This is a genomic window from Streptomyces sp. NPDC104761 (genome assembly GCF_055583445.1).
This window is the reverse complement of record NZ_JBVJNZ010000020.1, coordinates 9266-54595: the sequence shown is the minus strand read 5'-3', so window position 1 is coordinate 54595 and position 45330 is coordinate 9266. Positions and strand designations below refer to the sequence as shown.

The following is a 45330-nucleotide window of genomic DNA, read 5'->3' as shown; positions in this document are numbered from 1 at the left end:
GGAGACCCCCCCCCCCCCCACCCCCCCCCCCCCCCCCCTCCCCCCCCCCCCCCTCCCCCCCCTCCCCCGCCACCCCTTTGTCCCCGTCCTGTCGTTCTCCCCCCCCCCCGCCCCCCCCCTGGACCCCGCCGGGCGCACCGTCACCCGCGACGGTGCGCCCCTGGAGGTGACCGGCCGGGAGGCCGCCGTGCTGGAATACCTGCTGCGGCGCAAGGGCTCCGTCGTCTCCAAGGCCGAACTGCTGGAACACTGCTGGGACGCCCACTCCACCGGCGACCCGGCGATCGTCGAGGTCCTCGTGCACCGGCTGCGGCGCAAGATCGAGAAGCCGAGCGGTCCGACCGTCATCGAGACCGTGCGCGGCAAGGGATACGTCATCAGAAGCGAGAAGACATGACCGGGCTCGCGCACGCCTGGCGCCGTCTGGCACACGGCGCGCGCCCTCGCACCGTGCGGACCCGCGTCACGGTCGTCGCCGGTCTCGCGCTCACCGCGGCCGTCATCATCGCGCTCCTCTTGATGTACCTGCTGCAGGTCGGTCAGGCCAAGCGCACCATCGCCGGGCAACTGCGCACCTACGCGGTCCAGATCGAGCAGTCGGCCACCGGCGGGGCGTTCCCGCAGCCACTGCCGCCGTCGGTGCTCGACGCGCAGGCCCAGTCCCAGGTCCTCGCGCCGGACGGGACCGTCATCGCCTCGACACGCAATCTGGCCGGCAGGCCGGCTGTGTTCGCCCTTGCGGCGGATGCCACGACCCCGGTTCGGCAGAAGGCCGCCGACGGCGTCCTTCCCGGCGAGCTCTCCGTCCTCGGCGAGCACACCAAGGTCGGCGGCCGACCGGTCACCGTCATCACCCTGACCGCCACCAGCCAACGCGACCAGGTCGACGAGACCTTCGCCCGGCTGCTCGTCACCGGCGTGCCCGGCACGCTCCTGGTGGCGTGCGGCACCGTGTGGTGGGTGGTCGGCCGCGCGCTGCGGCCGGTGGAGCAGATCCGGCGCACCGCCACCGCCATCACCGCCGCCGAGCTGTCCCAGCGCGTCCCCGAGCCCGGCACCGACGACGAGATCGGCCACCTGGCCCGCACCATGAACGACATGCTGGCCCGGCTGGACGACTCCGCCGCACGGCAACGCCGCTTCGTCGCCGACGCCAGCCACGAACTCCGCAGCCCCCTGACGGCCATCCGCACCGGCCTCGAGGTCGGACTCGCCCACCCCGACCGCGCGCCCTGGCCCGACATCGCCGCGCGGGCCGCCCGGGGGACCGAACGCCTCGAAGCGCTGATCTCCCAACTCCTCGCCCTGGCCAGAGCCGACGCCGGAAAGCTGGCCGCGCGCCGGCAAGTCGTCGACCTGTCCGCGATGCTCGCCGAGATCCGGGCGACGACCACGGCGCCGCACCTGGAGATCGAGCTGGCGGTCCCGGCGCACACCACGGTGACCGGCAACCCGGAGGACCTGTCCCGGCTGTTCCGCAACCTCATCGACAACGCCGCCCGGTACGCGCGGACGAGAGTGTCCGTCACGGCGGGGGTCGAACCGGACGGCCTCCGGGTCGAGATCGGCGATGACGGACCGGGAATCCCCGCCGAGGAACGCGAGCGGGTCTTCGACCGCTTCGTCCGCCTGGACGAAGACCGGGGACACGGCACCCGCTCCACCGGACTCGGGCTGCCCATCGCCCGGGAGATCGCCACCGCCCACGGCGGAACGATCGCACTCACCGAGACCGACGGCGGCGGAACGCGCGCCGTGGTGGCCCTGCCGCGCTGACCTGAAGCGTGGCGTCCGAAGGCACAGGTCGGCCCGGTCAGAGTGACGCGGTGCAGGCGGCGGCGTCCATGCCGGCCACGGAGGTGTAACCGCCGTCGACCAGGTGCCGGTCCGACAGCAGGTGCAGCCGACCGAGGCGAGCGTGGATGCGGGCAGTGCCTGGCTGTCCGCGCTGGAGACGGCGGTGGCCACGTCGGTGAAACCCGGACATGCCGCATCGCCATGCGGGGCCCTGGTCACTCGAGGAGTCGCGGCGGAGATCCCGGAGAGCCGGTGGATGCCGCGGGAGTACTCGCCGAAGTCGCCGGGTCGCGAAGCCATGGAGCACTCCCTGAAAGGGGGCGGTGACGAGCAGAGCCTCACGTCGCCCGGATCGCGTCCGCCGGGGGCGTGCGCAGGGCCTGGCGGGTGGGGAGTTCGATCGTGAGGAAGGCCGTCGTCGCGATCGTCGCCGCGATGGCGGGGAGCAGCCAGGCCGGGCCCGCCGGCCAGGGGCGGTCGAGGAAGCCCTGGCCGAGGAGGGCGAGGGGGAGGGTGGAGAGGAACAGGCCGGAGACGAGCGCGGCCGCGGCGATCACGGTCGCCTCGCGGCGCATCATCGCCCGGATCTGCCGCGGCGTCGTGCCGACCAGCCGCAGCGCGGCGATCTCCGTGCGGCGCTGGGCCGTGGCCGCGACCAGCTTGTTGGCGATGCTGAGGAGGAGGTAGCCGAGGAGGACGACGATCGTCGCGAGGTTGATCCACACCTCGGGCGGGGTGTCCTGCTTGCCGCCGAAGGCCGTTGCGGACGTGGACTCCAGGACGAGGCCCGGGCGGGACGCCGTCAGAGCGGCCAGTGCACGCCGCGCCGTCGCGGTGCCGTCCGTGCGGACGAGGAGGCTCTGGGCGAGGCCGGAGGTGGTGTGGCCGGCCGCGAGGTCCCCGGAGACGATCAGCGAGCCGAAGCCGAGGCCCCGGTCGTACACGGCCGCCACCCGCGCCTCGGTACGCGTGCCGTCGCCGAGGACCAGCCGGATCCGCCGGCCGAGTCCGGCGTCCCGCGAACCGGCGGCCTCGCTGCTCACCGCGACCGTGGCGCCGGTCAGGCCGGCCAGCCCGCCCTCCCGCACGCCGGGGTCGAGGACCCCGGCCGCGTCCGGCGTGGCGATCAGTGCCGGCACCGACTCCACATCGGGTTCGCCGAACATCTCGTAGGGCCAGATGACAGTCGTCGAGCCGACGGGCGCGGCGGACCGCACTCCGGGCAGCTTCTGTACGGCGTCCCGCGCGCCGGCCCACAGGCCACCGAGGGCCGGTGCGCTCAGCCGGTACTCGGCGAGTGTGCCGGTTCGGGTGTCCTGTGCGGTCGCCGCGAGGACGGTGGTCTGCGTGAGGGTGTAGGTCAGGACGAACACGACCGCCATGGCCAGCGGGCTGACCACTCCGGCGACCCGCAGTGCGTACGCCCGTACGTTGGCCAGGGCGAGCCAGGTGGGAGCGGGCGTCCCAGGCCGCAGCCGTCGTACGGCCCGCTCGCCGAGCGACCGGACCAGGGCCGGGCCGCACAGGGCCAGGCCGATCGCGGCGACGATCCCGGCGATGGAGGTGGCCGACGCGCCGATCACCGTACGGGTCAGCAGCGGGGTGACGGACAGCGTGCACGCGGCGGCGATCAGCAGAACTCCGGTGAGGGTGCGGGCCTTCGACGGCTTGCGCGGTTCGCTGCGGGACTCGGCGACGGCCTCCGTCGCCGGCATCCGGGATGTGCGCCAGGCCGCGCCCCGGGCGGAGACCTGCACGGTGAGCGCGAGCAGGAGGAGGGTGACGAGGGCGGGCAAGGGCCCGACGGTCAGGGGGAGTTCGGGGGGCAGGACGCCTCGGTCGGCGAGCATGTCGTGGAAGCGGCCCGCGAGGAGGTAGCCGAGGGCCACTCCGGGGGCCAGGGCCACGGCGGCCACGACGGAGGACTGCGCGGCGGCCAGTCGGCGGATCTGTCGCGGGGTCGCCCCGACCGCCCGCATCAGCGCCAGGTCACGGCGCTGCCCGGCGATCGACACACTGAGCGCGCCCGCCGTGACGAACCCGGTGATCAGCAGCACGATTCCGCCCAGCGAACCGGCCAGCAGGACCAGCAGCGAGCGGGCCGTGCCGACGCCCGGCGCCACGGTCTCGCCGATGTCCGCACCGGTGCGGACGGTCAGCCCTGTGCCGGCCACCCGGCCGCGCACCGCGTCGGCGACCTGCTCGCCGGTTCCGGGCGCGGTGCGCAGGCCGATCAGGTCGTATCGGCGCGCGGCGTCGCGGCCCGCGAGCCGTGCGGCCGTGGCGTCGGCGAAATAGACGCCCGCGCCCGGTGCGTCGACCACCGCGGCGACGCGACAGCGCACGGCGGGGCGGCCGCCCGCCACGACCTGGACGCGGTCCCCGGTGCGCAGCCCGGCCGCCGCCGGGACGGCGACCTCGTCCACCCCGGCCGGCGCGCGGCCGCTGACGCGTGGGTGGGCCAGCAGCTTGGTGGAGGACCAGCCGTGTCCGGCCGCCGCTGGGTCGTCGGCGGTCGGTACGACCCTTCCGCCGGCGTCGACCAGCGCGGCAGGGAAGCCGAGGTCGCCCACCACGGCAGTCACCCCGGGCAGGCCCGAGAGCCGGCCGACCAGCGACGACGGGACCCGGGCGCGCTCCGGGAGGGCGAGCGGCAGATCGCCGTCCGGGTGGTACTCCTGGTCGGCCGCGACGACGATGTCCGCGCCGCCCAGCCGTCCCGGCGGCAGCTGCGAGCGCAGCCCGGACTCGGCCAGCACACCGGTGCCGGTGATCAGGGCGGCCCCGCCGAGTACCGCGCACACCACGGCGAGCAGCGCGGTGAGCCGGTGCGCTGCCATGCGCAGGGCGATGGGGAGGAGAGGGAGGCGGGAAGGGGTGCGGAAGTGCTCGGACATGGGTCAGCGGTCTCCCAACGCGACAAGTCGCTCGGCCAGTTGGGGCGCGGTGGGGTGGTCGAGGGCCTCGACCACCCGTCCGTCGGCCATCACCAGAGCCTGGTGGGCGCGGGACGCGGCGGCCGGGTCGTGGGTCACCATCATCACCGTCTGGCCCAGTTCGTCGACCAGGGCGCGCAGCAGCTCCAGCACCTCGTGCGCGCTGCGCAGATCCAGTGCGCCGGTCGGCTCGTCGGCGAACACGACGGCTGGCCTGGCCGCCAACGCCCTTACCAAGGCGGCGCGTTGCTGCTGGCCGCCGGAGAGTTCGGCGGGGCGTCGGCCGAGCCGGCCGGCCAGGCCGACGCGCTCCACCAGCGCCGCGATCCACTCCCGGTCCGGGGCCCGGCCGGCGAGCCGCAGCGGCAGCGTGATGTTGTCCTCGAGGGTGAGGGACGGGATCAGGTTGTAGGCCTGGAACACGAACCCGACGCGCTCGCGCCGCAGTTCGGTACGGCGGTTCTCGTTCAGGCCGACGATCTCGTGTCCGTCGATGCGGACGCTGCCCGAGGTCGGCGAGTCCAGCCCTGCCGCGCAGTGCATCAGGGTGCTCTTGCCGGAGCCCGAGGGGCCCATCACGGCGAGGAAGGTGCCGGGCCTGACGGTCAGGGACACGTCGTCGAGGGCCTTCACATCGCCCGGGTAGGTCTTGGTGACGCGCTCCAGCGCGATGGCGGGCGCGGTGACCCGTACGGCGGTCGACGCGAGGTTCACCGGCGGCCGCCCTTCAGACGGCGCAGGACGAGGGTGATGGCCGCGAGTCCGGTGACCGTGCCGCAGGCGAGGTTCACGGCGACACCGGCGGCGGCGTAGGAGGCGACCATGTTGGCGACTGCGCTGATCACCAGGACCAGCCAGAGGAAGACGCGGGTGACATCGCCGCGGGTGACGGGCGGGGCGGGGGCGTCGTGGGTGACGTACGGGGCGGGGGCGTCGTGGGCGCTCGGTCGGTGGGGGTCGATGGTCGCCATCGCGGGCTCCTTCGGCGGGGATGCGGCTGGTGTCTCGGCCGGCGTCCCGGCTGATGTCTCCGACGCTACGGACCGCGCCCCCCTCGGCCGATCCCGCCAACAGCCGGATCGTAAGTACAGCCTGCTGTACTTACGGCGAAGTGGGCCTGCCCTAAGGTCGTTGGCGTACGTCAGAAGCGGAGTGAGCATGACGACCACCGAGCCCACCGGCACCGCGGACACCCCGGACACCGCGGACGCCGACCCCGGCGCCGAGCGTCCGCGGGAGATCGCCGTCCGGGCCCTGCGGGCCTCTGGTGCCGCGCTCAGGCAGCTCGTCGGCGGGCTCGGCACGGCGGTGATGGCGCTGGGCGTGCTGGTGCTGGCAGCCGTCGCCGCGGTGACCACGCCGGCCGGCGTGGGCCTGCTGCTGGCGTCGGTCGTCGTCCGTACCCTGCACGCGCTGGCCGAACGGGAGCGGAGGCGGCTGGCCCGCTGGGGGCCCGAGATCGTCGCTCCCAACCCGCCGCCGACGCTGCGGGCCGCCCTCACCGACCCCACCACCCGGCGCGAGCTGCGGTGGGCGCTGCGTCACGGCAGCCTCGGGTTCCTGTTGGGGCTGCTCGGGGTGTGGCTGCCGTTGGCCGCGTTCCGGGACACCCTCTTTCCGCTGGTGTGGCCGTTCGCGCCGGCGGACACGAGTAGCACGTCCTTCGGGTTCGGGGCGGCGCGCACCTGGCCGGAGGCGCTGTCGGTGAGCCTGGTCGGCGTCGGCTGGATCGCCGTCATCCTGGGCCTGACGCCCGGCATGGCGCGTCTTCAGGCCCGTGCCGGGCGGACGCTGCTTGCCGCCGGGCCGGACACCGACCTGTCCCTGCGGGTGGCCGAGCTGACCGCGACCCGGGCCGCCGCGCTCGACGCCCACGCCACCGAACTGCGGCGCATCGAGAGGTCGTTGCACGACGGGACGCAGAACCGGATGGTCACGGTGACGGTGCTGCTCGGCGCCGCCCGGCGGATGGCCGCCCGGGATCCGGAGCGAGCCGACGAACTCCTCGAACGTGCCCAGAGCGCCGCCGAGCAGGCGCTGGCCGAACTGCGCGCGGTCTCCCGCTCGATCCTCCCGCCGGTGCTGTCCGACCGGGGGCTGGGTGGGGCGCTGTCGGGTCTCGCCGCCGAGTGCCCGGTGCCGTGCCGGACGGATGTGGAGGCGCCGGAGCGGTGTGCGGCGTCCGTGGAGGCCACGGCGTACTTCGTGGTCGCGGAGGCGCTGACGAACATCGCCAAGCACAGCGGGGCGAGCGGGGCGGCGGTCACCGTGCGGTCGCGGGGCGGTCGGCTGCATCTGCGGATCGAGGACGACGGGCGGGGCGGCGCCGACGAAGAGGGCGGCTCCGGGCTGACCGGCATGCGTCGGAGGGTGGCGGCCCATGACGGTACGCTCCGCGTGACCAGCCCGGCGGGCGGGCCGACGGTGCTCGACGTGGACCTGCCCTGCGGCACCTGACGTTCTGGAAGCCCGCCGGCCGGTCCATCGAACTGCCCTGTCCTACAAATGAGTTGGTTGCCGACATGCGAATCGTGATGGCCGAGGACGACCCGTTGCTGCGCGAGGGGCTCGCCCTGCTGCTGGGTGCCGAGGGCCTCGACGTGGTGGCGAAGACCGGAACGGCCGAGGAGGTCCTGGACGCCATCGAGGAGCACAAGCCGGACGTCGCGATCCTCGACGTACGGATGCCGCCCACGCACACCGACGAGGGCATCCGCGCGGCGGTGGAGGCCCGGCGCCGCCGCCCCGACCTCGCCGTTCTCGTCCTGTCCGCGTACGTCGAGCAGAGCTTTGCCACCGAGCTGCTCACGGGCGGGGTGGGCGGAGTCGGCTACCTGCTCAAGGAACGGGTCGGCCGGGTCGAGGAGTTCCTCGACGCGTTGCACCGGGTGGCGTCCGGCGGTACCGCCATCGACCCAGAAGTGGTCGCCCAGCTGTTCACCCGGTCCCGCCAGGACACCCGGCTGGAACGGCTCAGCCCGCGTGAACGGGATGTCCTCGCCCTGATGGCCGAGGGCCTCGGCAACAGCGCGATCGCGGAGCGCCTGGTGGTCACGGACGGTGCGGTCCACAAGCACATCCGCAGCATCTTCGCCAAGCTCGACCTCTCCCCGGCGGACCAGGTGGACCGCCGGGTTGCGGCGGTCCTGCACTACCTGGAGGACGCGAGGCGACGGGGGCGGTGGTACTGACCCGAGAGGTCGAGGACGCGGCTCGGCCGCCGGGCTGAGCCGGCCGGCCCGGACGCCCTGCATCGGCGTCCTGCCCGGTGCACAGTCGCCGAGAATCGCGATCCGCACAGCGGCCCTGCGAGCGCGCTCGCGGGCGCGTGCCCATGAGAGTGTGGAAAGGATCAGCGGGCGGGGATCCGCTGTCGCGTCGGATCGAGGAGAAACACCATGTCGAAGCCCCCGCTCACCCCCGAAGCGGTCGCCATGATGAAGAAGGCGAACCCGGCGGTCATCGCCACGCTCCGGTCGGACGGTCAGCCGGTTTCCACCGCCACCTGGTACCTGTGGGAGGACGACGGCCGCATCCTGGTCAACATGGACGAGGGCCGCAGGCGCCTGGAGCACGTGCGCAACGATCCGCGGGTCACCCTCACGGTGCTGGACGAGGCCGACTGGTACAACCACATCAGCGTCATCGGCCGAATCGCCGAGATCCAAGAGGACAAGGACCTCACCGGCATCGACCGGCTCAGCAGGCAGTACACCGGTAAGCCCTACCCGCAACGGGACCGGGTGAGGTTCAGCGCCTGGATCGAGATCGAGCGCTGGCACGGCTGGGGGGCCCACAAGGACAGCAACCAGGCGGCGCCCGCGTCGTAGCGGCAGGCGGCGCCCGCGTCGTAGCGGGCTCACCCGCGGGATCGCGGTGGCCCCTGGCGGTTCAATAGGTGCCGGTTCCGGTGACTTGCAAGGAGTGAGCGCGATCCGCCACCACGCAGTGTCTACGGCCCCGGTCCGGCAACGGCGAAGGCCCGGTCGCGCCGCGGCGGGGGAGTCCGCGGCGTGACCGGGCCGGTGTGCCGTCCCGGCGGGGCTCAGCCGCCCCAGGACGTGTCGTCGCAGCGGAGCTGCGGCAGACAGTCGGCCGTCGTCACGGACGACGGCCGCGCGGGCTCCGTGTGCTGGGCGACCCCCACGAACCCGAATGCCACAAGGGCGGTGACCGCCGCACAGAACCGGACACGCCGTGCGCAGATGAGACGCTTCATCACCAAATCTCCTGTAGTCGTGCTTCGTTGCTCGTTCGTCGTGCTTCGTGCGCTGTTCAGTCGCGGCGGGCCGGCTCGGCTTCCGCAGTGAGCGAGCCTGCCATCAAGGGCAGGGCACACAGCAGCAACTGCATGCGGTTGCGCGCGCCGGTCTTCGCCCGGATGCGGCGGACGTAGGTGTCCACGGTGTGGCGGCTGAGCGCCATGCGCTGGGCTATCGCGTCGTACGTCAGTCCGTCCGCCATGTGCACCAGCACCTGTCGCTCCCGTCGGCTCAGTGGCGCGGCCGGGGCGGTGACAGCGTGGTCCATTCGCTTGCAGCCCTCCTGGTCGTGAGGCGGGTAGCCGACTCCGAAATCGCCGGACCGCGCATTGGTGGTGTGCCGTCCGGTGTGGGCGGGTCGGGAGAGGGGATCCCGAGCGATGCCTGGAGAGCCGTACCCGCCGGGCCAGGCCCTCCGGGAGGAAATCCTGGCTCGGGAGCGGGGTCCAGCGGGGCGCGAAGCCGGGTCATCAAGCTGCCGTGCAAGAAAAGGAGGAACGAATGAACCGGGACAAATGCGCGAATCGGTGACTCATGCGGACCTCACCACCCAACCGCTGACCTGCACCGCCCTAGCATGGCGGCTGTGCGGCGGCCGGTGCACTCCGGCCGTCCGCGCCGGGACCGGCTGCGAGGAGGGCATGTGCGCACAGTGCGGGTGGCGGGCGCCGAGTTCGACGTACGGGACGAGGGCGAGGGGGACACCGTGCTGCTCGTGGCGGGCGGCGGGGCCTCCGGGCGGGTCTGGGACCTGCACCAGGTGCCCGCGCTGCGCGCGGCCGGTTTCCGGGTGCTCACCTTCGACCGGAGGCCGCTCAGGAATCCGCCGGCGGCCCCGGATCCGCACACGGCCGCCGTCGAACTGCTTCATGTTCTTGCGGAGTTGGACCTCCCCCATTGCCGGGCCGTCGGCGTCTCCGCCGGGGCCGAGGTGGTGCAGGAGCTTATGCTCGCCCGGCCCGGCCTGGTGACCGGGGCGGTGCTGATGGCCACGCGCGGCCGGGGCGACCTGTCCGGCAGAGCGATGGCCGACGCCGAACGGGAGCTGGCTGCCGCCGGGGTGCGGCTGCCGCCGCGCTACGCGGCGTGGCAGCGCGCCGTACTCAACCTGTCGCCCGCCACCTGGCGGCGCGAGGACGAACTGCTCGACTGGCTCGACCTGTTCGAGGCGGCCGAGCGCGCCGGGACGGCCCCGGTGCCGGTCCCGGCCGACGGCGAGCCGGCGGACCGGCTCGCCGCGCTCGGCCGGGTGACCGTCCCGGTCCTCGTGCTCGGCTTCGAGCACGACCTGATCGTGCCCCCGTGGCTGTGCCGCGAGGTCGCCGCTGCCCTGCCCTCGGCGCTATACGCCGAAATCGCGGACTGCGGGCACTACGGGTACCTGGAGCGGCCCGCGGAGGTGAACAGCGCGCTGCTGGGGTTCCTCACCGGCGCGCCCTGACCGGGTCCGTACCGGTCAGCGCGGCTCGCCGGACTCGCGCAGCACGTCCCCGAGCAGCCGGTGAGCCAGGGCCAGCCGCTCGCTCGCGGACAGCCGCGCCAGCGCCGGCCACAGCACGTCCGCGCCGCCCGCGGACGCGCCGCCGGTCGCCGCGGTGACCGGCGCCGGCGACGGGGCGTCCGCCGCCTCGGGAGCCTCGGGAGCCTCGGGAGCCTCGGGAGCCTCGGGAGCCTCGGGAGCCTCGGGAGCGTCGGCCGCGGCCGGGGCGGCGAGCAGGCCGGCGACCGACGGGGCGGTCAGCAGGTCCTGGAGGGCGATCTCCCAGCCGTGGTCGTGCTCCAGGGAGCTGACCAGGCGGGCCGCGTCCAGTGAGGATCCGCCCAGTTCGAACCAGCCGCCGTCCAGGTCCTCCTGGCCCAGGTAGGTGCGGGCCAGCTTCAGGGCCTGGGCGTGCACGTCGTCCGTCGGGGTCATCGCTTCGTTCTCCTTCTCGGTCGGGTGGAGCCGGGGTGCAGGGCGGTCAGGGCAGGGTGGGGGTGTCGGGGGCGGGGCGGATCGCCGGGTCCGGCGGGGTGCCGGACTCCGGGGGCGGCGCGGCGAGCCGTTCCCGGGCCACGGCGGTGAACGCCGGACGGCCGGTCCGCACGCCCAGCAGCCCCACGTGGGCCCAGCGGAACGACGCCCGCAGCAGGACACGTTCGCGCAGGCCCGGCTGGACGGTGCCGCCGCCGCGCCGGTACGCCGACAGCAGCCGGTCGAGCAACGGTCGGCCGCCCGCCAGGTACGGGTCGACGAAGTCCGCCGCCGGATCGTCGATGGCGGCGTTCGTCCAGTCCAGGACCCCGGTCACCGCGTCCGAGCCGGGGCCGACGAGGGTGTGTCCCGGATGCATGTCGCCGTGCGTGAGCCGGGCCTGGTGGGCCCAGTGCCGGTCGTCGTCCAGCCAGGACCGCCAGTGCGCGTACCAGCGCTCGGGAAGCGGCACCGCGGTCCGGGCCTCCGTGAGCGTCCGGGTCAGATCCTCGCGCGCCAGCCCCGGTTCGCGCGGCGGGACGCCCGCGTCCACGGCCTCCTCCACGGGCACCCGGTGCAGGGCGGCGAGGGTCGCCGCGAGCGAGGTCACGTACCCGGTGCCGGGCCGCCCGCCGCCCGCAGCGGGGTGCCACTCGTAGCGCAGGGCGGCCGGGTCCTCGAACCCGGCGGGGGCACCCCCGAGCCGGCGGTACGCGATGAACGCTCGGTCGGCGTGCTCCCAGCGCGGCACGGCCACCGGCAGCGCGGGCCTGACCGCCGCGAGGACGCCCGCCTCCACGGCGATCCGGTCGGCGCTGCGGCTGCGGCGGGGCAGCCGCAGGATCCAGTCCGCGCCCTCGGTGTCCTCGACCTCGACCACCCGGAAGTCCCAGCCCGCGTCGTTGAGGACCGCCGTCCCCGGGCGCAGGGACAGTCCGCGGGAGGCGGCCGACTCCAGGGCTGCGGCGAGCACCTCGCGCGGGTCGGCGGCCGTCACGCGGAGGCCGTCCGGTCGTCGCCCGCGCCACCGGCTCCCGAGACGGACGCGCTCTCGTCGGAGCCGTCCGCGTCCCGCCGCGCGGTGCCGGTCAGCGAGCCGCCCAGGACGTAGTCCGCGGGGATGTCGCGCAGGGTGCGCAGCGGCGAGCAGTAGATCCACAGGAACGACAGGGTCGTCGCGAGTCCCGCGATCCACAAGGTGGTCCGGGCGCCCAGGAGTTGGCCGAGGAGTCCGCCGAGGACCGCGCCCAGGGGCAGGGTGCTCCACACCAGCAGCCGGTTGAAGGCGCTGACCCGGCCGAGCAGCCGGTCCGGGGTGATGGACTGGCGGAAGGTGACGACGATGACGTTGTAGACGACCATGCCCGCCGAGGAGACGAACAGGCCCACGCTGACCAGGCAGAGCCGCCACCCGGTGTCCACCAGCGGCACCATCGTGAAGCCCGCGCCCGCCACCAGGGTGGCCGTCCAGATCGCAGGTCCGTGTCCCAGCCGGCGCGCCGCCCTGGCCGCCAGCACCCCGCCGAGCAGGCCGCCGATGCCCTCGAAGGTCAGCAGCAGACCGATGACGCCCGCGCTCAGGCCCAGGTCACGGGCGAGCAGGACCGGGATCATCGGAGTGCCCAAGGCCCAGAAGAGGTTGAAGCAGGCGGTGCTGAGGGAAGTGCGCCGCAACAGGACGTCGCCCAGGACCGCGCGCAGTCCCTCGGCGGCGTCCTTCCGCCACGAGACGGGCTTCCCGTCGGCGTGGCCGGGCAGCGGCTCGCGCCCCCGCACCAGCAGCACGCAGACCGCCGACCACAGATAGCCGCCGACCGACACCAGGACGGCCACCGGCGCGGCCAGCGCCTGCACCAGGGCGCCGCCGAGCCCCGGGCCGGCGGCCTGGGCCGCCGACTGGACCACCTGGAGCCGGGTGTTCGCGTCGATCAGCCGCTCCCGGGGCACCAGTGAGGGTACGTAACTCGCGTACCCCACCTCGAAGAAGACGGTGAGCAGGCCGAACACGAAGGCCACGGCGATGAGCTGGGCGGCCGTGAGCAGGCCGGTCCACCAGGCGATCGGGATCCACAGCAGCAGTGCGGCACGGGCGACATCCGTGGCCAGCAGCAGCGGGCGCTTGCGCACTCGGTCCGCCCACACGCCGGCCGGGACACTCGCCAGCAGGTAGGGCAGAGACTCGGCGGCCGACAGGGCCCCCACCTCCAGCGGGGAGGCGTCCAGACTGACCACCGCCACCAGCGGCAGGGCCAGCGTCAGGATCTGCGTGCCGAATTGACTGATGCTGTCCGCGAGAAAGATCTGACGGAAGTCGCCCAGCCGCAGAATGCTGTCGGCCGGAATTTTTGGGCGCATGGCAGTAATAGTGCCATGGAGAACTCGCGAGGTCACTAGTGCGTCGGCGTGAGGAGTGCGAAAGCGGCCGCCGCCGGGCGGCCCGGTCGGCCTCCGGCGGTCCCGGAAGCCCGCCGGACGACCGAGAGCACCGCAACCACGTGCTAGAACAGGCGACTTGACCAGCGAGTGCCGGTGGCCGGGGGCGGGGGCGGCCCTGTCACGTACTCGCGTTACTTGTGACTGTCACGCACTTGTTGATGTAATTGGGGCAGTCGCCACCGATTTCCTCCCCGCCGATCCGAGGCGCATTGTCAGTGCCCGGACTCGCCATTCACCGATTTCCACGAGCCCTTATCCCATGAGGTTTTCTTCGTGTCACGGACTCGAATTGAATTCAACGCATCGCGCCATGTGGAGCCTCCGGTGCTGGAGGAGTGGTACCGGCGCAGGCTCGGCCGGGCCGAGCGGGACATCAGCTCCAGCGGAGTGCACCCCTACACCTACGCCGAACTGCGTCGGCTGACCGGACTCCAGGCGACCGACCTCGACGGCATCCTCGTCGACGACAGCACCTCGCAGGGCTCGCCCGAGCTCCGCCGGGCCATCGCCGACCGCTACCTGCCCGGCGGAGCCGACCGCGTCATGGTCACCCACGGCTCCAGCGAGGCGATCGCCCTGACTCTGGAGACGCTGCTCGGGCCCGGCGACCGGGTGGTACTGCCGGACATGCTCTACCACTCGCTCGCCCACTACCCGCGGGCGGCCGGCTGCGTCTTGCACCCGGTGCCGCTGGACGGGTTCACCGCCGCCGACACCGACCCGCGGGCCCTGGAGCGGGCGATCCCCGCGGACACCCGGGCGGTGATCGTCAACTTCCCGCACAACCCGACGGGTGTCACCCTCACCGACACCGCGTACCGCAGGCTGCTCGACCGGGTCGAGCAGATCGGCGCGGTCCTGGTCTGGGACGCGGCGACGGCCGAGATGAGCTGGGACGGGCCGCCGCTGCCCGATCCCGGCACCCGCCATCCGCTGACCGTCAGCTACGGCACCTTCTCCAAGGCGTTCGGCCTGCCCGGCCTGCGCGTCGGGTGGTGCGCGGCGCCCGAGGAACTGATCGAACGCAGTTTCACCGTGCGCGACCGCACCACCCTCTTCCTCTCGCCGCTGGTGGAGGCGGTGGCCACCGCCGCGATGCGCTCCGCGGACGCTCTGATCGCCCCCCGCCGGGCCGAGGCCCGCGCCAACCTGACCGTGCTGGAGAAGTGGGTCGCCGACCACCAGGGTCTGGTCGCCTGGACGCCGCCGGGCGGAGGGGTCTGCTGTCTGCTGGAGCTGCCCGGCGTCACCGACTCCGAGCGGTTCTGCGTCGAACTCCTGGAGGAGTACGGCACCTTGCTGGTCCCGGGCACCGCCTTCGGCCGCGAGGGCGCCGTACGGCTGGGATTCGGCGGTGACCAGGGGGAGTTCGCCGACGGTCTGGACACGCTCTCCGCCTTCCTGCACGCCCGGGGTGGCCGGTGATGGCGGCCTTCGGCACGGCGGGCGGGGCCGATGCCCTGTCCCGGCTCTGGCACGAGGTGCGGGTCGCGCACGGCGGCCGTCCCGCGCTCACCGACGGGCACCGCACCTTGACGTACCGTCAGCTCGACGCGGCCGCGCGGGCCGTGGCCGGCCGGCTGACCGCCGCCGGGGCCGGTCCCGGCCGGTACGTGGTGCTCCACGGGCTGGCCCCGATGGACGCTGTCGTGGCCATGCTGGGGACGCTGGCCGCGGGCGCCGCCTTCGCCGTCCTGGAGGAGGGCCTTCCCGACGCCGCCCGCGCCGCCCGCTGCGCCCGCGTCGACGCGGTCCTGCTCGCCGGCCGCGGCTCCGCGCCGCACGGGACCGCGGCCCCGCCCTGGACCGATCTGGGCCCCCAACTGGACTGCACGGCACACGAGTCGGCGCCGGACCCCGACGGCGCCCCGGCCGCCGGCCTGTCCCGCGCGGCTTGGGGCGGCGGGGCGGCGTCCGACCGGCCCGCGTACGCCATGTTCACCTCCGGGTCCACCGGCGAGCCGAAGGCCGTCGGCATCGGGCGGGCGGCGCTGCACGGCTTCGCGCTGGCGGCCGCCGCCCGGCTGGGCCTCGGCCCCGAGGACCGGTGGCTCCAACTGGCCTCCCTCGGCTTCGACGTGGCCGTGGAGGAGGTGTTCCCCGTCCTCGCCCGCGGCGGGACCGTCGTCTGCCGTCCCGGCACCGGCGTACCGGACCCGGAGGAACTGCACGGCATGCTCGGCGCCCTCGGCGTGACCACCGTGGAGCTGTCCACCCAGTACTGGCGCGAGTACGCGCACTGGCTCGACGTCCGGGGCGAGACCACCCCCGCCCCGCTGCGCCGGGTGCTGGTCGGCGGCGAGCGCATGGACCCCGACGACTGGCGGCGCTGGGAGCGTGCCGGGCGCGCCGGCCTCGTGCACGTGTACGGGCTGACCGAGTGCACGGTCACCTCCACCATGTACGAGGGGCCGCTGCCGGACGACGCCCCCGAGGTGCCGATCGGCACCCCCCTCGCCAACGCCGAGGTCAGCGTGCGCGACTCGGACCGGCGACCGGTACCGGCCGGCACCGTGGGGGAGATCCACATCGGCGGGCCCTCACTGGCCCCCGGCTACCTCGGCGATCCGGAGCAGACCGCGCGGCGGTTCGTCACCGACCCGGAGCCGGGCGGCGGGCGGCTGTACGCCACCGGCGACCTCGGGCGGATCCTGCCCGACGGCGCCGTGGAGTTCCACGGCCGGGTGGACGACCAGATCAAGATCCGTGGTCACCGGCTCGAACCGGCCTCGGTGGAACGGCTGCTGACCGCCGACCCCGCGGTCGCCCAGGCCGTCGTCCTGCTGGATGCCCGGACCCGCGGTTCCCTGCTGGCCTGTCTGGTTCCGGCGGACCCGGCCGCACCCGCGGACGGCGTGCTGCCGGTCACCGCCGGGCAGCGCGCCCGGCTGCTCGCCAGGGTCACCGCCGAACTGCCCGGCTGGGCCGCGCCCCAGCAGTTGTTCTGGACCGGGTCCCTGCCGAAGAACGACCACGGCAAGGTGGACCGCCGCGCGCTCACCGCGACCCTCCTGACCGCCCAGGCGACGCCCGCCGCGCAAGGGACGCCCGCCGCGCAAGGGACGCTCCCGGCACAGGAGTCGCCCACCGCGCAAGGGACGTCCGCGGCACAGGGGTCGCCCACCGCGCAAGGGACGCCCGCGGCACAGGAGTCGCCCGCCGCGCAGGGGACCACCGCGCAGGGGACCGCCGCGGCCGGGGCCGCCGCGACCACGGACCCGGACCTCACGACCGGCCTGCCGGACGCCGGCGCCGGCGCCGGCGTCCCCGGCACGGACCCGGGCGGGCCGGAGACGCTCGACGCCGTGCTGCGGCACTTCCGGGTGCTGCTGGCCGACCCCGGGCTGGAGCCCGACGCCGACTTCTTCGCCAGCGGCGGCCAGTCGATTCTCGCCATGCGCCTGGTGACCGAACTCCGCGCCGACTTCCCCGGGACCGTCGGACTGCGGGCCACGACCGTCTTCGACCATCCGACACCCCGCCGGCTCGCCGAGTGGCTCTCCTCGGCACGGACCCGCCCCCGTGCGGTGCCGGCACTGTTTCCACCGGCCGTACGTAAGGACTGAACTGTCATGGGCACACCTTCCGAGGATCACGTCCTGCTGCTGACCCCGGACGAGGCGCGGCGGACGGCCGAGCTCACGATCCGCGCCGCGGAGCGCTACACCGGCGACGACGACCCGGCCCTCCTGCTCGACCTGCCCCGGATCGCCGCGGACCTCCCCGTGCGCACCCAGCGCTTCCTGCGCACCTTCGCCATCGACGAGCCCACCGGCTACTGCGTGGTCAGCGGGCACCTCTTCGACCAGGACCGCATCGGCCCCACCCCGGAGCACTGGCGGGGCCGCCCCCGCCCCAACCGGGAGTTCCCCGAAGAGGTACTCGTCCTGCTGTACGCGGCGCTGCTCGGCGAGCCGTTCGGCTGGACCACCCAGCAGGACGGCCGGCTGGTGCACGACATCTTCCCCGTCCGCAGTCACGAGAACGACCAGCTCGGCCTCGGCAGCAAGGAGCTGCTCACCTGGCACACCGAGGACGCCTTCCACCCGTACCGCGGCGACTACCTGGTGCTGGCCTCCCTGCGCAACCCCGACAGGGTCGCCACCACCGTGGGCTCGTACGCCGCCGGAGCGCTGTCCGACGACGACCTGGAGGTGCTGTTCGAGGAACGCTTCCACATCGCCCCCGACGAGTCGCACCTGCCCAAGAACAACTCCACCGGCTCCGGCGGCGACACCGAGCGGTTCGCCACCATCGAGCGGCTGATCCACGAACGCCGCCCGGTGGCCGCCCTGTTCGGCCCGCGCCAGGAGCCGTACCTGCGGCTGGACCCGTACTTCATGGAGGTGCCCGAGGACGACCCGGAGGCCCGCCGCGCCCTCGACAACCTGATCGCGGTCGTCGACTCCGGGCTGCGCGAGGTCGCTCTGGAGCAGGGCGACTGCCTGGTCGTCAACAACCACCGCGTGGTCCACGGCCGGGTGCCCTTCACCGCTCGCTACGACGGCACCGACCGCTGGCTCAAGCGCATCAACGTCACCCATGACCTGCGCCGCTCCCGCACCATGCGGGCGAGCGCCGGCAACCGCCTGATCGGCTGAGGCGGCCGTGGCGGACCTGCCGGCCCTCACGGTCACCAGCCTGGAGCGGGCACCGGAGCTGGAGCCGGCCGTCGACCGGCTGATCACCGGCAACATGCCCGCGTTCATGAGCTGGGAGTCGCCCGGCAACTGGCGCTGGCACCGGCTCTACGACACCTACCCCGCCCACCAGCTCTGCGTCCTCGACGAGGAGGGCCGGCTGGTGGCCGCCGCCAACGGCCTGCCGGTCCCCTGGGACGGCACGGTCGACGGGCTCCCGGGGGGCTCCGACGACGTGCTGGTCTCCGCGTTCGACGGACCCGCCGCCCGCCCGGACGCGCTGTGCATGCTCTCGGTGAGCGTCTGCGCCCGGCTGCGCGGCAGCGGCCTCGCCGAGCGGCTGCTGACCCGGGCCGGGGACGCGGCACGGGCCGCGGGCCTGCGCGGCGTCGTCATCCCGGTCCGCCCCACCCGCAAGGCCCGGTACCCACTCGTCCCGATGGCCGACTACGCCCGCTGGCGGCGGCCGGACGGCACACCGTTCGATCCCTGGCTGGCCACCCACGCCGCGCTGGGCGCCGAACTGCTCGCCCCCTGCGACCGCTCGCTGGTGATCAGCCAGCCCGCCGCCCGCTGGGAGGAGATCGCCGGACACCCGCTGCCCGGCCCCGCCCGCCACCTCGTACCGGGCGCCCTCGCCCCACTGGAGGTCTCCGCGGACGGCGAGGGCGTCTACGCGGAGCCCAACTTCTGGGTGTTCCACCCGGCCACCTGACCCGCCGCACCACCCCCGACCCCACCCGAGGAACGACCCCACCCGAGGAACGACCACACCCGAGGAGTCGCCCATGCCACCGCTGCGACTGGCCGTCGTCGGCTGCGGAGCCGCCGCCCGGTCCTGTCACCTGACCGCGCTGCCGCACGTCCCGCAGATCCGGCTCACCGCCCTGATCGACCCGGACCCCGAGCAGGCCCGTGCCGCCCTCCAGTGGTACACGGACCAGGGCGGCACCGCCGAGGACGTGCTGATCGCCCGCACGGTGGAGGAGGCCGCCGACGCCTTCGACGCCGCGGTGGTCGCCGTACCGCACACCGCGCACGCCGCCGTCGCCGGCGACCTGCTCGCCCGGGGCAGGCACGTGCTGCTGGAGAAGCCGATGGCGACCTCCAGCGCGGACGCCGAGGCCCTCGCCGCCGCCGCGGCCGCCGCCCCGGACACCCGGCTGCTGATGGCCCACCCCCGGCGGCTGTTCCCCGCCAACGCCTGGGTGCGCGGGCTCATCCGGAACGGCGACCTGGGCACCGTCACCCGGGTCCGCTGGACCGAGGGCCACCCCTACAGCTGGGAGCCCGTCTCCTGGTCGATGTTCGACCGCGCTCTCGCCGGCGGCGGCGTCCTCACCGACACGGCCTCCCACGTCTTCGACATCCTGCTGTGGTGGCTGGGCCCGGACGTGGAGGTGGTCGACTACGTCGACGACAGCCTCGGCGGGGTCGAGGCCGACGCCGTCGCCACCCTGCGCATCGGGGGAGTGGAGACCGTGCTGGAGCTGAGCCGGGTCCGCGCCCTCGGCATCAGCTGCGTCGTCACCGGTACCGCCGCCGAGGTGAGCGTCGGCACCGACTTCCCGGCCGGCGAGTGCACCCTGATCACCGCCTCCGGCGAGGAACTGCACCGCGGCGACGTGCGCGCCGTGCCGCCCGCCCAGGACGAATGGGACGACCTGTTCGTCGAGCAGCTCCGCAACTTCGCCGACGTGTGCTCCGGCGCGGACGTGGCACCGCACGCCACCGCCGAGGACGGCCTGCGGGTCGCCCGGCTGATCGAGCAGTGCTACACGGGGCCGGCGCGACGCCCGCTGGCCCAGCCCTGGCTGACCGGGACGACGTCGAGGAGCGCGGCATGAACGACTTCGCGGGCAGGCGCGTCGCGGTCACCGGCGCCAGCGGGTTCATCGGCGGACGGGTGGTGGAGCGGCTGGTGCTGGGCACCGGGGCCGAGGTCCGTGCCCTGGTGCGCGGCTACGGCCGGGCCGCCCGGCTCTCCGTGCTGCCGCAGGAGCGGCTCACCTTCCGGGCCGTCGACCTGGACGCCCCGCAGAGCCTGCGCAAGGCCCTGGACGGCTGCGACCTGGTCGTGCACTGCGCGTTCGGGTCGCGGGGCGAGGTCGACGACCGCTGGCGCACCACCGTCGACGGGACCGCGAACCTGCTCGACGCGGCCAAACTCGCCGGCGTCGAGCGGCTGGTGCACCTCAGCACCGTCGACGTGTACGACACCTCTGGCCTGACCCGCTTCGACGAGAGCGCCCTGGCGCTCGGCGAGGACGCCGACGACCGCGAGTACGAGCAGCAGAAGGCCGCCGCCGAGCGGCTGGTGCTCGCCGCGCACGGCGACGGCCCCGAGACCGTCGTGCTCCAGCCCGGTGTGGTCTACGGCCCCTGGGGCGGACAATGGACCGTCGCCCAGCTGACCCGCCCCGCCGAGGAGTTCGAGGAGCTGCCGGTGACCGGTGCGGGCGGCGCCTGCAACGCGGTGTACGTGGACGACGTCGTGGACGCCGTGCTGGCGGCGCTCGCCGAACCCGCCGCGGCGGGGCGGAAGTTCCTCGTGGGCGGGCCCGACGAGCCCGGCTGGGGCGAGTTCTTCGACCGGCTGCGCGGTATCCGCGGCCTGCCCGCCCCGGCCGGAACTCCGGCCGGCGGTTCCGTGCCCGACTGGGAGCAGGCGCTCTACGCCGGCCCCGCCCGCGTGGACGCCGCGCTCGCCGCACGGCTCCTGGCCGCGCCCCGGACCACCCTGGACGAGGGCATGACGCGCACGGCGCAGTGGGCGCGCTGGGCCGGGTACGGGGCACCGGGCGGAGCCGGCCGGTGACCCGGGTTCTGGTGATCGCCCCGCACCCCGACGACGAGGTCATCGGCTGCGGCGGCTCCATCGCCAAGCTGGCCCAGTCCGGCGCCGAGGTCACTGTGGTCATCGTCATCCGCCGCGAGCGCGGGCTCGCCGACCGGGAGGTCGGGGACGAGGAGTTCGCGGCGGAGACCACCGACGCCTGCCGGGTGCTCGGCGTCAAGCGGTGCATCACGCTGGACGAGCCGTCCCGGGACTTCGCCGCCGACCGGCGGCTGCACCTCGCCGTCGTCAAGGTGCTGCGCGAGGTCCGCCCGGACCGGGTGTACCTGCCGCACCGCGACGACGGGGACATGGAGCACCGGGCCGTGCACCGGCTCGGCCTGGAGTCGCTGTGGATGGCGGAGTCCGACTTCTTCGAGGAGGCCGGGCCGCCCGCGCCGCCGCCGTCCCTGGTGCTCGGCTACGAGGTGTGGGCCCCGCTCGGCGAGGCCCAGTACACCGAGGACGTCACCGACCAGATCGAGCTGAAGGTCGAGGCCATGCGGTGCTACCGCTCCCAGCTGCGGCACGCCGCCTGGGACGAGGCGGTGCGCGGGCTGGCGTCCTACCGGGCCGTGACCAGCGCGGGCCACGGCCACAGCGAGGCCTTCGAGGTGATCCGGATGGCCGGCGCCCGGCCCTGAACGAGCCGGACCGGGGGCCGGCCGTGCGGCCCCCGGTCCTTTCCCGCCGGGCGGCTCAGCCCGCCCGCAGCACGTCCCCGATCGCCGTGTCCGGAGCAGTCAGGAACCTGTGCACCAAGGAGGTGAACTCATGAGCGAGCTCCCGAACGCTCTCCTCGCCGAAGACGTCCGCCGGGAAGAGCACCGTGAAGTCGACTCCGCTGTCGTCGACCGAGGCGAACACCTCCAGGCTCTCGATCTGGTGCTGGTCGCCGGGCACCTCGGTCGGCTCCACCGACAGCCCGCCGGCCTCGCGCCTGCCACCGCTCCAGCCGCCGGGCGCCACGTCGAAGAAGGTGCACGGCCGCTCCAGCAGTCGGCCCAGGTGGTGCGGGGCGAGGGAGGAGGTCACCTCGGGCGCCGGCACCTGGCCCAGCCGCTGCGTCTCCAGCACCGCCGAACGGACCGTGCGGCTCAGCTCCTTGAACGTCAGGGACGGGTTGATCCGCACCCGGACCGTTGCGTAGGTGGACAGGAAGGCCACCAGGTCCAGCAGGTGCTCCTCGGTGCGCCGGGTCACCGGGATCAGCGCCGCGAGGTCGCTGCGCCCGCTGCGGGCGTGCAGCGCGCAGAGGTAGGCGGTGAACAGCACCACGAACGGGGTGGTGCGGGCCGACCGGCAGTACTCCGTGAGCAGCGCGCAGGTCTCCGGCGGCAGCGAACCGTCGAACGTGCCGACCGCGTAACGGTCGTTGGTCTCGCGGAGCATCCCGGGCAGGTACACCGGCGCGTTGGTGCCGATGCCGTCCAGCAGCTCCGCGAAGCGGGCGATCATCTGCCGGGGGCTCGGGTCGCGTCCCAGCCACTCCGCCTCCCAGCGGACGAAGTCGGCGTACGTGAAGCGCTGTTCGGGCAGCTTGGCCTCGCGGCCCTCGACGGCCGCGGCGTACAGCTCCCACAGCTCGTTCACCAGGATCTCGAACGACTGCCCGTCCACCACCAGATGGTCCACGGCGAGACCCAGCAGGTGGTCCTGCTCGCCCAGGCGGTACACGACGCCGCTCATGAGCAGCCCGCCGTCCAGGTCCAGGTTCCGGCTCAGGAAGGCACCGGCCAGGCGCAGCGCCTCGTCCGCCCGCTCGTCCTCGGGCAGCGCGGTCAGGTCCACGCGCTCGGGCGTGAAGGGGCGGGCCTCGCGGATCTCCTGCCGCCCGGTCCTGCCCCGGTCGGGGAAGGCCGCGCGCAGCGCCTCGTGGCGGGCGACGAGCGCGGTCAGCGCCGAGTCCAGGGCGTCCGCGTCGAGAGGGCCGGTCAGCCGGAAGCCCCGGCCGAACATGCGGACCTCCACCCCGAGGTCATGCCTCTCGACCCACTCCTGGATCGCCAGGCGGTCTATCTGGTCGGACAGCAGCGGAAGCCCTTCGGGACGGCTTCCCTCGTTCGCGGTGCGCATGCGAATTCTCCCTCCGGAAACGAAAAGGAAATGGCGGGCCTGGAAGCGCCCGGCACGGAAATCGAGACTACTGAATGGGGCGGTCGTGACGCAATATGAATCACGCGGGGATTTCTTCGGTGAGTATGCCGATGTTTATGCCGCGGCACCCTACAATGATTTCACGGAAGAAGTGTCGAAAAAACTTCCCGACTTGATTTCCCATTACCGCGCGGGCGGCGGGTCGCTGCTCGACCTGGGCTGCGGCACCGGCACGCTGCTGATCGCGCTGGCCGGTTCCTTCGGCCCGCTCACCGGCGTCGACCAGTCGCCCGACATGCTGCGGCACGCCGGCGAGGCCGCCCGCAGGGCCGGGGTGGACGTCGACCTGGTCCGCGGCGACCTGCGCGACTACCGCGGCGACCGGCGCCACTCCGTGGTCACCTGCACCTACAACACCGTCAACTACCTGGTCGGCGAGGGTGACCTGAAGCTCGCAGCCCGCACCCTGCGGGCCGCCACCGAGGGCGGTGGTCTCGCCGTGCTCGACGCGCACCCCGTCTGGTTCGTCGAACGGGCCTGGGCCGGACAGGTGTTCGTGGAGCAGAACACCGAGGACATCCTGGAGGTCTGGGAGAACCCCTACGACGCCGCGACCGGCCGGGTGGACACCACGGTCACCGTCGTGCGCCGGACCCCCGAGGGCGGCTGGCACCGCGTCCACGAGACTCATCCGCAGCGCGGCCACGACCCGGCCGCGGTCACCGGCGCCCTGCTCGCGGCCGGCTTCACCAGCGTGGACACGTACGCCGGGCTCGACCGCGAGCCGGTGCGCGGGGACACCCGGCGCGTCTGGTACGTGGCCAGGTGACCGACACCCTCCTGATATGCGGGATCGGCTCCGGAATGGACAGGTCGCTCGCCCGTGTGAAAGAAATGGGAGTGCGCGTCCTGGTCGTCACGGACCGCATCACCGAACGCGTCGGGAAAAGCGCCGACATATACCTGGAGGCGGACCCCGACGATTTCACCGGTGTCCTGTCGGCAATTCGCGCGGAGCGGCCGGGAAGAATATCCGGCGTCATGACCCTCGGATATGACAATCCGCCGGTGGTGGCCCGGCTGGCCGCCGAGCTGGGCTGCCCCGGTGTGCCCGTCGAGGTGGCCGACCTGTGCACCCTGAAGGACCGCCGGATCGCCGCCCTGGACCGGGCAGCGCTGCCCGTGCCCCGGTTCGCCGTCGCCACCACCGCCGACGCCGCCCTCGCCGCGCTGGACCGGATCGGGCTGCCCGCCGTCGTCAAGCCCAGCGACCGCACCGGCTCCCTGGGCGTCGCCAAGCTGGACGCCCTCGGCACCGCGCGGGAACCCGTCGAGCGGGCCCTCGCCCTCAGCCCGACCGGACGGGTCGTCGTGGAGGAGTACCTGTCCGGCACCGAGCACACCGTGGCCGGGTTCGCCGTCGACGGCAGGCTCCGCGTCACCGGGTTCGCCGACCGCGAGTACGGCGAGAAGGAGCGCTTCTTCCCGCACTTCTTCGAGGGCGGCGACACCCTGCCCTCCGTCCTGGACGAGGCACAGCGCGCCGAGGTGGTGCGCACCGTCCAGCGGGGTGTCGACGCGCTCGGACTGACCACCGCCGTCGTCAACACCGACATCCTGCGTACCCCCGACGGGCGGGTCCACCTGCTGGAGATCACCTGCCGGCTGACCGGTGCCCGCATCGCCACCGAGATCATGCCGCTCGCCACCGGTGTCGACCCGCTGCCCAACGCCGTCCGCCTCGCCCTGGGCCGCCCGCTCGCCGAGGAGGAACTGCGCCCCACCCGCGACCGGGCGGTCGTCCAGCGCTATCTGCCCGCGGACGGCGGCACCGTCGAATGGGTCGGCGACCTGGCCGAACTGGCCCGCACCCCCGGCGTCCACGACGTCTTCTGGGGCCTGGACCTCGCCCCCGGCACCGTCCTGCCGCCCTACCGCGGCGGCGACGAGGTGCTGGCCGGTGCGATCACCAGCGGCCCGGACACCGCCGCCGCCGAAGCCCTCGCCACCCGGGTGCTGTCCCGCCTCCCGCTGCGCCTCACCGACCGCCCCGCCGCACCCGCCCCCACGCCCTGACCGCGCTCCACCCTCCGACAGCTCCACCCTCCGACAAGGGAACGCCGATGACCACCACCGCGTACGACCACTGGTCCGACACCTACGAACTGTTCGAGGGCGCCATGGCCGAGGACACCTGGCGCCTGGGCATCGGGGCGGAACTGGCCAAGCTGGCCGCCCCCGGCCCCCTCCGCATCCTCGACCTCGGCGCCGGTACCGGCATGGGCAGCCGGGTGCTGGCCGACGTGGTCCCGCAGGGCGAGGTCACCTCGCTGGACAGGTCGGCGGCCATGCTGGAGCACGGCGGCATACCGCCCGAGCTGCGCATCGTCGGCGACATGGCACGCTTCACCGCCGAGCCCGACGCTTACGACTTCGTGGTCTCCGGCTTCGATGCCCTCAACTACCTCACCGCCGCCGACCTCGCCGAGTGCCTGGGCAACGCGGCCGCGGCCCTGCGTCCCGGCGGCCACCTCGTCTTCGACTACTCCTCCCGCAAGGTCCTCCAGGAGGACTGGCGGAACCTGGAGCACGAGGAGACCCGCGACGGCGTCCGGCTGCACCGCACCCACCGCTGGGACCCCGTGCTGGCCCGCAGCCGGTCGGTGCTCTCGCTGTACGGGGCGGACGGCCTGCTCTGGCGCGAGACCCATGTGCAGTACGTCGTCGACCCGTTCACCATGGAGGAACTCGGCCGGACGGCCGGCCTGCGCACGGTCCGGGTCCGCGACATCGACGGCGACGGCTTCACCCCCGGTCACACCACGCACGTCTACGTACTGCGCAAGGACGAGCAGGGCGTCGCCGCGGACACCGGGGAGCAGGCATGACCGCCGCCGAGGCCGCCCCGGACGAGGAGCGCACCGAACGGGTGCTGGCGAGCACCAGCGTGGTCATCGCGCTCCGCGACGACCTGCGCATCCTGGACTGCATCGATTCGGTCGACGAGGACGTGGAGATCGTGCTGGCGCTCAACGGCGCCACCGACGAGATCCGCCGGGTGCTGCGCGAGCACCCGAGGCCGCTGACCGTCACCGAGATACCCGACGCGGGCAACCTCGGCGCCGCCTACAACGCGGGCGCCGAGGCGGCGAGCGGGCGCTATCTGCTGCTGATGGACTCCGACTGCACCTTCGCCCCCGGCGTGGTCCGCAAGATGGCCGCGGCCGTCGCCACCGACCCGGTGGTCAAGGGCCAGGTGGTGTACGGCGAGTCCGGCAGCCTGATGAGCCGGCTCACCGCCCGGGTGCGCGAGTACGACGAGGGCGAGTACGTCAGCGCCCTGTCCCCGCCGCTCATCTACGACCGGGCGATCGTCGAGCACATCGGCGGCTACCACTTCGACGGCCTGATCCACTGGTGCGAGGACCGGGAGTTCGACTTCCGTCTCCAGCTGGCCGGCATCCCCGTCCGGCACGTCCCCGAGGCCCGCATCTTCCACGACGCCCAGGTCGGCCTCCAGAACATGCGCAGCTACTTCCGCTACGGCGTCGGCGAGGGCATAGCCCAGGAGACCGGTGTCTTCACCACCCCCGCCGTGCCCGTGCTGTGGCGGCTGTACGAGGCGTCCCGGACGCTCGCCGGGTGCGCCCGCCACAAGGGCATCGGGGCCGCCGCCTACTACGCCCTGCTGAAGGTGGCCTTCCACACCGGCACCCTCTACCACCTGGTGCGCGACCCCTACGGCGTGCGGCCCCGCTACCCGGCGACCGCCGCCCGCGCCAGGATGCTGCGCGCGATCCCGCAGCACTGCACCGAGCTGACGCCCGCCCAGCGCGAGCGGCTGCGCCGGGCGCATCTGCGGGCCGGCCGGCGGATCGTCCCGCTCGCCGACCTCACCGTGTTCCGGCGCGACGGCGATCCGAAGCCCGAGCCGTCGTCTCAGGCCGCGTCGTGAGTGTCCGGCAGACCGGGACGGACCGGGAGCAGCAGCCGCGACGGCCGGCCCGGCCCGTGGTAGACCCGGTTGACGGCCGTGGCCACCGGGGCGTCCGCCAGGGTCAGCGGGGTGCCGCCGGTGTTCGGATTGGGGTCGAACCGCGGGAAGTTGCTGCTGGAGACCTCCAGCCGGACCCGGTGGCCGGGCCGGAAGACGTGCACGACGGTCCCCGCCGCCACCGGCAGCGCGTGGACCGTGTCCGGGACCGGCGGACGCACCCCGTCCAGCCGGGCCCGGTGCCCGGTCCGGACGACGCCGTCGCAGAGGATCTCCGCGCGGCCGTCCGGATGCACGTCGACCAGCTTGGCGGTGAAGTCGGTGTCCGGCGCGGACGAGGAGACGTACAGCTCGGCGACCACCTCCCCGGACACCGTCAGGGGCGCGTCCAGCCGGGGGCCGGTGTAGCAGAGCACGTCCGGGCGGTCCTCCACCGCGCGCTGGTCCAGGGGGCCGCAGTCGGCGCCGACGAGCATGCCGGTCATGCAGGTGGCTCCGCCGGCGGTCGGGACGGGGTCGCGGGGGTCGTAGCGGTAGACGTCCGTGACCTCCCGGCGGGGCGGGGCGTGGTGCAGCACGCCCGAGCCGTGCCGGGTACGGGCGTCGCCGTCGCTGTCCAGGTGCAGCGCGAGCGGGACGCTGTCCGCGCCGGGCGGACCGGCGGGGGCGATCCAGCGGTCCGCCCCGCCGGCGAACACCTCCACCGGCGGGCCCGCTTGCTCCGTCCCGCCCTTCAGATGCCGGTCGAAGAAGGCCAGATGGGCCGCCGTCATGTCGAACTCCGCCTCGTCGGCGGCGAGTCCGTAGCGCCGCTCGGGGAACACCCCGCCGGTCACGCAGTGCGACCAGGGGCCGATCAGCAGGCGGTCGTCCGGCCGGGGCGACGGTGTCCGCAGGGTGCCCGGCAGGAAGATGTCGTACCAGCCGCCGACCACCAGCGCCGGAGGCCGTCGCCCGTCCGGGGCGGCGGCCAGCCCGCGCCAGTGGGCGTCGGGCCCGGGGTGCTCCAGCCACTCGCGGTAGTAGGGAGCGAGCCGGTCCAGCAGGGGCAGCGCCCGCCAGGGCGCCCGGTAGAGCTCGTCGATGCCGTCCAGCGCCTCGGCCACGGCGCGGACGTCCGCGGCGGTGCCGCCGGCCCGCTCGACCTGCCCGTGCAACAGGTCGCCGAGCACCCAGTGCAGACAGAATCCGAGCTGGAAGGCGCCGCCCAGGTACGTCCAGCCCTCGTAGGGGTCGGCGGCGGCGACGTGCGGGGCGAGGGCCCGCAGCGCGGGCGGCGCGGCGGCGGCCGCGTGCCACTGCGCGGCACCCTCGTAGGACCGCCCGATCATGCCGACGGTCCCGTCGCACCAGTCCCGGCCTGCGGCCCACCCGACGGTGTCGCGGCCGTCCGCGGCGTCGTCGGCGAACGGCCGGAAGACACCGCCGGACGCGTACCGGCCGCGCACGTCCTGCACCACGAGGCAGTACCCGGCCTCCACCAGCCGCATCCAGTCCAGGGAGCGGCCTCCCGCCGAGGACCCCTTGTTGTACGGGGTCCGCTGCAGGAGGGCCGGCAGCGGGCGGGAGGTGTCCGGGCGGTACACGTCCGCCCGCAGCACCACACCGTCGCTCATGGGGACGGGCACGTCCCGGTCGATCACGAGTCGCACGGGCGTCTCCTCTCAGTCCGCGGACCGGGCGTAGGTGGGGTAGTGCAGGACCTCGCAGCCGAACCCGAGCTTGAACCGGTTGATCCCGGCCGTCTTCCCGTCCACCTCACCGGTGGATATGCCGCTCAGGTCGAAATGCTCAAGACCCTCGGCCGCCGCCCGCCTGATGGTCTCGAAATGCACGAAGTTCATCGAGCCGTCGACGCGGTGCTCCGGATGCGTGGCCACAAAACGCGCCTCCAGCGAATTCCGGTTCCGGAAGCATATGGAACCGGCCGCCACCCGGCCCTCGTGCAGCGCGGTGAAGAGGTGGACCGACGGATGCTCCAGCAGATCGTGCAGCAGATCGAGGGGGGCGAGGTCGGGTGAGTCCGCGCGGATCATCGCCGGTGCGTAGAAGTCGTAGAACTCGTCGATCCGGCCGGGGTCGTCGGCGAATTCCAGACCGCTGCGCAGCGCCCGGCGCACCCGGCTGCGGGTGCTCGGGCGCATCCGGGCGAGGATCGCCTCGTCCCCGCCGCCGGTGGGCACGAGACCGGTGGCGTAGCGCGGGGCGGGCCGGTACCCGGCTGCCGCCAGCACCTCGGGGAAGTCCCACTCCGGAAGCAGTACCAAGGTGGCGGGGCCCAGCCGGGAAACCCCCGTGAGCAGGGCGGACAGCAGTTCGGGGTCCGGGTGTCCGGCCGGTCCCTTCCACATGAACCAGCCGTCCTGACCGCCGTCCTCCAGCAGTGCCGCGGCCCATCGGCCGCCGGGACGGCCCGCGCGCAGCAGGCGTACGGGATCGCCGCGCCCCGACAGCAGCCGGAACCGGTCGGCGCTCTGGTGGAAGTCCTCGGCCGGGACGTCCGCCTCGTCGGGAACGTCGGCTGTGCTTTCCGGATGCATGATCAGACGAAGCACGGCGTGCCCTTTCTTCTGGTTCTCGCGCATGGAAATCGGAAAGTGTCCAGCGGTTTTCGAGGCATGCAGAAAAACGGGATACGTGAAGAGTCGACCGGGCTGACCGGCGGTTTTACGCCCGGTGCGGTCTCGGAGAAGGAAAGAGGCCGGCGCCTATTTCTTCGGCGCGGTATCGCTGCTAATTTCTAGCGCACCGGTCGTCGTCCGTCAATTACCGGGCCCATGGCCCGTTCGAAGGGAATGACTTGCCATGCGAATTCTCGGTGTGAATGGCTGGCCGGGCGCGAGCCACGACGGGTCCGCCTGCCTCCTCGTCGACGGGAAGGTGGTGGCGTTCGCCGAGGAGGAACGCTTCACCCGGCACAAGCACGGCTACGGCGAGGCCCCGCTGCACGCCGCCGCCTTCTGCCTCCAGGAGGGCGGCCTCGCCCTGGAGGACATCGACGTCGTCGCCCACGGCTGGGACATGCCCTCGCTGCTCACCCGGCGCGGCCTGGACTGGTTCCCCGACAGCGCGCGGGCCCTGGACTTCCTGTTCCCGCGCGAGTACTTCCCCCGCGGCCGCGACCCCGAGCTGGTCTTCGTCCCGCACCACACCGCCCACGCGGCCAGCGCCTACTACTTCTCCGGCCGCGACCAGGGCGCCGTCCTGGTCCTCGACGGCCAGGGCGAGTGCGAGAGCGCCACGCTCGCCTCGGCCGTCGGCGGCGAGCTGAAGGTCCTGGAGTCCGTCCCGCCCGGCTGGTCGCTCGGCTACTTCTACGCCGCCGTCTGCGCGTACACGGGCCTCGGCGCCGACGCCGCCGGCAAGGCCATGGGCCTCGCCCCCTACGGCACCCCCGGCGACCTGACCTTCGGCGGCGGCCTCAGCTTCCCCGACGACGGCTACGCCGTCGGACCGGTGCCGCGCACCCTGCTGTCCACCGGCAGCACCGACGAGGAGGCGGACACCCTGCGGCTGTGGCTCGCCCACCTGGAGAAGACCAGCGCGCTGCCGCCCAACCGCACCAGCCGCCACTACGACCGGGAGCGCGGCCGCTACGTCCGGCGCACCGAACGCGACCCCTACGACTACCGGGACCTCGCGGCCACCGCCCAGGAGGCCCTGGAGCGCTCGGTCGTCGCCATGGCCCGCCGGCTGCTGCGCGAGACCGGCCAGGACACCCTGATGGTGGCCGGCGGCGTCGGCTTCAACGCCACCCTCAACGGCAAGCTCGCCCGGCTGCCCGAGGTGCGCGACCTGTTCGTGCAGCCGCTCGCCGGCGACCAGGGCGTCAGCCTCGGCGCGGCCGGGTGGGTGGCCGCCCAGCACGGCGAGACCATCACGCCGATGACCGGCACCCTCGCCTGGGGAGAGCAGTGGGACGCCGACGCCGTCCGCCGGGTGCTGCACAAGCAGGGCGTCCGCCACACCGAGCACGAGGACATAGCCGACGCGGTGGCCGGGCTGCTGGGCCGCGGCCAGATCGTCGGCTGGCACCAGGGACGCGGCGAGGGCGGCCCCCGGGCCCTGGGCCACCGTTCCATCGTTACCGCGCCGTTCCCGGTGGCCAAACGCGACCGCATCAACCTCACGGTCAAGGACCGCGAGTGGTGGCGGCCGTTCGCGCCCAGCATGCGGCTGGAGGAGGCCCCCACGCTGCTCGGCGACGGCACAGCGCTGCCCTACATGATCGTCACCACCCCCGTGCCCGACGCCGGACGGGCCGCGATGCCCGCCGTGGTCCACGTCGACGGCACCACCCGCCCGCAGACCGTCACCGCCGAGGACGACCCGCTCTACCACCGGCTGCTGGGCCGGGTCGCCGAGCACACCGGACACGCCGTCGTGCTCAACACCTCGTTCAACGGCCGCGACGAGCCGGTCGTGTGGACCCCCTCCGACGCCCTCGCCACCTTCGCCCGCAGCCCGCTGGACGCACTGGCCCTCGGCCCGTTCCTGATCCGCCGCACCGACTGAACCCGGCCCGCACGCACCCGACCGCCCTGTCCGCCGGACGCCTCCGTGCTAGCGTCCTTCCATGCCTTATTAGGTCCGCATGCCCCAGCCGCCGTCCTCCGGCCCCTTCCGCGTCGGCCTGGTGTACCTGTACACCGGCCTGACCGAACTCCTCCCGCTGCACGCCGTCTACGCCCTGCTGATGACCTCGCACGGGGTCTCCACGGGAGGGCTGTCGGTTCTCTTCGCGGTGTGGACGGTGACCACCTTCGTCTGCGAGGTGCCCTCCGGGGCCCTGGCCGACCGCTTCCCCCGCCACCGCGTGCTGGCCGCCGCGGCGCTCGCGCAGTGCACCGGGTTCGCCCTGTGGACCGCGCTGCCCTCGCTCGGCTCGTTCGCGGCCGGATTCGTCCTGTGGGGTGCGGGCACCGCCCTCACCTCCGGGACGCTCCAGTCGCTGCTCTACGACGGCCTCGCCGCCGAGGGCAGGGCCGGGCAGTACGCCCGGGTCAGCAGCCGGGTGGCCGCGGTCCAGGCGTGCTCGGTGGCGGCCAGCTCCCTGGCCGCCACCCCGCTGGTCCTGCTCGGCGGCTACCCCGCCACCGGCTGGGTGTCCGTCCTGCTCACCCTGCTCGCCGTCCCCACCGCCCTGGGCCTGGGCCGCCGGGCCCCCGGCCCGGTACCGGCCGCCGTGCCGGCACCGGCCCCCGTACCGGAACCGGATCCGCAACCGCAGGGCTATCCGGCCCTGTTGCGCGCCGGGCTCGCCGAGGCCCGCGGCACCCCGCGGGTGCGCTCCGCAGTCCTGCTGGCCGCGGCCCTCACCGGCCTCGGCGTGGTGGACGAGTACCTTCCGGTGCTCGCCCGCGAGGCCGGCACGCCCGCCGCGGCCGTACCGCTGCTCCTGCTGCTGCCCTGGGCGGCGATGGCGGCGGGCGGCTTCGCCGGCGGACGCATGGCCGGCGCCGGCGACCGCCTGCTTGCGGTGCTGCTCGGCGCGGGCGGTGCGGCCCTCGCCGCCGGAGCGCTCACCGGCCGCCCGGCCGGGTTCCTCGGCATCGCCGCGTTCTACTGGGTGCTGCGGCTGGCCCAGATCGTCGCCGACACCCGGCTCCAGCACGCCATCTCCGGACCCGCGCGGGCCACGGTCACCTCGATCGCCGGACTCGGCGCCCAGGCCGTCGCCCTCGCCGTCTTCCTGACCCTCGGCCTCGCGGCCCGCTGGGCCTCCGCGGCCGTGCTGGTCGCCCTCACCGCCGTACCGGTGCTGCTGCTGGCCGTCCGGCTGGCCCTGCGACCCGACCCCGCGCACCACGTCCCACCGCCGCACCCCGACGAGCCCCCGCCCCCGGGCACGGACCGGCGCCGTCGAACGACACTCATGAAGGAGAGCGACGCATGACAACGAACACGGCCGACGCAGTCGTGGAGAGCCTGGCCGACGACGTACGGGAGGCCCTCGGCCTCGCCCCCGGGGAACCGCTCGACGCCTCGTTCGCGGCCATGGGCGGCAGCTCCCTGGACGCCGCCCAGCTCACCGTGCGGATGCGCCGCGCCCACGGACTGGACGTCGGGGCCCACGAGTTGCTCAACGCCTCCAGCGTGCGGCGCCTCCTGGACGACCTCGCCGACCGCCCCCGCACCGACCCGGCCGCGGGCCCCGCCGAGGCCGCCCCCGCCGACCGGGCACCGCTCACCTGGCAGCAGCGGGTGATCTGGTACCAGTCCCTGCTCGACCCGGACTCCTCCCGCTACGTCTTCCACGCCCTGTTCCACTTCACCGAGGTGCCCCGCCCCGCCGCTCTGCGCGGGCTGCTGCGCGGCCTGCTGCGCCGCTACCCGGTGCTGCGCACCCGGCTGGTCTTCGACGACGGCGAACCCTGGCAGGTGGTGCCCGCCGCCGACGTCACCGACACCGAGACCGACCTCACCGTCGTGGACCTCCCGGACGCGAACGTCTCCCCGGAGGAACTCGTCCGCATCAGCGGCGCCGACCGCCCCTTCGACCTGCGGACCGGCCCGCTGCTGCGCTGGGTGCTGGCCCGGTTCCCCGACGGCCGCGCGGTGCTGGTGCACACCGAGCACCACCTGATCCACGACGGCAAGTCCTTCGTCGCCCTGCTCGGCAGCCTCCACGAGGACACCGGGACGCCCGACACCCGCTACTTCGGCTACGCCGCGGGCCAGACCCCCGCCGACCCCGCCGAGGTCCGCAAGGTCGCCGAGCGCGCCGCGAAGGCCGCCGGCCGCATCCTGGACGGCGGCCTCCCCACCACCGGCCGGGACACCTTCCTGCGGCTGCCGGTGCCGCCCGCCCTGCTGCGCGAGGTCAGGGAGGGAGCCCGCAAGGCGTCGGTCTCCCTGTTCACCGCCCTGTTCACGGCGTTCTCCCAGGCACTCACCCAGTACGAGGGGGTCGGCGCCGCAGTCCTCGGCAGCGCCGTCGAGAACCGCCCGCCCGGCCACGAGGACACCGTCGGCATGTTCGTGTCCACGGTCCCCGTGGTCGTCGAACGGCGCCCCGGCGAGTTGCCCGAGGCCACCCTGCGCCGCACCCGCGGCGCCCTGCGCGAGGCGATGGACTCCTCCGCCGTGCCCCTCTCCGACGTCGTCCAGGCCGTCGGCGGCACCGACGGACGCGGCGACGGCGCCGTGGTGCGGGCCGCGTTCAGCATGCACCAGCAGGTCGAGCGCGAGGTCGAACTGGCCGGCGTCACCGCCCGCGTCCAGCTCGGTGTCTTCAACGGAGCCGCCAAGTTCCCCGTCAACGTGGTGGCCGTGACCTCCGGCACCGGCGACGACACCCGCGTCGAACTGCTGATGGAGGCCCAGGACGGTGCGGTCGGCCGCGACGACCTGTGGGCGCTGTGGACCGGGACCCTGGAATGGCTGCGCACCTGGGTGCAGCTGCTGCCCGAGCGGCGGACCGAGCCCGCCGCAGCGCTCGTCGCCCGGGTGACCGGGCGCGCCGCCGCCGCCCCGGACGCGGTCGCCCTCGACGACGGCGAACGCCGGATCACCTACGGCCTGCTCGCGGCCTGGGGCGAGGCCGCCCGGCAGCTTCTGGAGCGGCCCGGCGAGGTCGTCGGCCTCCTCGGGACGGCCTCCCCCGACTTCTTCGCCTGCGCCTACGCCGTCCTGCACGCCGGCGGCACCTACGTCCCCCTGGAGGCGGGACAGCCCGACGAACGCCTCGCCTCCATGGTCACCCAGGCCCGCTGCACCACCGTCGTCCGGCTGCCCGGCGTCCCCGACGGGCGCGCCGCCGCCCTCGAAGGGCCCGACGCCGCGCCCCGCCTGGTGGACTGGGCCGCCCTCGTCGACGGGTGGCCCGCGGCGCCCGCCGAACCGGACACTCCGCCGGACACCGACAGCGCGGCCCCCGCCTACGTCATGTTCACCTCCGGAAGCACCGGCGAGCCCAAGGGCGTGATGGTGCCCCGGCCCGCCCTGGACCGGCTCGCCGACTGGGCCGTCCGCGAACTGCGGCTCGGCCCCGACACCGTCGTCGGCCAGCTCGCCAACGCCGCCTTCGACGCCTCCGCGTTCGAGGTGTGGTCCGGGCTGTACGCCGGCGCGCGCATCCGGCTCGCGCCCGCCGGGATCCGCGCCGACCCGCAGCGCCTCGCGGGCTGGTTCGCCGAGACCGGGGTCGAGTACGCCTTCGTCTCCACCCCCATCGCCGAACTCCTCGCCCGGGTGCCGAAGCCGGCCGGCAGCCGGCTCGACCGCATCTCCACCGGCGGCGACCGGCTGCACGCCCTCCCCGAGGACGTGCCGTTCGAGGTGCTCAACATGTACGGCCCGACCGAGACGACCGTGGTGGCCACGGCCGGCTGGGTCGACCCCGGCGGCACCGGGCTGCCCCCGATCGGCCGCGCCCTGCCGTACGGCTACACCCGGGTGGTCACCCCCGACGGCGCCCTCGCCGCACCGGGCGAGCAGGGCGAACTGTGGGTCGGCGGGGACGGTGTGGCCACCGGCTACGCGCACGCGCCCCGGCAGACCGCCGCCCGCTTCGTCGCCGACCCGCACGCCGAGGACGGCGCGGTCGTGTACCGCACGGGGGACGTCGTCCACCTCGACAGCGCCGGCCGGCTGCACTACTCGGGGCGCCGGGACCGGCAGTTCAAGCTGGCCGGGGTGCGCTTCGAACTCGGCGAGGCCGAGGCGGTGGCCCTGCGCAGGCCCGGCGTCGAGCAGGCGGTGGCGCTCACGGCCGGCTCGGCCGCCGGGCCCCGGCTGCACCTGTTCGTCACCCTCGCCCCGGGCACGGCCCCGGACCCGACCGACGAGGCGATCCGCGCGGCCCTGCCGGCGCAGCTGCGGCACCTGACGATCCACCACCTGGACGCCCTCCCGTACAACGCCAGCGGCAAGGTCGACCAGCGCCGCCTGACGGAACTGGCCGAGCGGGGACGGGGCACGGCGCACGCGCCGGGGTCCACCGCGTCCGGGGACCCGGCCGTCGCGCCGGGGTCCACCGCGTCCGCGGACCCGGCCGCCGCGCCCGCTTCCACCGCGCCCTTCGCCGGCGGACCCGGCCGGAGCGGTGCCCTGGACCTGCTGTGGCCCGCGCTCGCGCCGCTGCCCCGCGCGGAGCGGCTGGACCTGGCCCACCGGCTGATCGGCTCCGTGCTCGGCGGCACGGCGGCCGACGAGGAGACCCGATGAACTCCGCCCCGCGGCCGATGAACTCCGCCCCGCGGCCGGCCCCCACGCTGGAGGCGACCCCGCACCAGGCGGCCCAGCTGATCGCCTCCCTGCTCTCCGACCGGCACCGCGTCGGCACCCTTCCCGTCCGCATCCCGCTGACCGGCGAGGAGACCGGCGGGACGGCGGCAGTGGTCGGCCTCGCCGAGGTCCAGCGGGCCTGGACCGCCCTGCTGCGCTCGGCCGCTGCCCTGCGCGTCCGCTTCCACGACACCCCCGACCACCTGGTGCAGGAGCTGCGCGGCTACGACGACCTGCCCGAGGAGACCGCCCGGGTCACCCTCGGCGACGACGACCCGGACACCGACGGTCTCGAGCCGTTCGGGCCCGTCCTGCTGACGGCCCGTCTGGACCTGCGCGGCAGCCGCCCGGTGCTGGCCCTGCGCGTTCACCACGCCCTCGTCGACGAGCACTCCGTACTGCTCGTCGGCCGGGCGCTGCGGCACTTCCTCGCCCACCCCGACGCCGTCCCCGAGGACGACGCGGACCACTACCGGCGCGCCCAGGAGGCGCTGCTGGACGCGTCCCGCAGGGCGCTGCCGCCGCGCCCGCGCGACCCGGCGCCGCCCCGGCCGGCCGACCCCGGCGCGGCGGACGCACCCCTGCTGAGCCGCCTTGGCGGGGATCCCCGGGAGCGCGCGCACCACGCGGTGCGGCTGGCATCCGGGACGGTCGCCGCGCTGCGGCAGGCCGCCCGGCGGGCCCGCGCCTCCGCGGTCTCCGTGGCGCACGCGGCCGTCCTGGCCGCGCTGCACCGGCTGGCACCGGACCGCACCCCCGTCGTCGGCATGCCGACGACCCTGCGCGACCTGCGGGCGGTCGGCTTCGACGCCGTCGGCCTCTACCTCAACGTCGTGCCCACCACGGTCCCCTGCTCCGCTGCCGACACCTTCGGCGAACTCGTCGAACGGGTCCGCGCCGAGTCGCTGGCCCTGCACGGCCGCAAGTTCGCGTCCGTGGGCGACCTCGCCGCGGCGGACGGAGTCGCCCGCCCCGGACGGCCCGGCAACCGTGCCTACGCCGACCTGGTGCTCGCCTTCCGGGACGGCTCCCTGCCGCCCGGCACCGACGAGCGCGCGACGGCCGCCCGGCGGTCCGCGGAGCCCGGCGCCCCGCTCAACGTCGAAGTGGTGCTCGGCCGCGAGGACGGACTGATCCTCTTCGACTGGCGCAGCGGGCTCGTCCCCTGGCCGCCCGCCCCGCAGCTGGCCTCGGCCGTCGTGCAGGCCCTGACCGAGCTGCCCGCGCGGCCCGAGCTGCGGGTCGGGGACTTCGCGTTGCTGGACAGCGCGGGCACCGCCGAGGTGCGGCGGCGCCTCGGCGGCCACCCGCCGACGGCCGGCGCGCCGGCGCCCTCCGTCGTCGAACTCGTCGAGCGCGCCGCCGCCCTGGCGCCCGGCGCCCCGGCCGTCAGCGATGGCGAACGTTCTTGGAACTACGACGAGTTGACGGACGCCGTGGTCCGGGTGCGGGCCGTACTGCGGTCCCGGGACCTGCCCCGGGGCGCCCGGGTCGCCGCCGCCTGCGGCCACGACGTCTGGCAGGTGGCGACCGCGCTGGCGGTCTGGCGGGAAGGCCTGTGCTACGTGCCGGTGGACCCCCGCGGCCCCGCCGAACGCAACCGGTTCGTGCTCGCCGACTCGGCGTCCGCGCTGGTGGTGTGCGGCCCCGGCACGGCCGGTGCCCCCTTCCTGGCCGGTACGCCCGAGCGGGACGTCCTCACCACCGACGCCCTGCCCCCGCGACCGGACGGCGGTACCGCGCCGCCCGGCGGCGGTCCCGGACCGGACGAACCCGCCTATCTGATGTACACCTCGGGCACCACGGGCCGCCCCAAGGGCGTGACCGTCACCCACCACAACCTCGCCGGGTTCCTGCGGGCGATGACACTGGCCCTGCCCGGCGCGGCGCAGGGGGACTGGCTGGCCGAGACCTCGCCGTCGTTCGACATCTCCTTCGTCGAGATGTTCTGGCCGCTGACCCACGGCCGGCACGTCCAGCTCCGCTCGCCCGACGCTCGCGAGAACCCCGCCGACCGGCGCCCGTTCGAGCACCGCCAGTGCACGCCCGCCCGCGCCGGCCAACTGCTGACCGCGCGGGAGCTGGGCCACTCGCTGGGCCGCTGGGACGTCGCGCCGCGCTACTGGCTGCTCGGCGGCGAACGGCTGCCCGGCACGCTCCTGCGACGGCTGCGCGCGGCCTACCCGGACACCGTCTTCGTCAACATGTACGGCCCCACCGAGGCGACCGTGTGGGCCACGTACCACGTGGTCCGCGGCGACGAGGGCGCGGATGTGCCCCTGGGCCGGCCGCTGCCCAACAGCGGGGTGCTGGTGACCGACCCGCACGGGAACGACGTGCCCGAGGGCGTCGTCGGTGAACTTCTCGTCACCGGCGACTCGGTGGCGGCCGGCTACCTGAACCGCCCCGAGGCGACCCGGCAGCGGTTCGTCCCGGTGGCCACGGCCGGCGGGGCGCGCGCCTACCGCACCGGTGACCTGGTGTGCTCGGGCCCGGACGGGCGCCTGTACTTCCGGGGACGCGACGACGACCAGGTGAAGATCCGCGGCCACCGCGTGGAACCCGGCGAACTGGAGCAGCGGCTGCTGGCCCTGCCCGGCGTCCGCGAGGCCGTCGCCGTGGTGCTGGACGCCGACGATCCCGAGCGGGTACGGCTGGCCGCCGCCGTCACCGTGGCCGGATCCGCCTCCTTCGACGCGGCGGACGCCCGGTGCAGGCTGGAGGCCGAGGTCCCGGAGGCGATGCTGCCCGCCGAACTCGTCGTCCTGGACGCCCTGCCGCGGCTGACCAACGGCAAGACCGACCGGCTCGCCGTGCGGGCCGCCTGCGAGGCGGCCGCCGCCGGGACGCACGGGCCGGCCGGCGGGCCGGTGCCCGACCGCGGTCCGCGCGCCGCCTCCGCCGGCGACGCCGGCACGGCGGGCGGGCGCGGCGCCGGGGCCGCGGGCGGGGCGGCGGACCCGGCGCTGGGCGCGGTGCTCGCCGCGGCCGAGAAGATCTTCCACCGGGCGGTCGGCGGTCAGGAGAACTTCTTCGACCTGGGCGGCAACTCCCTCACCGCGCTCCGGCTGACCGCGCTCGTGCGTGCCGAGGGCTTCCACCTGGAGGTGGAGGACGTCTTCGACCTGCCCGACATGCGGGCCCTCGCCGACCGGGCCACCCCCGCCCCGGGCGGCCGGGGCTGAACGGTCCGGGGGGCGCGCGCACCGCGCCGCCCGGACCCCGGCTCGCTCACCTCCCCGCTTCCCCCGTCCCGTCCTTCCCCCGTCCCGCTTCCCGCCTTCCACTCTTCCGAGAGGAGCCCCCGTGTCCGGCGACGTCACCGTGGTCCACGTAGGCGAGCCCTGGCCCGAGCACTGGTCCGTGTCCCTCTACCTGTGCGGCCCCACGCCCCGGGACCCCGCCCTGGAGTCCTGGCGGCCGCGCGCCGAACGCCTGCTGCGCGAGCAGTGGACCGGCGACGGCCGGCTCGCCGTCTTCCTGCCCGAGGCTCCCGAGGGCGGGTCCGAACCGCCGTACCCGCAGCAGGTCGCCTGGGAGGAGGCGGCGATGCACGCGGCCGACGCCATCCTCTTCTACGTCCCCCGCGACCTGGCCACCCTGCCCGGCCTGGTCACCAACGTGAAGTGGGGCGCCTGGCACGACCGCGGGCGGGCGGTGCTCGGCTCGCCGCCCGACGCCCAGCGCAACGAGTACCTGCTGCACTTCGCGGAGCTGCTCTCCGTCCCGGTCGCGCACGACCTGCCCGGCGCGGTCGCGGCGGCCCTCGACCTGGCCGGCCCCGGCGACCGCCGCGAGGGCGCCGACCGGCACGTCCCGCTCGCCCTGTGGCGGTCCCCGGAGTTCCGCGCCTGGCACGCCGGACTGGCCGGGCGCGGCGACGCCCTGGCCGGTGGGCGGCTGCTGTGGAGCCGCGGCAACCCCGTCACGGACTGGGTGTTCGAGGCCCGGCTGCGGTCGGCCGCCACCGGGCGGGAGCGCACCGAGCTGGCCTCCCGGGCCGGGGAACCTCCGCCCGCGCACGCCGGGCACCTCGCCCCGCTGGGCTCGACCGGCTGGTCCGTGTGGCGCGACGTGATGCTGCGCGGCGCCGGTTTCCCCGCCTCCGACCTCACGGCCCTCGCCAGTCCCTCCCTCGCCGCCGCGGCCGATCTCGCGGCCGACGGCGACCCCACGGCCGCGGCCGGCTACCGGCACGCCTACGACCGGGCCGTGGACGACCTGCGCGCCGGGGTGGCCCGCACGGCCGGGTCGCCCGGTTTCCGGGAGGCCGTGCTCTGGCAGAACCAGGCCGTGGTCCACCACCATCTGGACAAGGCGGCCGCGGGCGGCCCGCGCAACGCGCAGGGCCGCCGCAACGAACGCGTGGTCGCCTCCTATCTCCAGCGCTACACCATGAAGAACGACACCATCGGCTGGTTCGGGCCCGTCGGATGGGCCCGCTGCACCGAAGACGGCGGCCCGCTGACGGTGCGTCCGGGCCCGGCGCTCACCTCCGAGCGGCACACCTTCTTCGAGAACTGGGCCGTGGACGCCCTGGCCGCCACCGTGGCCCGGACGCCCGGCGTGCTGCCCTGGCTGGTGCCGCGCCCGGTCACCTCGCACGCCCGGCGCGGACGCACCCTGCTGCGCCCGCGCCGCCCGCCGCGCGAACTCGCCGACGCCGAACTGGCCCTGCTGGACCTGTGCGACGGCCGGCGCACCGCCGCCGAGGTGTCCGCCGCCGCCCCCGGCGGCCCCCGGGCCGCCCTCCAGGTCCTGGTACGACTGCACGACGAGGGCGTCCTCCGCCTCGACCTCACCGGCCCCGTCGAGGCCCGCCCGGAGCGCACCCTGCGCCGGGCGCTGGCCCGGATCGGCGACCCGGAGGTGCGGGCCCGCGTCCTCGCACCGGTGGACCGGCTGGAGCGGCTTCGGGAGGACGTCGCCGCGGCGGCCGGCGACCCGGACCGGCTGGACCCGGCGCTGACCGCGCTGCGCGGCGCGTTCGAGGAGATCACCACCCGGGACGCGACCCGCCGTGCGGGCGCCGACTACGCCGGCCGCACCCTGGTCTACGAGGACACCGCCCGGGACGTCCAGGTCGGCCTGGGCCCCTCGCTGTTGTCGGAACTGGCCGCACCGCTCGGCCTGCTCCTGGACAGCGCCGACTGGCTCGTACGACGGGTCGCCGACGGCTACCGACAGCTGTTCGAGGCGCTGTACGACCGCGAGACCCGGCGCACCGGCCGCACGGGGGTCCCGCTGGCCTGGCTGGTGGCGCTGGCGGCCGACCGGCTGTCCACCGGCCACCGCAGCGTGCCCCCGCCGGTCGAGCGGGCCGTCGCGGAGTTCCAGGAGCGGTGGCGGCGGGTGTTGCCGCTGCCCGACGCCTCCCGCTGCACGGTGGACGCCGCCTCGCTCGCCGCGGCCGTGGCCCGGGAGTTCCCGCCCGGACCGCTGCCCTGGGCGGCGGCGACGCACCACTGCCCCGACCTGATGATCGCGGCGACGGGACCGGAGGCGGTCGCGGCCGGCGACTGGGAGGGTGTCCTCGGCGAACTGCACGTGGCCACCAACACCGTGGAGGGCCGCGCTTTCGTCGACCGGCACCCTGAACCGGAGCGGCTGCTGCGGGCGGCGGAGGCCGATCACGCGGGCCGCCGGGTGTACGCCGTGCCGCCGAAGGACTCGCTGTTCGTCAGCTCCCGGCTGGCGCCGCCGTCGGCGCTGCTGTCGCCGGAGTACCGCTACTGGTCGTGGGCGGAGGGGCAGGACGCGGCCGAGGTGCCGGGGACACCGCTGCCCGCGGGCGGGCTGCTGGTGCACCAGGAGGGCGAAGGGCTGGTGGTGCGCGCCGGCGACGGCACGCGCATCCCGTTGTCGGAGGCGCTCGGTGAGTTCCTGAGCGCGGCGGTGGCCGGCGCGTTCAGCCCGTTCGGGCCGGCCCCGCACCGGCCCCGGGTGACCGTCGGCCGTCTGGTGGTGGCCCGGGAGTCCTGGTCGGTGCCGGCCGCCGGGCCGGCCTGGGTCCACGAGACCGACGAGGCCGCCCGGTTCGCCGCCGCCCGCCGGTGGCGGGCCGGACTGGGCCTGCCGGAGCGGGTGTTCTACCGGGTGCCGCAGGAACTCAAGCCGATGGCAGCGGACTTCGGCAGTCTCGCGCTGGTCAACCTGATGGCCAGGACGCTCCGCGCGGTTCCGGAGGGGCCGGATGCCGTCGTCACCCTGACGGAGATGCACCCGGGGCCGGACCAGCTGTGGCTGCCGGACGCCACCGGCGCCCGCTACACCAGCGAACTGCGGTTCGTCGCCACCCGGTCCGGCTCCCGCGGCGAGAGGGTCAGCTCCAGCAGGAGCGCCTGACTCCGCGCGGACAGCGCCCGGTTGAACCCGGCCGGGAGGTAGAGGACCTCGCCCGCCCGGAGCCGGTGCCGCAGCGGGCCGACTCCGGCGGGCCAGTCCGTCCCGAGCGGGGTGAGGTGCGCCTCGACGGCCCCGCGCAGCTGAAGCAGGAAGGTGTCGGCCGTGACCGGGGTCTCCTCGACGCCGTCCCCGGCCGGGACCGTGCTGTAGGCGGCGCGGATCCCGCGGCCGACGAGCGTGCCGAGGCGTTCCGCGAAGTCGAGCGCCGGGTGCCGCCCGGTCACGCCGGGCTCCCGGTGGGCCGTGGCCAGGGTGAGGACGACGGTGTCCTCGCCGCGCGGCCAGACCACCGCCGCGCTGCGGCCGCCGTGGGTGGTGAACGTCCACGCCATGTCGGTGACGAAGGTCTCCAGGTCGGCCCGGAAGGCCGCTGCTGCGTCCATGCACATCTCCTGATCCGGGGCGCGCGGAGGCACTGCGGGGGATCCCCCGGCGGGGGGCAGCGCTCCGCCGACGCGGTGGGGGCCGGATCCGGTGAGCGCTCGTGATCCGTGGTGTGCCCGCGGCCGTGACGCGGAGGAACTACGGGACCGCACCGCCCGTGTCGCCACCGCCGGGGACGCGCGGGCGACGACTGAGTGGAGGGGAGGACGAGACTCGGGCCCGGCGGCTCCTGGGCACGAGCGGTGGAGGGCGCGGACGGACCGGCGGCACGCGACGCGGGATCCGGCGGAGACCGTCCAGCAGGTGCCGTCGAGTCGGCGCCGGCACCCGCGATGATCGTGACTATGGACTACCGGGCCGGGGCGCGCAAGTCACTATTCCCTGCCACTGCCGGCCTGCGGATGGTCCGTCAGGCGGGCGCGGGCGGCGAGCACTCCGGCCTGGAAGCGGCTGTCGGCACCGAGCGCCTCCATGATGTCGGCGATGTGCCGGCGGGCGGTACGCAGCGACATACCGAGGCGGCGGGCTATCGACTCGTCCTTCAGCCCCGCGGCGAGCAGGGCCACGATGGTCTGGTGGATCTCCTTGGCCACCTGTTCCAGGCCGTCCTGGGCGGCGTCGGAGAACGGGGTGGCCCGGATCCAGTACTGCTCGAAGATGTCGTGCAGATAGCCCACGATGGTGGGTTCGCGCACCGCGACCCCACCCCAGCTTCCGGTCCGTTCGGGCAGGAAGGCGAGGCTCTTGTCGTAGATGATGACGCGCCCGAAGAGTTCGTGCGAGGTCCGGTATTCGGCGCCGAGCGCCGTCGCCGCCGCCACGTACGCCTGGCTGGGACCGTTGAAGCGGGCCGTGTGGTGGTAGAGGGTGCGCATGCGCACGTTCCGGGAGAGCAGGGCGTGGTCGCGGCCCAGGGCCTCCTCCATTGCCTCCGGGACCCGCCCGCTGCCGCCGGGCTGGCTGCTGACCACTTCCTTCTGGCACTCGGCCGACGCCCGGTTCAGGGCGGCCCTGACCTCCTGCATCGTGGGGATCACCTCGACGGTGAAGTCGCGGTTGCCGGTGCGGCCGGCGAAGAAGCGGTCCCGCAAGCGGTCTATCTTCCCGTGGATGAGGTCGAGTTGCTCCTCCTGGTGGCGGATGGCGGCCCGCAGCGGCGCGGTCAGCGTGGCGGCCACGGCGTCGGGGTCCACGACCACGAGCTCGTCCGGAGCGTCCCGAACGGGTCGCACGAGACCGAGGGAGGCCAGCCGCTTCAGCGTGGTGGCGGCTCTCTCCTGCGGGAGTCCGAGCTCTGCGGCCGCATGGTCGGCCCGGCCGCTGCCCCCGTCGACAATCCATCCGTAAACGAGGATGTCGTCCTCGTCGACTAAAGGGGAACCCGGTGACGGCCTCTGCTCGCTCATTCGCTCAGTATTGGCACAGTTGGTGAAGAATCCGGAGTAGATCGGGCGTGGTTTTCTCCAACGCCGCGTGACCTTCCGCACACGACTCTATGCGCGTAGTGGCATCGTTGTCGTACGACGGTCTCCGGCGGCCGTGCTCTCCCGGCGTGGTCGTCCGGCCGGAGGCCCCACCCGGGCGGCCGGCCCGAGCGTTGCCGATCGCGAATCGGCCAACGGTGAACTCCGCCTGGAAGAGGATGAGTCGAAGACACCGTCTTCGGCCGCCGGCGGTCGCCCCACGCGGTGCCCGCGTCCCTCGCGCGGGTTCTGTCGCCGTCCCGGCATGCGGCCGGGGTCCCCGCGCGCCCTCCGGAGACGTGTACCGGGCGCATGTGGCGTGAAATCGGAAGGTCCACGGCGAACAGGACCGCGGCCGGAGGACGGTGATCCTGTGCTCTCTGCCTGCCGAGCCCTTCACCGGAGGAATTCATTTCCCCGGTGAAGGGCCCGGCGCGGGCCGCGCACAGCCCCCGACCGGCATCGCTTTCCCCGGACGGAATTGCGCCGCACCGCGATTCGGCACCGCCGCCCGCCGCCGGGCTCTTCTCTCCGCGGCTGCTCCCACCTGCCGCTTCCACCCGTCGCGGCGCGCGGGTCCGGGCCCCGCGGTTCTTCTGCGTCGACCGCTTGTAGCGCGATCACGTGACTGTCCTGTGGCCGGATTCGACCCCATACTCAGAAGAAGGCCGCGGGCGGCGAGCACCCGCGGTCACAGCGGAAAACGGGACCCACGGAGGGGCGCGGCATGGGGAGTCCTCCGCCGTACGGCGCGGACGGCGGACTCCTGCGCGACCCGGTCCCGGGGGGGGGGGGGGGGGGGGGGGGGGGGGGGGGGTGGGTGTGCTTGGCTTGGTCTTTCCTCTCTCTCTCTTCCTTCTCCTTTGCAGGCCTGGTGAGGGGGACGCGGCCACTAACG

The 45330-nt window shown here is 74.5% G+C and carries 36 protein-coding genes; 22 read left to right on the top strand and 14 right to left on the bottom strand.

From position 1 onward, the window contains the following. Nucleotides 1-166 precede the first annotated feature (166 nt). Both ACZ63F_RS37875 and ACZ63F_RS37870 read left to right on the top strand, forming a co-directional pair. The gene (locus tag ACZ63F_RS37875; RefSeq protein WP_469718183.1) at nucleotides 167-397 is read left to right on the top strand and encodes a winged helix-turn-helix domain-containing protein; all 231 of its coding nucleotides are present in this window, start codon (nucleotides 167-169) and stop codon (nucleotides 395-397) included. Beyond that, complete coding sequence (locus tag ACZ63F_RS37870; protein ID WP_469718182.1) at nucleotides 394-1776, top strand: sensor histidine kinase; 1383 nt, start codon at nucleotides 394-396, stop codon at nucleotides 1774-1776. The genes ACZ63F_RS37875 and ACZ63F_RS37870 overlap by 4 nt, the downstream gene beginning before the upstream one ends. A 37-nt stretch (nucleotides 1777-1813) precedes the next feature. Here ACZ63F_RS37870 and ACZ63F_RS37865 read toward each other — a convergent pair whose 3' ends face one another. From ACZ63F_RS37865 to ACZ63F_RS37850, 4 genes are all read right to left on the bottom strand, one after another. Then, nucleotides 1814-1987 carry a hypothetical protein gene (locus ACZ63F_RS37865; protein ID WP_469718180.1) on the bottom strand — a complete coding sequence of 58 codons (174 nt, stop codon included), beginning with the start codon at nucleotides 1985-1987 and terminating at the stop codon, nucleotides 1814-1816. A 148-nt stretch (nucleotides 1988-2135) separates the two neighbouring features. Further along, nucleotides 2136-4694 carry an FtsX-like permease family protein gene (locus ACZ63F_RS37860; protein ID WP_469718179.1) on the bottom strand — a complete coding sequence of 853 codons (2559 nt, stop codon included), beginning with the start codon at nucleotides 4692-4694 and terminating at the stop codon, nucleotides 2136-2138. A 3-nt stretch (nucleotides 4695-4697) separates the two neighbouring features. Next, complete coding sequence (locus tag ACZ63F_RS37855; protein ID WP_469718178.1) at nucleotides 4698-5447, bottom strand: ABC transporter ATP-binding protein; 750 nt, start codon at nucleotides 5445-5447, stop codon at nucleotides 4698-4700. Further along, nucleotides 5444-5704, bottom strand: coding sequence for a hypothetical protein (locus tag ACZ63F_RS37850; protein WP_469718176.1), 261 nt, complete (start codon nucleotides 5702-5704; stop codon nucleotides 5444-5446). The genes ACZ63F_RS37855 and ACZ63F_RS37850 overlap by 4 nt, the downstream gene beginning before the upstream one ends. A gap of 187 nt (nucleotides 5705-5891) precedes the next feature. On the opposite strand from ACZ63F_RS37850, the gene ACZ63F_RS37845 reads away from it, so the two are divergent. The 3 genes from ACZ63F_RS37845 (at nucleotide 5892) to ACZ63F_RS37835 (ending at nucleotide 8563) form a co-directional block, all read left to right on the top strand. Further along, nucleotides 5892-7190: a sensor histidine kinase gene (locus ACZ63F_RS37845; RefSeq protein ID WP_469718175.1), complete on the top strand. Its 1299-nt coding sequence runs from the start codon at nucleotides 5892-5894 to the stop codon at nucleotides 7188-7190. Nucleotides 7191-7255: 65 nt separating this feature from the next. Next, entirely contained in the window at nucleotides 7256-7924 is a 669-nt protein-coding gene (locus ACZ63F_RS37840; RefSeq protein ID WP_469718174.1) for a response regulator, read from the top strand. 207 nt (nucleotides 7925-8131) lie between these two features. Beyond that, nucleotides 8132-8563 (top strand): PPOX class F420-dependent oxidoreductase, encoded by a 432-nt coding sequence (locus tag ACZ63F_RS37835; protein ID WP_469718173.1) that lies wholly within the window; start codon nucleotides 8132-8134, stop codon nucleotides 8561-8563. 215 nt (nucleotides 8564-8778) lie between these two features. On the opposite strand, the gene ACZ63F_RS37830 is transcribed toward ACZ63F_RS37835, so the two are convergent. Continuing rightward, nucleotides 8779-8952: a hypothetical protein gene (locus tag ACZ63F_RS37830; protein ID WP_469718171.1), complete on the bottom strand. Its 174-nt coding sequence runs from the start codon at nucleotides 8950-8952 to the stop codon at nucleotides 8779-8781. A 56-nt stretch (nucleotides 8953-9008) separates the two neighbouring features. Beyond that, complete coding sequence (locus tag ACZ63F_RS37825; RefSeq protein ID WP_469718170.1) at nucleotides 9009-9263, bottom strand: response regulator transcription factor; 255 nt, start codon at nucleotides 9261-9263, stop codon at nucleotides 9009-9011. 375 nt (nucleotides 9264-9638) lie between these two features. On the opposite strand from ACZ63F_RS37825, the gene ACZ63F_RS37820 reads away from it, so the two are divergent. After that, nucleotides 9639-10436, top strand: coding sequence for an alpha/beta fold hydrolase (locus ACZ63F_RS37820; RefSeq protein ID WP_469718168.1), 798 nt, complete (start codon nucleotides 9639-9641; stop codon nucleotides 10434-10436). Nucleotides 10437-10451: 15 nt separating this feature from the next. On the opposite strand, the gene ACZ63F_RS37815 is transcribed toward ACZ63F_RS37820, so the two are convergent. From ACZ63F_RS37815 to ACZ63F_RS37805, 3 genes are read right to left on the bottom strand one after another with little or no spacing between them, the layout of a single operon-like run. After that, entirely contained in the window at nucleotides 10452-10910 is a 459-nt protein-coding gene (locus ACZ63F_RS37815; RefSeq protein WP_469718167.1) for an acyl carrier protein, read from the bottom strand. A 46-nt stretch (nucleotides 10911-10956) separates the two neighbouring features. After that, nucleotides 10957-11946 carry a macrolide 2'-phosphotransferase gene (locus ACZ63F_RS37810; protein WP_469718166.1) on the bottom strand — a complete coding sequence of 330 codons (990 nt, stop codon included), beginning with the start codon at nucleotides 11944-11946 and terminating at the stop codon, nucleotides 10957-10959. Continuing rightward, a complete protein-coding gene (locus ACZ63F_RS37805) occupies nucleotides 11943-13304 on the bottom strand; it encodes an MFS transporter (protein WP_469718165.1) in 1362 nt (453 codons plus the stop codon). Before ACZ63F_RS37805 ends, ACZ63F_RS37810 begins: the two co-directional genes overlap by 4 nt. Nucleotides 13305-13709: 405 nt before the next feature. Here ACZ63F_RS37805 and vioD point away from each other — a divergent pair, with 405 nt between their 5' ends. The 7 genes from vioD (at nucleotide 13710) to ACZ63F_RS37770 (ending at nucleotide 21505) form a co-directional block, all read left to right on the top strand. Beyond that, complete coding sequence (gene vioD, locus ACZ63F_RS37800; protein ID WP_469718163.1) at nucleotides 13710-14810, top strand: capreomycidine synthase; 1101 nt, start codon at nucleotides 13710-13712, stop codon at nucleotides 14808-14810. Further along, nucleotides 14810-16951, top strand: coding sequence for a non-ribosomal peptide synthetase (locus ACZ63F_RS37795; protein WP_469718162.1), 2142 nt, complete (start codon nucleotides 14810-14812; stop codon nucleotides 16949-16951). The genes vioD and ACZ63F_RS37795 overlap by 1 nt, the downstream gene beginning before the upstream one ends. Before the next feature lie 6 nt (nucleotides 16952-16957). Next, nucleotides 16958-17986, top strand: coding sequence for an arginine beta-hydroxylase, Fe(II)/alpha-ketoglutarate-dependent (gene vioC / locus ACZ63F_RS37790; protein WP_469718161.1), 1029 nt, complete (start codon nucleotides 16958-16960; stop codon nucleotides 17984-17986). A gap of 7 nt (nucleotides 17987-17993) precedes the next feature. After that, nucleotides 17994-18740 (top strand): GNAT family N-acetyltransferase, encoded by a 747-nt coding sequence (locus ACZ63F_RS37785; RefSeq protein WP_469718159.1) that lies wholly within the window; start codon nucleotides 17994-17996, stop codon nucleotides 18738-18740. 73 nt (nucleotides 18741-18813) lie between these two features. Beyond that, the gene (locus ACZ63F_RS37780; RefSeq protein ID WP_469718158.1) at nucleotides 18814-19872 is read left to right on the top strand and encodes a Gfo/Idh/MocA family protein; all 1059 of its coding nucleotides are present in this window, start codon (nucleotides 18814-18816) and stop codon (nucleotides 19870-19872) included. Further along, nucleotides 19869-20843, top strand: a complete 975-nt coding sequence (locus ACZ63F_RS37775; RefSeq protein WP_469718157.1) for an NAD-dependent epimerase/dehydratase family protein — start codon at nucleotides 19869-19871, stop codon at nucleotides 20841-20843. Before ACZ63F_RS37780 ends, ACZ63F_RS37775 begins: the two co-directional genes overlap by 4 nt. After that, complete coding sequence (locus ACZ63F_RS37770) at nucleotides 20840-21505, top strand: PIG-L deacetylase family protein (RefSeq protein WP_469718155.1); 666 nt, start codon at nucleotides 20840-20842, stop codon at nucleotides 21503-21505. Before ACZ63F_RS37775 ends, ACZ63F_RS37770 begins: the two co-directional genes overlap by 4 nt. Nucleotides 21506-21560: 55 nt before the next feature. Here ACZ63F_RS37770 and ACZ63F_RS37765 read toward each other — a convergent pair whose 3' ends face one another. Continuing rightward, on the bottom strand, nucleotides 21561-22937 hold the full coding sequence (locus tag ACZ63F_RS37765; RefSeq protein ID WP_469718154.1) for a condensation domain-containing protein: 1377 nt from the start codon (nucleotides 22935-22937) through the stop codon (nucleotides 21561-21563). Between the two features lie 193 nt (nucleotides 22938-23130). Between ACZ63F_RS37765 and ACZ63F_RS37760 the strand changes: the two genes are divergently transcribed. From ACZ63F_RS37760 to ACZ63F_RS37745, 4 genes are all read left to right on the top strand, one after another. Then, a complete protein-coding gene (locus tag ACZ63F_RS37760) occupies nucleotides 23131-23787 on the top strand; it encodes a class I SAM-dependent DNA methyltransferase (RefSeq protein WP_469718153.1) in 657 nt (218 codons plus the stop codon). 65 nt (nucleotides 23788-23852) lie between these two features. Next, nucleotides 23853-25034 (top strand): ATP-grasp domain-containing protein, encoded by a 1182-nt coding sequence (locus ACZ63F_RS37755; RefSeq protein WP_469718260.1) that lies wholly within the window; start codon nucleotides 23853-23855, stop codon nucleotides 25032-25034. A gap of 47 nt (nucleotides 25035-25081) precedes the next feature. Continuing rightward, nucleotides 25082-25846, top strand: a complete 765-nt coding sequence (locus tag ACZ63F_RS37750; RefSeq protein ID WP_469718151.1) for a class I SAM-dependent DNA methyltransferase — start codon at nucleotides 25082-25084, stop codon at nucleotides 25844-25846. Further along, nucleotides 25843-26913 carry a glycosyltransferase family 2 protein gene (locus ACZ63F_RS37745; RefSeq protein ID WP_469718150.1) on the top strand — a complete coding sequence of 357 codons (1071 nt, stop codon included), beginning with the start codon at nucleotides 25843-25845 and terminating at the stop codon, nucleotides 26911-26913. Before ACZ63F_RS37750 ends, ACZ63F_RS37745 begins: the two co-directional genes overlap by 4 nt. Here ACZ63F_RS37745 and ACZ63F_RS37740 read toward each other — a convergent pair. Beyond that, nucleotides 26898-28604: a CocE/NonD family hydrolase gene (locus ACZ63F_RS37740; RefSeq protein ID WP_469718148.1), complete on the bottom strand. Its 1707-nt coding sequence runs from the start codon at nucleotides 28602-28604 to the stop codon at nucleotides 26898-26900. The genes ACZ63F_RS37745 and ACZ63F_RS37740 overlap by 16 nt on opposite strands. A gap of 12 nt (nucleotides 28605-28616) precedes the next feature. Next, a complete protein-coding gene (locus ACZ63F_RS37735; RefSeq protein ID WP_469718147.1) occupies nucleotides 28617-29492 on the bottom strand; it encodes a GNAT family N-acetyltransferase in 876 nt (291 codons plus the stop codon). Between the two features lie 265 nt (nucleotides 29493-29757). Here ACZ63F_RS37735 and ACZ63F_RS37730 point away from each other — a divergent pair, with 265 nt between their 5' ends. The 5 genes from ACZ63F_RS37730 to ACZ63F_RS37710 all read left to right on the top strand — a co-directional run bounded on the left by ACZ63F_RS37730 (nucleotide 29758) and on the right by ACZ63F_RS37710 (nucleotide 42525). After that, on the top strand, nucleotides 29758-31467 hold the full coding sequence (locus ACZ63F_RS37730) for a carbamoyltransferase family protein (protein WP_469718145.1): 1710 nt from the start codon (nucleotides 29758-29760) through the stop codon (nucleotides 31465-31467). Between the two features lie 79 nt (nucleotides 31468-31546). Next, on the top strand, nucleotides 31547-32848 hold the full coding sequence (locus ACZ63F_RS37725; RefSeq protein WP_469718144.1) for an MFS transporter: 1302 nt from the start codon (nucleotides 31547-31549) through the stop codon (nucleotides 32846-32848). Then, nucleotides 32845-36120 carry an AMP-binding protein gene (locus ACZ63F_RS37720; protein WP_469718143.1) on the top strand — a complete coding sequence of 1092 codons (3276 nt, stop codon included), beginning with the start codon at nucleotides 32845-32847 and terminating at the stop codon, nucleotides 36118-36120. The genes ACZ63F_RS37725 and ACZ63F_RS37720 overlap by 4 nt, the downstream gene beginning before the upstream one ends. Beyond that, complete coding sequence (locus tag ACZ63F_RS37715) at nucleotides 36117-39365, top strand: non-ribosomal peptide synthetase (protein WP_469718141.1); 3249 nt, start codon at nucleotides 36117-36119, stop codon at nucleotides 39363-39365. The genes ACZ63F_RS37720 and ACZ63F_RS37715 overlap by 4 nt, the downstream gene beginning before the upstream one ends. Nucleotides 39366-39486: 121 nt before the next feature. Next, nucleotides 39487-42525 carry a lantibiotic dehydratase gene (locus ACZ63F_RS37710; protein WP_469718139.1) on the top strand — a complete coding sequence of 1013 codons (3039 nt, stop codon included), beginning with the start codon at nucleotides 39487-39489 and terminating at the stop codon, nucleotides 42523-42525. On the opposite strand, the gene ACZ63F_RS37705 is transcribed toward ACZ63F_RS37710, so the two are convergent. Further along, nucleotides 42447-42968: a hypothetical protein gene (locus ACZ63F_RS37705; protein WP_469718137.1), complete on the bottom strand. Its 522-nt coding sequence runs from the start codon at nucleotides 42966-42968 to the stop codon at nucleotides 42447-42449. The genes ACZ63F_RS37710 and ACZ63F_RS37705 overlap by 79 nt on opposite strands. A gap of 375 nt (nucleotides 42969-43343) precedes the next feature. Further along, entirely contained in the window at nucleotides 43344-44375 is a 1032-nt protein-coding gene (locus tag ACZ63F_RS37700) for a helix-turn-helix transcriptional regulator (RefSeq protein ID WP_469718136.1), read from the bottom strand. Between the last annotated feature and the right edge of the window lie 955 nt (nucleotides 44376-45330).

Bases quoted from the DNA above. Each gene is read 5' to 3' on its own strand.
- ACZ63F_RS37870 (WP_469718182.1), top strand. From the start codon at position 394: ATGACCGGGCTCGCGCACGCCTGGCGCCGTCTGGCACACGGCGCGCGC.
- ACZ63F_RS37865 (WP_469718180.1), bottom strand. From the start codon at position 1,987: ATGTCCGGGTTTCACCGACGTGGCCACCGCCGTCTCCAGCGCGGACAG.
- ACZ63F_RS37860 (WP_469718179.1), bottom strand. From the start codon at position 4,694: ATGTCCGAGCACTTCCGCACCCCTTCCCGCCTCCCTCTCCTCCCCATC.
- ACZ63F_RS37850 (WP_469718176.1), bottom strand. From the start codon at position 5,704: ATGGCGACCATCGACCCCCACCGACCGAGCGCCCACGACGCCCCCGCC.
- ACZ63F_RS37845 (WP_469718175.1), top strand. From the start codon at position 5,892: ATGACGACCACCGAGCCCACCGGCACCGCGGACACCCCGGACACCGCG.
- ACZ63F_RS37840 (WP_469718174.1), top strand. From the start codon at position 7,256: ATGCGAATCGTGATGGCCGAGGACGACCCGTTGCTGCGCGAGGGGCTC.
- ACZ63F_RS37835 (WP_469718173.1), top strand. From the start codon at position 8,132: ATGTCGAAGCCCCCGCTCACCCCCGAAGCGGTCGCCATGATGAAGAAG.
- ACZ63F_RS37830 (WP_469718171.1), bottom strand. From the start codon at position 8,952: ATGAAGCGTCTCATCTGCGCACGGCGTGTCCGGTTCTGTGCGGCGGTC.
- ACZ63F_RS37825 (WP_469718170.1), bottom strand. From the start codon at position 9,263: ATGGACCACGCTGTCACCGCCCCGGCCGCGCCACTGAGCCGACGGGAG.
- ACZ63F_RS37815 (WP_469718167.1), bottom strand. From the start codon at position 10,910: ATGACCCCGACGGACGACGTGCACGCCCAGGCCCTGAAGCTGGCCCGC.
- ACZ63F_RS37805 (WP_469718165.1), bottom strand. From the start codon at position 13,304: ATGCGCCCAAAAATTCCGGCCGACAGCATTCTGCGGCTGGGCGACTTC.
- ACZ63F_RS37795 (WP_469718162.1), top strand. From the start codon at position 14,810: ATGGCGGCCTTCGGCACGGCGGGCGGGGCCGATGCCCTGTCCCGGCTC.
- vioC (WP_469718161.1), top strand. From the start codon at position 16,958: ATGGGCACACCTTCCGAGGATCACGTCCTGCTGCTGACCCCGGACGAG.
- ACZ63F_RS37780 (WP_469718158.1), top strand. From the start codon at position 18,814: ATGCCACCGCTGCGACTGGCCGTCGTCGGCTGCGGAGCCGCCGCCCGG.
- ACZ63F_RS37775 (WP_469718157.1), top strand. From the start codon at position 19,869: ATGAACGACTTCGCGGGCAGGCGCGTCGCGGTCACCGGCGCCAGCGGG.
- ACZ63F_RS37765 (WP_469718154.1), bottom strand. From the start codon at position 22,937: ATGCGCACCGCGAACGAGGGAAGCCGTCCCGAAGGGCTTCCGCTGCTG.
- ACZ63F_RS37755 (WP_469718260.1), top strand. From the start codon at position 23,853: ATGGGAGTGCGCGTCCTGGTCGTCACGGACCGCATCACCGAACGCGTC.
- ACZ63F_RS37750 (WP_469718151.1), top strand. From the start codon at position 25,082: ATGACCACCACCGCGTACGACCACTGGTCCGACACCTACGAACTGTTC.
- ACZ63F_RS37745 (WP_469718150.1), top strand. From the start codon at position 25,843: ATGACCGCCGCCGAGGCCGCCCCGGACGAGGAGCGCACCGAACGGGTG.
- ACZ63F_RS37735 (WP_469718147.1), bottom strand. From the start codon at position 29,492: ATGCATCCGGAAAGCACAGCCGACGTTCCCGACGAGGCGGACGTCCCG.
- ACZ63F_RS37730 (WP_469718145.1), top strand. From the start codon at position 29,758: ATGCGAATTCTCGGTGTGAATGGCTGGCCGGGCGCGAGCCACGACGGG.
- ACZ63F_RS37725 (WP_469718144.1), top strand. From the start codon at position 31,547: ATGCCCCAGCCGCCGTCCTCCGGCCCCTTCCGCGTCGGCCTGGTGTAC.
- ACZ63F_RS37720 (WP_469718143.1), top strand. From the start codon at position 32,845: ATGACAACGAACACGGCCGACGCAGTCGTGGAGAGCCTGGCCGACGAC.
- ACZ63F_RS37715 (WP_469718141.1), top strand. From the start codon at position 36,117: ATGAACTCCGCCCCGCGGCCGATGAACTCCGCCCCGCGGCCGGCCCCC.
- ACZ63F_RS37705 (WP_469718137.1), bottom strand. From the start codon at position 42,968: ATGGACGCAGCAGCGGCCTTCCGGGCCGACCTGGAGACCTTCGTCACC.
- ACZ63F_RS37700 (WP_469718136.1), bottom strand. From the start codon at position 44,375: ATGAGCGAGCAGAGGCCGTCACCGGGTTCCCCTTTAGTCGACGAGGAC.